This is a genomic window from Pseudomonas sp. KCJK9058 (assembly GCF_046230975.1).
GTDB classification, from domain to species: domain Bacteria; phylum Pseudomonadota; class Gammaproteobacteria; order Pseudomonadales; family Pseudomonadaceae; genus Aquipseudomonas; species Aquipseudomonas alloputida.
Genome location: NZ_JBJJLR010000013.1, coordinates 1 through 57671 on the forward strand (window position 1 = coordinate 1; position 57671 = coordinate 57671).

Genomic DNA, 57671 nt, shown 5'->3' on the forward strand with positions numbered 1-57671 from the left:
GTTTGGTGGTAAAGAACGGTCGAAAAGCCATACGCTGCTGCTCTTCGTTCATGCCCTTACCATTGTCGGCCAGGCGCAAAGTCAGGCTGCGCCGGTTGTGACGTACCACCTCGATACGCAACCGCCCGCCCTGCTCCATCGACTCCAAAGCATTGGCAATCAGGCTACTGAATACCTGGCGCAGCAATACCGGGTGCCCCAACACCTGCACGGCCGGTAACGGTTGCAGGTCCAGGCTTACCCCGCTGCGCGCCAGCGGCACAGCGTAGGTCTGCAGGCTTTCCTGCAACGCCTGCGGCAAGTCCACCGCCAATACCTCGTCGTTCAGCGGGCGCAGTGACTGCAGCATCTGGCGGATCCACTGCGACATGCGATCGACCTGGCTGATGATATCGTTGACCTGGCGTTGCGCCGGGCCTTCGTCGAACGCCAGGGCCAGTTCCGCACTTGAGCGGATACTGGCCAGCGGGTTGCGCAAGCTATGGGCCACCGCCGAAGACACCTCACCCAGTGCCACGTAGGTTTCGCTGCTGATCAGGCGTTTCTGCTGTACCGCCAGCAGCCGTGCGGCGCGGTGCATGATGCCGTAAAGGCCGACATAGACCAGTGCAGCGCCGACCGTGATGGCCAACCAGATCAGGATCAGGCCACGCTCGATGCGTGCGATCAGGTCGTGGGGCTCCTTATAAATCTCGACCATCGCGGTGACCCGATCCCCATCGGCATCGAACAGCGGAATGTAGTTCTCGATGAACAACTGCTTGGGCGGGGTGATGAACTTCTGCTCGGCGCGGGCCTGTTCGAAATTGTGGTAGCTGGCCGAGACCCGCATCTTGTACTCGAAAGCCCGACTCAGGTCTTCGTCGCCTTCGATCAGCTTGCCGATCAGTGCCGGGTTGGTGGACCAGATCACTGTATGGTCCAAAGCATAAATATTGGCCAGCAGCATATCGGGCAGGTGAGCGATATGGTCGAGGAACTCGCCGCGGGCCTTGCGTCGGGCTTGCGGGTCGACATCGGGCAAGTTATTGCGGTCGGTGCGCGGATCGAGCAGTTCGCCCATGGTCCGCACATTGGGGATCGACACATGGCGCACTTCGGCATCGGCAATGGAGGTGATGAACTGTGCGGTGAGTAACGCATCACGCTCGACGCTCTCGTCGATGATGAAGCGGCTGGAAATCAGCCCCAGCCCGGCAGCCACCGAGAGAATGATGGCCAGACTGACCCAGGCATACCAGCGCAGCAGGTTGAATGGCTTGCGCGGGGCGGCCAACTCGCTACCGGCTGGCACGTCAAGAGTGACGGAACGAGGGGCGGCGTCCATAACGGACTCCTCAGCTGGGCACCTTCAGAAGGTTATAGCCCAGACTTGGGGAAACTATAGTATTAAATTGATGGCATCCGCCGAAGGGTATTTATTCGCCCTGACTTCACCTACCCAAAACAGCTTGAGGGTGGCGCGGCCCCTGCGGGAATGCTTGAGCTGCACGCCCGCTGTTACAAAGACGAATCATCAGTCAACCCTTGCAACTTTCGATACTCGCGCAGCACCGTGGGCACATAGCGCCGGGTCTCGGCAAACGGCGGCACGGCACCGCGCCGCAGTACAGCATCCGGGCCAGCGTTGTAGGCCGCCACGGCCAAGGTGATGTCGTTGTCGAACAGGGTGAGCATCTGCTTGAGGTAGCGTGCCCCGCCCTGCACATTGTCTTCCGGGTCCAGGCGGTCTTGCACCCCCATCTCGCGGGCGGTGTCCGGCATCAGTTGCATCAACCCCACTGCCCCCGCCCGCGAACGGGCTTTGGGGTTGTAGCCGGACTCGGCCTTGATCACCGCGTGCAGCAGCGCCGGCGGCAGGTTGTGGAGGCGCGCAGCCGTGGCGACTACCTCGGCGTAAGGGCGGCCGGTGATCATCTGCGCTTTGACCGGCCCGCCCTGGGCCAGCGGCTCGCTGATCACCTTCTCATAGTGTCGCCCTGGTCGATGGACATTGGTCAGTACGTAGCCACCCTTGGCATCGATTGAGATGTACACATCGGCCTGGGCAGCACCTGCCGCCAGCCAGATCAAACCGAGGATGAGTCCACGCATGCCGGTCGCCTCTTCGTCGTGGCCCCCGATGTGGGGGAAATGCCCCGGAAAACCCGAGGACATTCACCACGACGCAAGCACTGTGCCGCTTCCTGTGCCGCATGGCGTAAGGCCCCAAGGCAGACGTGCACGGCTGTTGCATGGTGCATGTCAACGCTTGTCCCCATGCAGTGGAGGGTTTCACCATGCAGCGCAGAACCAACCCGCAACGTGGCTTCACTCTGCTTGAACTCCTGGTGGTACTGGTAGTACTCGGCCTGCTGGCCGGCATCGTCGCCCCCAAATACTTCAGTCAGCTAGGCCGCTCCGAGGCCAAGGTAGCGCGGGCGCAGATCGAGGGGCTGAGCAAGGCTCTGGACTTGTACCGTCTGGAGGTCGGCCACTACCCCAACAGCGAACAAGGTTTGCAGGCGCTGGTGGTCGCGCCCAGTGGCGAGGCTCGCTGGACCGGCCCGTACCTGCAGAAGGCCGTGCCGCAAGACCCGTGGGGCCGCGCTTACATCTACCGGCAACCTGGCGAGAACGGCGGTGAATACGACCTGCTGTCGATGGGCAAGGACGGCCAGCCGGGTGGCGATGGCGAAAACGCTGAAATTACCAGCTGGCAGTAAGGAGAGCGGCCATGCGCTACAGCCTCAAGGCCCTGGGTAGGCAGGGCGTGGTGCAGTTGCAGATCGACGCCGAGGACGCCGACCAGGCCCGCCGCCAGGCCGAAGACCAAGGCCTGCGTGTGCTCAGCCTGCGCAGCAGCGGCGGCGCCCTGCGCAGCATGGCCTGGCGCCGTGAAGCGGCGTTCGACCTGGTGCTGTTCAGCCAGGAACTGTCAACCTTGCTCAATGCCGGCCTGCCGCTGATTGACGCACTGGAAAGCCTGGCGGAGAAGAGCCCCGCAGCGACAGCGCGCAAGGTGCTCGCCGAGCTGGTGCGCCAGCTGTACGAGGGCCGCTCGCTGTCCCAGGCGCTGGGCCAGCAACCGCGGGTATTCCCGCCGCTGTATGTGGCGCTGGTGCAGTCCAGCGAACGCACCGGTGCTCTGGGCGACGCCCTCACCCGCTATATCAGCTATCGCCAGCGCCTGGACCTGGTCCGGCAGAAGCTGGTGGGTGCCTCGGTCTACCCATTATTGCTGTTGCTGGTGGGAGGCGGTGTGGTGCTGTTCCTGCTCGGCTATGTGGTGCCGCGGTTCAGCCAGGTGTTCGAGGGCATGGGCACCGAGCTCCCCTGGCTGTCACGGGTGCTGATGCAGGTCGGCCTGTTTCTGCATGCCCAGCAAGCGCCACTGGCGCTGGGCACCGTCGGTGCGGTCGCGGCGCTTTGGCTGCTGCGCCGGCACCCGCGTGTACGGTACTGGGCCTCCTGCCAACTGCGGCGCCTGCCCGCGCTGCACCAGCGCCTGATGATGTACGAGCTGGCGCGTTTCTATCGCTCGCTGGGCATCCTGCTGCAAGGCGGCATCCCCATCCTCACCGCCATGGGCATGGCCCGCGGCCTGCTCGGCAACGCAGCAGCGCAGGGCCTGGAGCAGGCCAGCCAGCGGGTGGGCGAAGGGCTGCCCCTCTCCGATGCACTGGCGGCCGGGCACCTGGTGACACCGGTGTCACTGCGCCTGCTGCGCGCTGGCGAGCAGTCTGGCAACCTGGGCGAGATGCTGGAGCGCTGCGCCGACTTCCATGATCAGGAAATCGGCCGCTGGGTGGAATGGTTCGTCAAACTGTTCGAGCCGCTGTTGATGACCTTCATCGGCCTGCTGATCGGCCTGATCGTGATCCTCATGTACATGCCAATCTTCGAGCTGGCCTCAAGTATTCACTGAATGGCCAGGCCCAGGCTCTCTCGTAACGTGGTGCCCGCACAGGCGGTGCCCTGCGCCCAACCCTGGCAGCCATCGATAGTTGATCCCCACTTATCATTCAGCGTGATATTAACCTTCGTCCCGTTCGATTCGTGCCTCGCGCGCAACACACTCACACTCCGCCCACTACTAATACATTGGCGGAGTTCTCCATGGAACAATCACTCAAACCCTTGCGCTTCCCCCTCGCTGCCCTGGCAGTGGTGGTGATCAGCGCTTGCGGTCGAACCCCCGACGCCGTGCAGGCTCCCGCCGCGCCGAAGGTAAGTGTGGCCAAGGTGATCGAACAACCGATCACCGAATGGGACGAGTTCACCGGCCGCCTCGAAGCCCCGGAAACCGTCGAAGTGCGCCCGCGGGTCTCCGGCCAGATCGACCAGGTCGCCTTCACCGAAGGCGCCCAGGTCAAGAAAGGCGACCTGCTGTTCCAGATCGACCCGCGGCCGTTCCAGGCTGAAGTCCGCCGCCTTGAAGCCCAGCTGCAACAGGCCAAGGCCACCGCCATCCGCAGCGCCAACGAAGCCCGCCGTGGCGAGCGCCTGCGTGACAGCAACGCCATCTCCGCCGAACTGGCCGAATCGCGCAGCAGTGCCGCCGCCGAAGCCCGTGCCGGCGTCGATGCGATCCAGGCCCAGCTCGACCTGGCACGCCTGAACCTCAGCTTCACCCGCGTCACCGCGCCCATCAGTGGCCGTGTCAGCCGCGCCGAGTTCACCGCCGGCAACATCGTCACCGCCGATGTCACCCCGCTGACCAGTGTGGTGTCCACCGACAAGGTCTACGCCTACTTCGACGCCGACGAGCGCGTGTACCTCAAGTACACCCAGCTGGCCCGTGAAGGCCAGCGTAGCCAGAGCACCCCGGTATACCTGGGCCTGACCAACGAAAGCGGCAACCCGCACCTGGGCCAGATGAACTTCGTCGACAACCAGGTCAACCCGCGCACCGGCACCATCCGCGGCCGCGCGGTATTCGACAACAGCAACGGCCAGTTCACCCCGGGCCTGTATGCGCGCCTGAAGCTGGTCGGCAGCGCCCAGTACGACGCCATGCTCATCAACGACGAAGCCGTGGGCACCGACCTTGGCAAGAAGTTTGTGCTGGTCATGGACAAGGACAACAAAGCCACCTACCGCGCCGTGGAACTGGGGCCAAAGCTGGAAGGCTTGCGCATCGTGCGCAGCGGCCTGGGCAAGGACGACCGCATCGTGGTCAAGGGCTTGCAGCGCGTGCGCCCTGGTTCGCCGGTAACCCCGGAAGAAACACAGATGGCCAGCGAGCAAACCCTCGCCGCCCTCGCCCAGCAGCGGCAGGCCCTGGAGGCCAGCAACCCGGCGCCGAAGGTGGCGGGCAACAACGTGAAAGTCGCCAGCGCCCAGGCGCCACGCGGTTAAGGGACCCTACCGATGAACTTCTCGAAATTCTTCATTACCCGGCCGATCTTCGCCGCGGTGCTGTCGCTGGTGCTGCTGATCGCGGGTTCTATCTCGCTGTTCCAGCTGCCGATCAGCGAATACCCCGAAGTGGTGCCGCCCACCGTGGTGGTGCGCGCCAACTTCCCCGGCGCCAACCCCAAGGTCATCGGCGAAACCGTTGCCGCGCCGCTGGAGCAGGCCATTACCGGTGTGGAGAACATGCTGTACATGTCCTCCCAGTCCACTGCGGACGGCAAGCTGACGCTGACCATCACCTTCGCCCTCGGTACCGACCTGGACAACGCCCAGGTGCAGGTGCAGAACCGCGTCACCCGCACCCAGCCCAAGCTGCCCGAGGAAGTGACCCGTATCGGTATCACCGTCGACAAGGCCTCGCCTGACCTGACCATGGTCGTGCACCTGACCTCGCCGGACAACCGCTACGACATGCTCTATCTGTCCAACTACGCCATCCTCAACATCAAGGACGAGCTGGCGCGTCTGGGCGGCGTAGGCGATGTACAGCTGTTTGGCATGGGCGACTACTCGCTGCGCGTCTGGCTGGACCCGAACAAGACCGCTTCGCGCAACCTGACGGCCAGTGATGTGGTCGCGGCAATCCGCGAGCAGAACCGCCAGGTGGCCGCCGGCCAGCTGGGCGCGCCGCCTGCCCCAGGCTCGACCAGCTTCCAACTGTCGATCAATACCCAAGGCCGTCTGGTCAACGAGGAAGAATTCGAGAACATCATCATCCGCGCCGGTGCCGATGGCGAGATCACCCGCCTGAAAGACATCGCCCGGGTTGAACTCGGCTCCAGCCAGTACGCCCTGCGCTCGCTGCTGAACAACCAGCCGGCGGTGGCCATCCCGATTTTCCAGCGCCCAGGCTCCAACGCCATCGAGATCTCCGACGAAGTGCGGGCGAAAATGGCAGAGCTGAAAAAGGACTTCCCGGAAGGGATGGACTACAGCATCGTCTATGACCCGACCATCTTCGTGCGCGGCTCCATCGAAGCAGTGGTGCACACCCTGTTCGAAGCCCTGGTGCTGGTGGTGCTGGTGGTGATCCTGTTCCTGCAGACCTGGCGCGCCTCGATCATCCCGCTGCTGGCGGTGCCGGTCTCGCTGATCGGTACCTTCGCGGTCATGCACCTGTTCGGTTTTTCACTCAACGCGCTGTCGTTATTCGGGCTGGTGCTCGCCATCGGTATCGTGGTGGACGATGCCATCGTCGTGGTGGAGAACGTCGAACGTAACATCGGGCTGGGCCTGAAGCCGCTGGAAGCCACGCAAAAAGCCATGAGCGAAGTGACCGGGCCGATCATCGCCACCGCCCTGGTGCTGTGCGCGGTGTTCGTACCTGCAGCGTTCATTTCCGGCCTGACCGGGCAGTTCTACAAGCAGTTCGCCTTGACCATCGCCATCTCGACCGTCATTTCGGCGTTCAACTCGCTGACCCTGTCGCCAGCCTTGGCCGCGGTGCTGCTCAAGGACCATCACGCACCCAAGGACCGTTTCTCGCGGTTCCTCGACAAGCTGCTGGGCAGCTGGCTGTTCTCCCCTTTCAACCGGTTCTTCGACCGGGCCAGCCACAGCTACGTCGGTGGCGTGCGCCGGGTCATCCGCTCCAGCGGCATCGCCCTGTTCGTGTATGCCGGCCTGATGGGCCTGACCTACCTCGGCTTCTCGTCCACGCCGACCGGTTTCGTGCCGGCCCAGGACAAGCAGTACCTGGTGGCCTTCGCCCAACTGCCGGACGCGGCCAGCCTCGACCGTACCGAAGCGGTGATCAAGCGCATGAGCGAAATCGCCCTCAAGCAGCCTGGCGTGGCCGACTCGGTAGCCTTCCCGGGCCTGTCGATCAACGGTTTCACCAACAGCCCTAACAGCGGCATCGTGTTCACCCCGCTCAAGCCATTCGATGAGCGCAAGGACCCGAGCCAGTCGGCGGCAGCCATCGCAGCCGCGCTGAACGCTCAGTTCGCCGACATCCAGGACGCTTACATCGCCATCTTCCCACCGCCGCCGGTACAGGGCCTGGGCACGATTGGCGGCTTCCGTCTGCAAATCGAAGACCGTGGCAACCTGGGTTACGAAGCGCTGTACAAGGAAACCCAGAACATCATCGCCAAAAGCCACAACGTCCCAGAGCTGGCAGGCCTGTTCACCAGCTACCAGGTCAACGTGCCACAAGTCGATGCCGCCATCGACCGGGAAAAGGCCAAGACCCACGGTGTGGCGATTACCGACATCTTCGACACCCTGCAGGTTTACCTGGGTTCGCTGTACACCAACGACTTCAACCGCTTTGGCCGCACTTACCAGGTCAACGTCCAGGCCGAGCAGCAGTTCCGCCTTGATGCCGAGCAGATCGGCCAACTGAAAGTGCGCAACAACCTTGGCGAGATGATCCCGCTGGCGACCTTCCTCAAGGTCAGCGACACCTCCGGGCCGGACCGGGTCATGCACTACAACGGCTTCATCACTGCCGAGATCAACGGCGCTGCCGCCCCGGGCTACAGCTCTGGTCAGGCGGAAGCTGCGATCGAGAAGCTGCTGAAAGAGGAACTGCCCAACGGCATGACCTTCGAGTGGACCGACCTGACCTACCAGCAGATCCTCTCGGGCAATACCGCATTGCTGGTGTTCCCGCTGTGCGTACTGCTGGCGTTCCTGGTGCTGGCCGCCCAGTACGAAAGCTGGAGCCTGCCGCTGGCGGTGATCCTGATCGTGCCGATGACCCTGCTGTCGGCCATCACCGGTGTGATCGTCTCGGGTGGCGACAACAACATCTTCACCCAGATCGGCCTGATCGTACTGGTGGGCCTGGCGTGCAAGAACGCGATCCTGATCGTCGAGTTCGCCAAGGACGAACAGGCCAAGGGCCTCGACCCGCTGGCTGCGGTGCTGGAAGCCTGCCGCCTGCGTCTGCGGCCGATCCTGATGACCTCGATCGCCTTCATCATGGGGGTAGTGCCCTTGGTGTTCAGCTCCGGTGCAGGTTCGGAAATGCGCCATGCCATGGGGGTGGCGGTGTTCTCGGGGATGATCGGCGTAACGGTGTTCGGCCTGTTCCTGACCCCGGTGTTCTTCTTCCTGATCCGCCGTTTCGTCGAGCGTCGCCAGGCCCGCAAGGCTGAACACGCTCAAGTGCTGGAGAACCACGCATGAACCTGCTCAAACCCTTGACCCCAAGCCTGCTGGCGCTGGCCCTGGCGGCCTGTGCGGTAGGCCCGGACTACCAGGCGCCAGCCACCGAACCTGCACAATTGGGCAACGATGTGCAGGCCAAGGCCTACGACCGTAGCCGCTTCGAGAGCCTGTGGTGGAAGCAGTTCGACGACCCGGTGCTGAACCAGCTGGTGCAGGCTTCGCTGGACGGTAACCGTGACTTGCGCGTGGCTTTCGCCCGCCTGAAGTCGGCTCGCTCGATTCGCGAAGACGCCGAGAACGACCCGTTCCCGGTGGTCACCAGCCGTGCCAGCAGCGATCTCGGCAAAGGCCAGATCCCCGGCCAGACCACCGAGCGGGTGAACAGCGAGCGCTACGACCTGGGCCTGGACATGGCCTGGGAGCTTGACCTGTTCGGGCGCATCCAGCGCCAGATCGAAGCCAGCGAAGCCCAGGAAGCGGTAGCCGCCGCCGACCTGCAACAGCTGCAGGTCAGCCTGATCGCCGAGCTGGTGGATGCTTATGGGCAGCTGCGTGGCGCGCAATTGCGCGAGAAAATCGCCCTGGCCAACCTCAAGACCCAGCAGGAATCGCGCACCATCACCGAAACCCTGCGCGATGCCGGCGTGGGCAACGACCTCGACGTGGTGCGTGCCGATGCCCGCCTGGCCGGAGTCGAAGCCACCGTGCCGCAACTGCAAGCCGAACAGGCACGGGCGCGGCATCGCATCGCCACCCTGCTCGGCCAGCGCCCTGACGCGCTCAGCGTAGACCTGTCGCCCAAGGCCCTGCCGGCCATCGCCAAGGCGCTGCCGGTCGGTGACCCGGGTGAGCTGTTGCGCCGCCGCCCGGACATCCGCAGCGCCGAGCGCCAGCTGGCGGCCGCCACCGCCAACGTTGGCGTGGCCACCGCCGACCTGTTCCCGCGCGTCAGCCTTAGTGGCTTCCTCGGCTTTACCGCCGCCCGCGGCTCGCAGATCGGCTCTTCGGCGGCCAACGCCTGGGCACTGGGCCCGAGCATTACCTGGGCGGCCTTCGACCTGGGCAGCGTGCGGGCCCGCCTGCGCGGCGCCAAGGCCGATGCCGAAGGGGCTCTGGCCAACTACGAACAGCAGGTGCTGCTGGCGCTGGAAGAGTCGGCCAACGCCTTCAGCGATTACGACAAGACCCAGCAGCGTCTGCTGTCGCTGATGCGCCAGAGCGACGCCAGCCGCAAGGCTGCAGAACTGGCCTCGATTCGCTATCGCGAGGGTACCGTGGACTACCTGGTACTGCTCGATGCCGAACGTGAGCGGCTAAGTGCTGAAGATGCACAAGCTCAGGGTGAAGTCGACCTTTATCGCGGCATCGTCTCGATCTACAAGGCCCTGGGTGGCGGCTGGCAACCGGAGACGGTGGCCAGCGCACACTGATTCCACTGCCTCAACGACTCCTTTGGTTGGCTCCTCCCCCAACCGTTTGCCCCGCAGGCCATGGTCTGCGGGGCTTTTTTATGTTTGCCATCGTATTTCCCCAATACGCAGTGCATGGATGGCCACCGCAGGCCTGGCGCCTGGCCAGCGGCGTGCCCGGTTCGGTTGCATTTACCTCCCGGCTGGCCCAAGCTCTGCCCTTCCCGCCGCCACGGATCGTCCGATGCCCAGACGCAACCGCTACCTGATCGCCCTGCTGTTGTCGATTCTGGTATCGGCCCTGTTCGGCTACCTGTGGCGCGACGCCCCGCCAATTCCGCCGACCTTGCCAGCACACAGCTACGCCAAGGCGCTGCGCCAGGCTCACGATGGCCAGCCCGGTGCCGCACGGGTGCTGTACCAGCAATTGCAACGTAACGACCTGCCTGCGATCCGCCGTGCGGCGCTCTACGATGAGTTGCCCAACTACCCCTCGCCGCAGGCATTGAAACTGGCCCGCCAGGACCTGGAAAATGCCGAGCCACTGGTGCGTCGAGCGGCCATTGCCAGTATCCGCCGCCTGCTACCGCCAGCGCAGCGCAGCCTGGTACTCGGCCCGCTGCTGGACGACAGTGAGCAAAGCGTGCGTTTTGCCGCCGTGGATGCCCTGCTGGGCCTAGATCCTGACGCCATCGGCCTCTATTTCGGCCCCCTGCAGTCAGCCCTGGAGCAATACCAGCAAGCCCTGGAGCAACAGCCTGAAGATGCAGACGCCCAAGTGCACCTGGCGCGCCTGTACCTGCACGAAAACGACTACACGCAGGCCGCTGCGGCCTTGCAACGTGCGCTCGCGGTTGCCCCCGGCAACCTCGATGCCCTGGCAACTCAGGTACGCCTGCTCGAGCGCCAGGGCCACCACGACGCCTCCCGCCAGGTGCTGGGCAAAGCCTTGGCGCTGAGCCCCGATTCGGCCTTTCTGCAGTATGAGCTAGGGCTTTGGCTGAAGCGCCACGAACAGCACGAGTACGCCTTGCTGGCCCTGTCCCGCGCCGTGGAACTGGACCCGGACAACGCCGATTACCGCTATACCCTGGCGGTCACTCTGCATGAACTGGACCAGCCCGACGCCGCCCAGAAGCAACTGGAAACCGTGCTCAATCGCCAGCCAGCCAATCGCCGGGTACGGGTGCTGCTGATCCAGTACTGGAAAGAGTCCGGCCAACTGCAGAACGTGCAAGTTTCGCTAGCCGAGCTGGAGCGCCAGAACCCGGACGACCCTGCACTGCAACAGGGCCTGTAGGCAGTGCCTGGATTCAGTTGAACCCTGAGCCTGCGCCAGGGTCCAGTGGGTATCAGGCCACCCTAAAGGAGAGTCGTTTTGGCCAGTTCGTTGGCGCTGGATGAACGTGCCTTGATCCTCGCACCGCCACAACTGGCGGCGGATACCTCACGTCTGTTGACTTCCGCCGGCATCAACAGCCTCTGCGCGGTCGACCTGGCCAACCTGCAGGCGCGTCTGGCCGAAGGCGCAGGCTTGGCGATTATTGCCGAGCAAGTGTTCAGCCAAGGCCCAAGCGCCTTGCTGCAGGCTTTCATCGACCAGCAACCGAGCTGGTCGGATTTGCCCATTGTGCTGCTGACCCAGGGCGCCTGGTCGGCCGCTGGGGTGAATCATCATCCAGTGGGCAATCTTCTCTGGCTGGTCACGCCCTACGAAAATGCCCAGTTGCTGCACATGACCCAGTCCGCGCTGCGCAACCGGCGGCGACAGTACGTGACACGTGACCAGCTCCATGGCATGCAGCAGCGCCTGGACAGCCGGCCTTCAACGCCGGAAGAAGAGCAGGACCGCGGTGAATTCGCCCGCTGCCAGACACGCAAGATGGAGGCCATCGGCCAACTGGCCGGCGGCGTCGCTCATGACTTCAACAACCTGCTCACCAGCATCAGCGGCAGCTTCGAACTCATCCAGCGGCGGCTGCGCCAAGGCCGCGGCGAGGGACTGGATGGCGTTCTGTGCATGGGCCGCGAGGCCGTTTCACGCGCCGCCCGCCTGACCCACCGCCTGCTGGCCTTCTCTTCCCGCCAATCGCTGCACAGCCAACGTATAGACCTGCCTACCTTGCTCAAGACAGAACGCCTGGAAGCTTGCCTGAGCCCGTCAATAACCCTGCAAGTGCACGCGGCCAAAGACCTGTGGCCCGTGGAGGCGGATGACCAGCAGTTGCAAGAGGCCCTCGACAACCTGCTGCTCAATGCCAGCGAGGCCATGCCCAACGGTGGCCTGCTACGCATCGAGGCGAACAATCATCACATCGCCACCGAGCAAGCTGCGGACGGCGCTTTGCGCACTGGCGACTATGTGCGCCTGCGAATCACCGACAGCGGCCAAGGCATGGCGCAAAGCACGCTGGAGCACGCCTTCGAACCCTTCTTCAGCACCAAGGCGACCGGCCAGGGCATTGGCCTGGGGTTGTCGATGGTGTACGGCTTCAGCAAGCAGTCCCATGGGCATATCACCCTCAACAGCGAGATTGGCCAGGGAACCCAGGTGGAGCTGTATTTGCCACGCCATGTCGACCAGGCCCTGCCATCCAGCAAGCCTGTGCCGACCAGGCAAGACGGCTGCAGCCGACACGTGCTGATTGTCGAGGACGATCCCCATGTGCGCCAACTGCTTTGCCAGGCACTGGGCGAAAACGGCTTCCCCTGCCAAAGCGCAGCCGACGCCAACGAGGGACTGAAGGTGCTGCGCTCGGCACAACTGGTGGATTTGCTCATCACTGATGTGGGCTTGCCCGGCATGAACGGCCGGCAACTGGCAGAAATTGCCCGCAGCCTGCGGCCTCAATTACCGGTGCTGTTTATCACCGGTTACGCGGAAACGGCCATGGCCCGCGAAGGCTTCCTGGGCGCAGGCATGCAGCTGATCTGCAAGCCGTTCGAGTTGCAGCAGTTACAGACGCGAGTGGCACAGATTCTAGGCAAGCCTTGAAGCGCCTTACACGTCAAGCAGGCGTAGCGCCTCATCGGCAAGCAGCGCCAGCGAAAACGGCTTGTTCAACAATGCCGTGCCCGGCTGATCGAGCAATTGCGCTTCAATGGACTGATCCGCATATCCGGTGATAAACAGAATTTTCTGCTGTGCAAGCTGCATGCGCATGGCCTTGGCCACTTGCCGGCCACTGAACCCACCCGGCAAGCCGATATCGGTGATGACCAGATCGAAAGGGCCGCCATGGCGAAAGCGCTCCAGTGCGCTATTGGCATCGCCCACATCCGTGACGTCAAAACCACGCTCAGTCAGGTATTCACGCATGACCGCGCGCAGATCAAGCTCGTCATCCACCAGCAGCAGGCGCTCGCCCCGGGCCATGCGCTGCGACAGCAGTACCGGCACGGGCTCATCCGGAACCGGCTCATGGCACCTGGGGAAAAGCATGGAAACCCTGGTGCCCTGCTCCGGCGCCGACTCGATCCAGGCATACCCGCCCGACTGACGGACGAAACCATACACCATCGACAGGCCAAGCCCGGCACCACGCCCGAGAGGTTTGGTTGTGTAAAACGGTTCGAAAGCCCTGGCGATATCCGCCGCTGCCATGCCATGGCCATCGTCCTCGACATGCAAGGCCACATAGTCGCCTGGCGGCAAGCCCCCTTCATCCGGGAAAAAGGCGGTCAGCCGTTCGTTGACGCTGCTGAGGGTGACATTGCCCTGTTCCAGGCATGCTTCACGCGCATTGGCACACAAGTGGATCAAGGCATTCTCTAGCTGGGGTACGTCCAGGCTCACTGCCCAAGGTGCAACGTCCAGTTGCCAGTGCAAACGCATCTCTGCCCCCAGCGCCCGCAGCAACAGGGGTTCGCTCAGGCGTAACTGCCGACTGAAGTCCAGTGGCCGCGGGGCCAATGGCTGATGGCGGGAAAATGCGATCAACCGATGGGTAAGGTCCATGGCACGCTGCACCGCGTCGCGCGCAACGTCCACGTAGGCTTCCACACGCTCCAGCCGCCCCTCCTGCAGGCGTCGCTGCAGCAGTTCGAGGCTGCCACCGATACCGGACAGCAAGTTGTTCATTTCATGGCCCATGCCGCCCGCCAACTGGCCAACCACCTCCATACGCTCACTGTTGTGCATCAGCGCCTCTGCCTGACGCGCAGCCTCTTCACGGTCTGCGGTGATGTCCCGGCCAACCGCCGTCAGCAGGTTGCCGTCAAACCGTGCACTCCAGCGAAACCAGTGGTAGTGACCATCGCGGTGTCGCAGGCGGATCTCCAGCTGCTCCGCGTGGCTGCATTGGAACAGCCCGGACACTGCCAATCGTACTTCGGTACGCTCTGTCGGGTGCACCAGCTCCATCACCGACATCGCCTGCACCTGCTCTTGTGTCCAGCCCAGAATGCGGTACCAGGCAGGGTTGGCAGCATGCAATTTCAATTCAGGGGTGAGCATCATCATCGCTTCGCGCGACAGCAACCAGAACTGCTCTCGCTCGGCCACATGCTGCTCAACCTGGCGTTCAAAGCTCTGCACCTGCTCACGCCAATGGCGGTGGGCCTCGACGCTGGCCGTGGTCTCGATCACCGTATGCAGAAACCCCGCCACGTTACCGAGTTCATCGTGCAGGGGGGCATAACCGAATGCGCACCATAGTGGTTCGGCGCCTTCACTGCGGACGATACGCAGGGGTGGGTCCTCGACAAAATTCGAGTGGCCTTCCAGTGCCTTGAACACCCAGGGTCCCACTGCAGGCCAGATATCACTCCACAGGGTATCGAACGCCATGCCCAGCGCATCCGGTAATGCCCGCAACGCCCGGTAGCCATCGTTATGCACCACACACAGGTCCGCCCCCCAGACCACCGCACATGGGAAAGGTGACAAATGCATCATGTCCACGGCTATGCGCAACGAAGCAGGCCAGCGCGACAATGGCCCAAGCGAGGTACGCCACCAGTCGAACTGGGCTATCCGCTCCCCCATCGGCTCGATCGATGGCAAAACAGGCGACTGCAGGATGACCTGCGACGCGGGCTCGCGTGGCTTACCGTTAGCGACCAATATCGTGACTCCAGCAATGCTCAGGGTTGACCACAGCGCCGCCAAGCCTGGCACGCTCGCCCGTGGATGGGTTCAAGTTAGCACAGCACGTCCCGCACACCATGGCGTACTTGCAGGTGGCAGCTATGCTATTTAGGTTTTCCCTCGGGCCAGGGAGCACCGGCCCATTCAGGTTGCCGATGGGAGCAAGGTCATGAGCAAGAAAATTTTGGTGGTGTTGACCAATACAGCGAAGTATCCAACCCTCAAACGGGCGACCGGGTTGTGGCTGGGTGAAGCCGTTCACTTTGTCGAGAAAGTCGAAAAGGCCGGCTACACCGTCGACTATGTCAGCCCACAGGGCGGTTACGTTCCCGTCGACCCGAAAAGCCTGCATATGGCCCCTGACCTGGACTGGCAGTGGTACGACGACAAGCGCTTCATGACGCGCCTGGGCAGTACCTTGGCCCCAGGGCAGGTGAAAGCCGATGAATACAGCGTCATCTATTACACCGGTGGCCATGGGGTGATGTATGACTTCGCGGAAAACCAGGCTCTGCAAGAACTGGCACGCAAAATCTACGAAAAAGGTGGCATTGTCGCAGCAGTCTGTCACGGCGTTGTCGGCCTGCTGAACATCAAGCTGAGTAACAACTGCCTGCTCCTCAAAGACCGCAAGGTGACCGGCTTTTCCAACATAGAGGAAAAACTGGTCGAATTGAACGACGTAGTGCCTTTCTTGACGGAGATCGAGCTTGTAGGTCGCGGCGGTGATTACAGCAAACATGATGAGCCGTGGAAGCCGTACGTGGTCGACGATGATAGGCTGATCACCGGGCAGAACCCCGCTTCTACCGCCATGCTGGCCGAGGCAGTGCTGAAAAAACTCAAGGGCAGTTAGCTACATCAAGGCGCTCGATTTCCTACCGCTTCAACTGCAGCCGGACTACAGCAGCCCGGTCAACAAATACATAGGCTCAGGGCTCAGCTGTTCACCACGGACAGTTTCAGAGCGGAGAACTATTAGCCTATGTCGAAAATCATGCACGCGGGGCGCAGCATGGTGGAGCTGCTGCTGCTCATTGCAGTGGCGCTGGTGCCTGTGGTTTCCGGTTTGCTGGTGATGGCTTTCCAGCTGGAAGCGAAACTTGCGGAAAACGCCAGCATTTCCGTTCAGGAGGCGGTTTTCAGCGTCGACAATGCACTGGACAGAATGCACGAGACGGCCCTGCGCACCCTGCCATTTGCAGGGGAATCTTGCGATAACGTCAAAAGTGCCTTGCAGGACCAGGTTGCCATTCGCTCAATGGTCAGGTCGCTGACCTTGCTCAAAGACAATCAACCCTACTGCAGCACGGCTTCAGGTTCGCTGGAGCATTATTCATCCTTCGCGTCGTCCGGCCAGCGAGTCGCACTGTCCTACGGCCCTCCTGATACGCGTCAGAAGCTGCTGGTCGACTTTCACCAGAAGGGCAAAAGCAATAGCGTAATCGTCACCGCCTATGCCATGCAGATTCGCAACGAGCTGGATGGTTTTCTGGATGGGCTGACACTGCTGGTCGAATTTGGCGACCGCTACATATGGAGCAACGGTGACAGCCGTGACCTTGATCGCCCTTCACAGTCCGAGTTCTTCACAAGCGCAATGTCGGCCAAGTATGGATACACGGTCAAAGGTGGCTACCCAGAGGGTTTCACCGCTCAGGAAATCCGCCACTCGGTGCTGCAGATCGTCCCCTCGCTGATGCTGGTGGGGATCGTGACCGGCTCGATCGTCTACCTGGCCCTGTTCAGGGCACGTGCCAACAGGCGGGGTACCGCCGCCGAACGAACATGACGACGACGGTACTCCAGGGGCGATCAGTCTGTGCTCAGCACGCCACGGCGTACCTGGTCACGTTCGATGGATTCGAACAGCGCCTTGAAGTTGCCCTCACCGAAGCCATCGTCACCTTTGCGCTGGATGAACTCGAAGAAGACCGGGCCAAGCAGGGTTTCCGAGAAAATCTGCAGCAGCAGGCGCTTGTCTTCGGGCTGCGAGGCGCCATCGAGCAGGATGCCACGCGCTTGCAGTTGGTCGACCGGCTCACCATGGCCAGGCAGGCGCTCTTCCAGCATTTCGTAGTAGGTTTGCGGTGGCGCGGTCATGAAGCGCATGCCCAGCCCCTTCAGGGCATCCCAGGTCTTGAGCAGGTCATCGGTCAGGAAGGCCACGTGCTGGATACCTTCACCGTTGAACTGCATCAGGAACTCTTCGATCTGCCCTGCGCCCTTGGACGACTCTTCGTTGAGCGGGATGCGGATCATGCCATCAGGCGCAGTCATGGCCTTGGAGGTGAGGCCGGTGTATTCGCCCTTGATGTCGAAGTAGCGGATTTCACGGAAGTTGAACAGCTTCTCGTAGAACCCGGCCCAGTAGGCCATGCGCCCGCGGTAGACGTTATGGGTGAGGTGGTCGATGATTTTCAGGCCAGCACCCACCGGGTTGCGATCCACGCCTTCGATGAAGTTGAAATCGATGTCGTAGATCGAACTGCCTTCTTCGAAGCGGTCGATCAGGTAGAGCGGTGCCCCCCCGATACCCTTGATCGCAGGCAGGCGCAATTCCATCGGGCCGGTTTCGATTTCTACCGGCTGGGCGCCCAGTTCCAGGGCGCGGGCATAAGCCTCATGGGCATTGCGCACGCGAAAAGCCATGCCACATACCGACGGGCCGTGTTCAGCGGCGAAGTACGAAGCGATGCTTTTGGGTTCATTGTTCAGGATCAGGTTGATGCCACCCTGGCGATACAGGTGCACATCCTTGGAGCGGTGGGTGGCCACTTTGGTGAAACCCAGTATCTGAAATACAGGCTCAAGTACGCCAGGGGTCGGCGAAGCCAGTTCGATGAACTCGAAGCCCATCAGGCCCATTGGATTGTCGAAGATATCAGCCATGTTCGTGTCCTCATCTGCTGCGAAAATTATAGATTGCGTAGGATGTGGAACAGAAACGGCGGTGAGCACGGGATACCGCGCACGCTGCGGGCGAGGAAGTCACCTATGATCAGCTTGAACCCATGGTATGTCATATGGACCCATTCTCGGCGGGCTTGATCCTTCGGAGGTGAAGGACCTTATTGTTGTATTCGTAAATCGATTCTACATTGCGTAAAATGGTTTGTCGCGTTTTAGTTGCTCGTACGCGGCGACAAACGGCTATCCTCTCGTTTTTACTCCATGATAGTCAGATCAGCATGCCCCTTACCGTCAAACGCCGCGCCGCACTCAGCTGGCGCACGCTCTTGCCCTGGGTCGTCGGCGTGCTGCCGGTCATGTGCGGCCTGGCCGTGATGAACTGGCAGGTCGAACGTGAAATGCAGGCCAGCAGCCACGCCACCACCCGCCAGGCGTTGGAACACGTCGAACACATCCTCGACAACCTGTCCCGTGCCGCCAATTCGCTACTTCCACTGACTGACAGCTCATGCGAGCAGGCCCAGCTCATGCTGCGGGCCCAGGTTACCCGCAATGCCTTCGTGCGCTCGACCAACCTGTTCAGGCACAACAACCTTTATTGCTCCTCGCTGTTCGGCGAGTTCGAAGAACCGGTCAATCCTGGCGATTACGTCGACGGCAAGTTATGGCTGATGGACGGCAACTCGGTTACCCCGGGCCACCCGCTGCTGGTCTACCGTGCCAGCGACGGCGACCACGGTGCAATCACTACGGTGGATGGCGACCACCTGCTGACAGCACTGCGCCTGATCGGCCCCGATGAAGAACTGCAAATCCGCGTGGGCGACGCCTGGATGGGCAAGGATGGCGTGGTCCACAAAGGCGTCTCCCCTGCCGCCCCCAGTGCCAACGTGCTGATAGGCTCGACGCGTTACCCTTTCAGCGTGCAGGGCGGCTACAGTGCCGACAAGCAAGGCCAACTGTTGCGCAGCCACTACCCTGGCCTGCTCAGTCTGTTGCTGGTACTGGGTGCCCTGGCAGCGCTGGCGTGCCGCTGGCAGATTCGCCGCGCCACCTCACCGCGTGCCGAACTGGACCGTGCCCTGCAGGCCGATGAATTCCTGCCGTATTTTCAGCCGGTGGTGCGCAAGGGGGATTACCGCTGGGCCGGTGCGGAAGTGCTGATGCGCTGGCACCACCCACGAGAAGGCCTGGTTCGCCCCGACCTGTTCATCCCCTATGCCGAACACAGCGGGCAGATTGTTGCCATGACCCGCGCGCTGTTGACCCATACCGCGCAAAGCCTGGCGCCTTATGCCGGGTTGTTGGAAGACGGCTTCCATATTGGTGTCAACATCACCGCTGACCACTGCCGCGACCTCAGCCTGCTGGATGACTGTCGCACGTTCCTGCAGCACTTTCCGCCCGGCCGGGTGGTGCTGACCCTGGAACTGACAGAGCGCAAGCTGATCGAGCCCACGCCGGTCACCCTTGAGTTGTTCGAAAAGCTGCATGCCATGGGCGTGATGATCGCCCTCGACGACTTCGGCACCGGCCAGTCGAGCCTCAACTATCTGCGGCAATTCAAGGTCGACTACCTGAAGATCGACCAGAGCTTCGTTGCCATGATCGGCGCCGATGCGCTGTCAGTGCACATACTCGAGACCATCATCGAGCTGTCGGGCAAGCTGGACCTGGGCATCGTTGCCGAGGGAGTGGAAACCGACCTGCAGCGCGACTACCTGGCCGCGCACGGGGTGGACTTCCAGCAGGGTTACCTGTTCGCCAGGCCCATGCCGGCCGCCCAGTTCCTCGAAGCCCTGGCCACTCGCCCGGGCGCAACGCAGTTGCCGCAAGATGCGCCCCCTGAGATCATGCGCGGCTGATCAACCCGCTCAATTCCCGTATTCGAGGCATTCGTGTCAAAAGGCATTGTTTCATCGGTCATGGCGTCCTGCCTGTTCGCTGTGATGTACTTCTATACCTCCCTGCTCAAGCCACTCGATGGCGAAGAAATCTTTGGCTGGCGCACCCTGCTGACACTGCCCTGCCTCACCTTGTTCATGCTTGTCTCGAAAGACTGGAAGCGGGTGGGCGAACTGATGGGCCGGGTAAAGCGCACACCGGTGCTGTTGCTCGGCATGGTCGGCACTTCCTGGCTGATGGGGGTGCAACTGTGGCTGTTTCTCTGGGCGCCCCTGCATGGGCGCAGCCTGGAAGTGTCGATGGGTTACTTCCTGCTGCCACTGGCCATGGTCCTGACCGGGCGGCTGGTATATGGCGAGCGCCTGTCACGCCTGCAGACGGTAGCCGTGGCCTGCGCCGCACTGGGCGTGGGCCACGAGCTGTACCAAAATGGCAGTTTTGCCTGGGAAACCCTGCTGGTAACGATCGGCTACCCGGTCTACTTCGTGCTGCGCCGACGCTGCCGCACCGACCACCTGGGCGGCCTGTGGTGCGACATGTGCCTGCTGCTGCCGTGGGCGCTGTACTTCGTGATCCAGAGCCCACTTTCCAGCGCTGACCTGCAAGCACACCCCGGGCTGTATGTGTTGGTGCCGATCCTTGGCGCGATCAGCGCTTCGGCGCTTATCGCCTACGTGCTGGCCAGCCGCATGCTGCCATTCAGCCTGTTCGGCCTGCTCAGCTACGTCGAACCCGTGCTGCTGGTAGGCGTGGCGTTGCTGTTGGGCGAAACCATCGGCCCGGATCAGTGGCTGACCTATCTGCCAATCTGGGCCGCAGTACTCGTGCTGGTGCTTGAGGGCTTCAAGCACCTGCTACGTCAGCGTCGCCGTTCGGTGTAAGCCGAACCTGACGTACCCGTCGCTCTTCAACCGCCTCCACGGTCAGCATCCAGCCATTCCAGGCTAGCCGGTCACCGACCATCGGCAGGCGGTCGAGCAAGCTCATCACCAGGCCCGCAAGGGTCTGGTAATCCTCGGTAGCACGGGCACTGAAGCCAGTACGCGCCTGCACCTGGCTGAGGTTCAGCGCGCCGCTGACCACAAAGCCTTCCCCTTCCTGGACGATGCCCGGGCCTTCAATTTCACTGGCATCCGGCAGCTCACCGGCAATCGACTCAAGGATGTCGGTCATGGTCAACAGCCCGGTGAAGTCACCGAACTCGTTGACCACGAAGGCAATATGGGTCGACTGGCCACGCATTTGCTCCAAGGCATTGAGGATGCTGAAGCTCTCCAGCAGGTTCAACGGCGCCCGGGCCATGCTTTCCAGGTCGGGCTGGCTGCCCGAGAGCAGTTCCTTCAGCAGTTCCTTCTTGTGCACAAAGCCCAGGGGCTCGTCCACGCGACCATCGCGAATCAGCGGCAGGCGCGAGTACGGCGAATTGGCCAGGGCCTGGGCAATCGCGTCGGCCGGTTGCGCCAGGTCGATCACATCAACCTCGGCACGGGCAGTCATCACCGTACGAATAGGCCGCTCGGCCAGGCTCAGCACGCCGCTGATCATGACCCGCTCACGGCGGTCGAACAGCACCTCTTCCCCGCCGCCCTCGACCAGGTCGGCAATCTCCTCGCCAACCTCGTCAGCCTCGACCCGGCGGCCGCCCAGCAGGCGCAGCACGGCATGGGCAGTACGTTCGCGCAACGGCCGATGCTGTTGCAAGCTGCGCTTGCGGCGGGCACGGGCCAGCTGGTTGAACAGCTCGATCAGGATCGAGAAGCCGATGGCCGCATACAGGTAGCCTTTGGGGATATGGAAGCCCAAGCCTTCGGCGGTGAGGCTGAAACCGATCATCATCAGGAAGCCCAGGCACAGCATGATCACCGTGGGGTGGGCGTTGACGAAGCGGGTCAGCGGCTTGCTGGCAACGATCATGATACCGATCGAGAAGATCACCGCGATCATCATCACGGACAACTCATCGACCATGCCGACCGCCGTGATCACGGCATCCAGCGAGAATACCGCGTCCAGTACCACGATCTGGGCAACGATCGGCCAGAACGCGGCATGGCGCAGCGTACCGCTGGCCTGGGTCACGTGACCTTCCAGGCGTTCATGCAGCTCCATGGTGGCCTTGAACAGCAGGAACACACCACCGAACAGCATGATCAGGTCACGGCCAGAGAAGCTCTTGCCGAACACTTCGAACAGCGGTGCGGTCAGGGTGACCATCCACGAAATGCTGGCCAACAGGCCCAGGCGCATGATGAGCGCCAGGCTCAGGCCAATGACCCGCGCGCGGTCGCGCTGATGGGGCGGCAACTTGTCGGCGAGGATGGCGATGAACACCAGGTTGTCGATACCCAGCACCAATTCAAGGACGATAAGCGTCAACAGGCCAAGCCAGGCCGTGGGGTCGGCTAGCCATTCCATTAGCGGGTACTCACGAGGGACACGTCACAAGGACGGGAGAAGGATGGCCAGAAAGGCCGAAGACTGGGGGGCTCCGCGAAGGTGCTCATATAGACCTTGATAACAAATTGGGAGGACGATGCTACAAGCACAGCAGGTTTCTGTAGTAGCGCAAAACTATTACAAAACCTGTAACGACCCTGCAACGCCCTATCGCCCCGCGGGAGCGCGTCGTGCGCGGGTACTTTTGTTCAATACATCAGACCGTCGGCGACGCGAGGATGACGCCTCTCCAACCACGTGGATCTTCCTCATGAGCCTGTACCTGTCCATGGCCGCCTTCGCCCTTGCGGCCTCGATCTCCCCCGGCCCGGTCAACATCGTCGCCCTTGGTAGCGGTGCCCGCCATGGCCTGCGCGCCAGCGTTGCACATGTCGCCGGCGCCACGCTAGGGTTCTGCCTGTTGCTGGTGCTGGTCGGGCTGGGCCTGCATCAACTGCTGCTTCGCTGGCCTTTGCTGGGCCTGATGTTGCACTGGGGCGGTGTGGCGTTTCTGCTGTACATGGCGTGGAAGCTGGCCAGTGACGACGGTAACCTGAACAGCGCACAGCCTACCCAAGCCCCTTCAGCCTGGCACGGCGCAGCAATGCAGTGGCTGAACCCCAAAGCCTGGTTGGCAGCCGTTGCCGGGGTGGGTGCCTACACCGGTGGTGAACAGCACTTGCTGTGGCTGTTTACCTGGATCTACGGGCCGATCTGTTTCATCTCCGTGGCCTGCTGGGCCTGGGCCGGCAGCGTGATTCGCCGGTACCTGGACAACCCACGTCACCTGCGCATGCTCAATCGGAGCCTGGCCGTGTTACTGGTTGCCAGTGCGGTTTACCTGATCCTTTAAGGCATGCACGGCTCCTGCAGGAGCACCGAGGCTAGCGACAGCATTTCTGTAATGCCCCGGTGTCGCCGCCAGGTGCTGTTTGAATGCCCGCTGCAGGTGTGCCTGATCAGCGAACCCGGCCTCCTGTGCAACTTCAGCAATTGAGCGGCCCTGGCGCAACTGCGCCCGGGCCAGCTGTACACGCTGGTCTAGCAGGTAACCATGCGGCGTCAGGCCGAAGCGTTGGCGAAACGCACGAATCAGGTAGGAGCGGGACAGGCCGCAAGCCCCGCAGATGTCTTCGAGGCTGAGCGGGTCACTGCGGTGGGCGCGTATGAAAGCAGCCGCTGCATCCAGCCGTGGATTGCCCTGGTCAATCTCGCTGGCATTACGGGCAAGCATGCCCGGCAGCTCGCTGAACAGGGCCGCCAGGCGGGTTTCCCGATCAGGCAGCCTGGCGTCGAACAGGTCGGCAAAGGCCTGCAACAGCCGCCCGTACAACACAGGTGAGCGGCTCCAGGTCTGTGTTGGCAGGGTAAAACCCACTGCCTGCAACCAAGGCTGATCGACGAACAGCATCAGGTAAGACCAGGGTTCCCCGGCAACAGGGTTGCAGGTATGCACCACGCCCGGGTTCATCAACACGGTGGTACCCGCCCCCACCTCAACGCACTGGTCACTGTTGATGTAAGTGCTACGTCCCCCCGTGATCACCCCGATGGAGAAGCTCTCGTGAGAGTGCGCGGCGTAGCACACCTTGCGCCCGTCCCCTACCCGTCGGGCTTCGACGAACGGCAAGGCAGGGTCGCGCCAAAACCGTGATACCTCGATCATCCTCTACTGCCCTGCCCGCCGCGGATCCATGCACCGATACTACACACTTATCGTGGGAACAGATCCAACGTGCGCTCCACTTCGTCAATATCGATCCTGAAACCATCGCCTTCCGGCAGGCCTACCACAAAGCCAAAATGCTGCTGGTCACGATCCGTCAGGTATTTGTAGTAACTGACGAAACGGTTCGGCGGCTGCAAAGTCAGCAGGCAGCCTCCAGCCTGCAGCACATTCACGCCATGCACCAACTGGCTACCCTCCACCCCGATGACCACTTTAGCCCCGGCGCATGCCGCGATAATGCTCGGCACATCGGACTTCAGCGGGTTGACGATGCGAAAACCGCGGGTAGTACGCAAGTGTTCGGCAAGCTCCAGCTCGTTGCGCAACAGGCGCAGGTCACCATCACCGCCCCGCAACAGGAAAACCCCCGGGTGCTGCGTGTACGACACATGCGAGAGCAGCTTGTCACCCATGGCTCGGTAGCGAGCATGCCGGCTGCGGTTGTTGCTCTGGTCATCGAACAGCACCAGCTCACGGAAGAACGCACTGCGCAGGCGCAAAGGCTTCATGTCCAGCCAGTCTTCATAGGCCGGTGCCTGGGTAAACAGCGGATACCTGGCAGACGGGGCGGTGGTCACCGGGATGCCCTCGTTGCAGGCCAGCGCATAGGTCGGACAGTCTTCCATCAACCAGGTGCCGAACCAGGCGTTACCGTTTTGCGTGCAGTAGATTGCAGCGCGGTCGATTTCATTGTCGATGAGGATGGTCGGGAAGGTACTCGGCTTCTGTGACAGCCAATGGCTGGCTTTGCCCTTGTACAACGCCCCTTCGACCAGCCATACATCCTTGATCAAGTAGCCACGGGTTGGCCCTTGCAATGTGTTGACGCCCCCCTCCATGGTCTGCGCCGGGTGCACGTAGGGGTAAAACCGCTTGCCTTCCCAGCCCGTCACCCGCTCCAGCTGACCAGGCAGGAAAATGGCCGGCGGCGAAACCGTGGCTTCGCCCGGGGCGATGTCCCAGCACTTGGTGGCGACGCTCTTGAGATCGGTCGCCGTTTTTCCACCCAGCCGTTTGCGCGCCATGTGGCGGTAGGCGGCCAAGGTCCAGCTGTGTTGCCTGGCTGCGGGCGATGCACTGAACTGCGAGATGTCGCTTCCCATGAAGCGTCCTCCCTTGATGGCGAAGTGTGGAGCCCGGCGCTAGGCGCTGTACGAAAAGTCTTGAGACGCGGGTCAGGCAAGGCGAAAACAGCCGAGGAACGGCCGGGGTCGCGCCCGACTGTACTGGAGTACATGAGCATTCCGAGGCGGTTTTCAACGCAGCATGAACAAGTATCAAGGCTTTTCTTACAGCGCCTAGGCGCCAGATCAAAGCATCCCTGGCAGTTACTCAATTGCTCGTGACTCTTTCCATGGTGGGCGGTGATTGCAAGCTGGCGTAACGGCTGCGCAACGTTTGCACAAACGGTTCGCCTGCCCCGCTGCCGCCATAGAGATAAATCTTGTGCAGGCCACCAAACACCATTTCGTGATAGCGACTGGCAACTTCCTCATCGCTTGGGCCATCCGGGAGCCCCAGATGCAACGTCAGCTTGTCGCCTTCGACCGCGAACATCGGCGTATCCCACAAGAACTTTGCCGTACCGGTCTTGGGCAGGCGGACAAACAGGTACGCATGGTTACCCAGCGAATCGATATCACCACCGCGGCGGCGCTTCCACTTCAGCAGGCCGTCGTCCGGGCGCGCCAGACACAGGCCGATGTCGTAATAATCGAAGCCCTGCTCCAGTGCCCATTCAAGCGCCATGAAGGTGGTGATCGAATTCACCTCGCGCAGTTTCTTCGCATCGGAAAACACCGCCTCGCAATAGCCAAAGCGCAACGTGCTCCAGTAACGCTTGCCGCCGCGAACCACTTCACACCCCAGGTGACAGCCGATCACTTCATCGCCCAACATGATCAAGTCAAGCCGGCCGACACTCTTGGCAATACGGAACACCTCTTCGGTAGGAAACTGCGCGGCATGAATGCCCTGCCGGGCCGAAGCATAAGGGCGCAGCAAATCCCGGTCGGCCATGGCGATTTCTTCGTCCGAAAGGGCTTGGCGCATGTGATACAGCGGCCGGTTCTTACGAATGCTGCGCCGCAGTTCGCTGTCATAGCGCGCAGTGATGTCCTCCAGCGGTCGCCCCAGCGGCACCACGGCGCTCAGGTAGTGTGGCACTGACAGCGCCCCCGACGTGGGCATTTCGCTGATGACCACGACGTGGCTGGCAGCCGCCGTGGCACTTGCGCCGTCCACGATCGATGCGCTGCCCTGGCCCTTGCCCCCAATCAGCAACTTGGCCATTTCCCGTTGCTGCTTGCGGCCGATGTAGAGGATTTCGTACGGGCTCTCCTGTTGCGGGCGAAACCTGGCGACTTCCCAACGCCAGAGACAGGCACGCGCCATCATTTCTCGCATTTTGCTGGCCAGCAGCCTGATTTCGTAGCGCATGGAGGGCGACAGGAGCTTGCGCGCCACAGTCGTCAAGGTCTTTTTCATTTCTTCTTCGACGTCCTTTTGAAGTGCACTATTGGCCAATCGGAAAAAGAGAAAAATCCAGCAAAAACACTTAACACTTTGATTTTTATAGTGTGGCTTGCAACTTTATTATCACATTCAGTAACAATTTAAGATGCCTGCAAACGCTTTGGCAAGCGGCTTCTGGCTGACTTTAGATCAAGTTTCATGGCGTCAAATTCCCCGCATCAAACCGACGCTCAACAAAACATTTGCTATAACCGTGCCCATCACGCTCAGCTGGCCACTTGGCTATCCATGAATAACCTTTGACGACTTGCATCAACGTCTCTCAGGCCGCTGACGGATTGCCGGGCAGGCATGGGTGGCCATGTTGAACCAGACTGGTGTTTTTCCGACAGCCAGTGCATGCTCCAAGCTGAAACGATTCAACTGACTTGAAAACCGCCCTTTGATGTGAGGTGCAGTACCCATGGACCGTTTGCTCGATTCACTCTTCCCCAGCGCCGAGAACATCCCGGAAACCTGGCGCCTGGGAGCCCCACTGGAACAACGCGACTACCTGGTCAACGGTGAGCTCAGGCGCTGGGACGGCCCGTTGGCCACGGTGCGCAGCCCGGTATGGCTCAAGCAAGGCGAAGAAGAGCATCAGGTCATACTGGGCAGCGCCCCGCTGCTGGATGCCGAGACCGCGCTGACCGCCCTCGATGCTGCCGTGCAGGCCTATGACAAAGGCCGTGGCGCCTGGCCGAACATGCGCGTGGCCGAGCGTATCCAGCATGTGGAATCCTTCCTTGCCCGCATGCGTGAACAGCGCCAGGCCGTGGTCAAGCTGCTGATGTGGGAGATCGGCAAGAACCTGAAGGATTCAGAAAAGGAATTCGACCGCACCTGCGACTACATCGTCGACACCATCAACGCCCTCAAGGACCTGGACCGCCGCTCCAGCCGCTTCGAGCTGGAACAAGGCACCCTCGGCCAGATCCGTCGCGCCCCGCTGGGCGTGGCCCTGTGCATGGGGCCTTACAACTACCCGCTGAACGAGACCTTCACCACGCTCATCCCGGCGCTGATCATGGGCAACACGGTGGTGTTCAAGCCGGCCAAGTTCGGCGTACTGCTGATTCGCCCCTTGCTCGAAGCGTTCCGCGACAGCTTCCCGGCAGGCGTGATCAATGTCATCTATGGACGCGGCCGGGAAACGGTGAGCGCGCTGATGGCCAGCGGCAAGGTCGATGTATTCGCTTTCATCGGCACCCACAAGGCCGCCAGCGACCTGAAAAAACTGCACCCACGCCCGCATCGTCTGCGCGCCGCACTGGGCCTGGACGCCAAAAACCCTGGCATCGTGCTACCCCAGGTCGACCTCGACAACGCTGTCGAAGAGGCCGTCACCGGGGCGTTGTCGTTCAACGGCCAGCGCTGCACGGCACTGAAGATCCTGTTCGTGCACGAGGATGTGGTCGAGGCCTTCCTCGACAAGTTTCAGCGCAAATTGGCGGCGCTCAAGCCCGGCATGCCGTGGGAACCTGGCGTGGCGCTGACACCATTGCCCGAGCCTGGCAAGGTCGACTACCTCGATGGCCTGGTTGCCGATGCGACGGCCAAGGGCGCGCGCGTGCTCAACGAAAATGGCGGGCACAGCCGCGGCTCATTCTTCTACCCGGCCTTGCTGTACCCGGTCAGCCGGGAAATGCGCGTGTACCACGAGGAGCAGTTCGGCCCGCTGGTACCGGTGGTGCCCTACCGCGACCTGCAGACAGTGATCGACTATGTGCTGGACTCCGACTACGGCCAGCAACTGAGCCTGTTCGGCAACGACCCGGCCACCATCGGCAGCCTCGTCGACATCTTCGCCAACCAGGTCGGGCGCATCAACATCAATGCTCAGTGCCAACGCGGCCCTGACACCTACCCGTTCAACGGCCGCAAGAACAGCGCCGAGGGCACGCTCTCGGTGGATGACGCTTTGCGTGTGTTCTCCATCCGGACGCTGGTCGCCACCCGCTTCCAGGAGGCCAACAAAGCGCTGATCAGCGAGATCATTCGCAACCGCCAGTCGAGCTTCCTGACCACCGACTACATCTTCTGACCGCCGCGCTTATAGACAATCGATCTAGCGTCACTGTCGATTTTCCATCTGGGCGAACGACTCTAAGCAACAGGGCGCCTTTCGGCGCCCATTGCACAGGAGAGTCGAACATGGCAGTCAAACCCATCCCCGAAGGCCAGCACAGCATCACGCCCTACCTGGCCATCAACGACGCCGCCAAGGCCATCGAGTTCTACAAGCAAGCCTTTGGCGCGAAGGAAATGTTCCGCCTCGATGCCCCGGGCGGTCGCGTTGGCCATGCCGAACTGAGAATCGGCGATTCGTCGCTGATGCTGGGCGACCCCTGCGACATGGAAGGCGGCCTCACCGCCAGCCAGAAGCTCAGCGGTGCGGGTGTTGGCCTGCACTTGTATGTTGAAGACTGCGACAAGGTCTACGCCCAGGCCCTGGCCGCCGGGGGCATCCAGTTACATCCCTTGACCGACCAGTTTTACGGTGACCGCAGCGGCACCCTGAAAGATCCGTTTGGCAACATCTGGTTCGTGTCCACCCACAAAGAGGACCTGACCCCCGACGAGATTCGCGCCCGCGCCGCGAAGATGTTCGGCGGCAGCCAAGCGACGAGTTGAAAGCCGCGCGACTTTGCTTGAAGCTTGAGGCTCGTAGCTTGGAGCTGCTTCATGCGAATCATCGACAAAACCGCCACCCAGGTGCGCAGCCTGACCCCCGCTGAAGAGGAACTGCTGGTCGGCTTTGCCACCGGCAGCCTCGCCGGCCCGCGCCTGCTACAGGCCAACCAGCTACTGATGAAAGTGCGCAACGCCAACCAGTGGCTGGCTTGCGACTGCCGCAACGATGCCTTGCCGGTGCTCAACGTCACCCTCAACGGCAGCACCGGTACGCTCTTCCTCAAGAACAACCCGGGCACTGCCGAGCACGCGCCAGGCTGCCCGTTCACCAAGGACGAGCGGGAAGCCGCCGAACGCGAAAATGACCCTGTCCCCCCCGCCGCCTGGCTGCCACCCGACACACCCTTGCGCCTGATCAGCGACTTCCGTGCTGGCACGGCCGGTGCCGTCGGCGATGGCAACGACAGACGCGAACAGCAGCGCCTGCTGTCACTGCTGCTGACCTGGATTGAAACCAGCGGGCTCAACCTTTACGCCACCCACCTGAAAAAAGACCTGACCACGCAGTTTGCCGAGTTGCGCAGCGTGGCCAGCCGCTATCCGCTGCTGGAGCGGGTGCCCGCCAGCAACTACCTGGAAACCCGCCTGGACATGAAGCACATGATGATGCTCAAGTCCCGTCTGCGCGAGGCCTCTGTGTTTGGCAACCATCGCCGCCATGGCCTGCTGCTGGACTGCGTCGACCAGATCAAAGGGCGCAAGTTGTTCAACAACCGCAGCGAAGACGGCTTCGACTTCCAGGGGCATCACCTGTACTGGGGCGGGAGCCGCACCACCGGGCCGTTGCTGGCGCTGATGATCTACTCGCCGACCAGCGCCGGTAGCCATTTCTATGAGCTGATTCATGTGGCCAGTGTGCCCGTGCTGTCGCGCGCGCACCTGTTCCCGGTGTACCGCGATGAAGAGCGCGAGCCGCTCAAGGCATTGGTGTCGCTGATCGACTGGATGGCCAGTAAAGGGGTGAAAGTGCAGATGCGTCGCCCCGTGATCGGTGGGCAGGTGATGGATGAACTGGTGCTGACCTCGGACCAGGACCGGGTGTTGTCAGTGTCGCTGCTGGAACAGCCCATCGGCCCCGAGCCGGATACCGAGAACTTCAAGCGCTACGCCGACTTCAAAAGCCTTGAAACGTTCCGCAAGTTCGTTGCCGGCTTTTTCATGCGCGAGCGTTGAAACCCACGCGTTGGCTCGCGCAGTTCCCTGCAGGAGATCGCCCTGCCCTTTGGACGGGGCGATCACGCTGCGAACAAAGGCGGCAAGCAAGCGGCTAGACACGCCTGCATTGGCCACACAGGTGCCTCAGCCCAGGAACAGCTTGTACGCCGGGTTGTCAGTCTCGTCCCAATACCGGTACCCCATCTCGTCCAGCGTCAACGGCAAGCTCGCCAATTCGTCCGCTGGTACTTCCAAAGCAGCGAACACCCGCGCCTCCGCCGCACCATGGTTGCGGTAATGGAACAGGCTGATATTCCAACGTTTGCCCAACCGCTCCAGAAACCCCAGCAACGCCCCTGGCCGTTCGGGGAACTCGAAGCGCAGGACCCGCTCATCAGCCCCTGACGCGGCATGCCCGCCCACGGTATGGCGCACATGCAGCTTTGCCAGCTCGTTGTCGGTCAGGTCCAGCACGCTGTACCCCTGCTCCCGCAAGCTGGCCAGCAACTGCTCACGCGGGTCGTGCACCGGGTGGGTCTGCACGCCCACGAACAGGCGCGCCTCCTTGCCAGGGTAGAAGCGGTAGTTGAATTCGGTGATCTGCCGCTTGCCCAGTGCCTGGCAAAAGGCCCGGAAGCTGCCCGGCTGTTCCGGAATTGTCACGGCGATGATCGCCTCGCGCTGCTCACCCAGCTCGGCCCGCTCGGCCACGTGGCGCAAGCGGTCGAAATTGACGTTCGCCCCGGAGTCGATGGCCACCAGGGTCTGCCCCTGCACACCTTCACGCGCCACGTACTTCTTGATCCCGGCCACGGCCAAGGCCCCGGACGGCTCGGTGATCGAACGGGTGTCGTCGTAGATATCCTTGATCGCCGCGCACAGCTCGTCACTGCTCACCGTCACCACCTCGTCGACAAAGTGGCGGCACAGCTCGAAGCAATGGGCGCCGATCTGCGCCACCGCCACGCCATCGGCAAAGGTGCCGACCTGCGGCAGGATCACGCGTTCGCCGACGGCCATGGCAGCCTGCAGGCAGTTGGAATCCACCGGTTCGACGCCGATCACCTTCACGTCAGGGCGCAGGTACTTCACATAGGCGGCGATCCCGGCGATCAACCCCCCACCGCCCACAGGCACAAAGATCGCGTCCAGCGCCCCCGGGCGCTGACGGAGGATCTCCATGGCCACGGTACCCTGCCCGGCGATCACATCCGGGTCATCGAACGGTGGCACGAAGGTGGCGCCTTCGCTGTCGGCCAGCTTCAGTGCATGGGCCAGCGCATGCGGGAAGCTCTCGCCATGCAGCACCACATGCCCGCCGCGCGAACGCACACCTTCCACTTTCAACGATGGCGTGGTGGTGGGCATGACGATCGTTGCTTTGATACCCAGATGAGATGCTGCCAAGGCCACGCCCTGGGCATGGTTGCCCGCCGAAGCGGTGATCACCCCGCGCTCACGCTGCACATCGGTCAGACGCGACAGGCGAGTGTAGGCGCCCCGGATCTTGAACGAAAACGTAGGCTGCAGGTCTTCGCGCTTGAGCAATACCTGGTTGCCCAGGGCGGCAGACAAGGCCGGGGCCGCTTGCAGGGGCGTTTCGATGGCCAGGTCGTACACCGGCGCGGCAAGAATGCGCCGCACCTGCTCCGACAGCAGTTGCTGGGGGGTGACGGTAGTACGAGGGACACTGAAGCTGGTCATCGATGACTCCTTGGCTATTTTTACGTTGCCCAGGAGTCAGAGAGAAAAAACCCGCCTCCAGGGCGGGTTCGGTGCACGTACGCGCTAGCCCGCCAAGCTGATAATGGCGGTAATAATAATGGCGTTCACGTGCGGGAATGTGTTCATGGGTAGGAACTTAGCCTGCCTCGCAGCCAGAAGTCAACACTTGGCCTGCTGCGCCGAAAGCGGCACATCGAACACCTTGTCGAAGCCCCACTGGAAGACAAAGGCGTAAACGAAGAAGAACACGAACAGCGCCAGGTTGGTCAGCAGTGCCGCCCACAGGCTCACGTCCAGCCAGTACGCCACCAGCGGCAGCAGAATCACCACCAGCCCACCCTCGAAACCCAGCGCGTGCAGCAGGCGCCGCAATAAGGTGCGCTCACGCTTGTGCTGGCGCGCTTCCCAACGTTCGAACACCCAGTTGTAGCCCATGTTCCAGCTCATCGCGATACCCGACATCAGCACCGAGAGCACGGTCGACTGCGCCATGCCGGCGCCGAACGCCAGCTCCAGCGCTGGCGCCACACAGGCGACGGCGATGGCCTCATAGAGAATGGCCTGGACGATCTTGCGGGCCTTGCCTTGCATGTTCAGCTCCCTGAATGAACGACCTGTAAAGCTACAAGATGTAGCCCCCAAGAAAAAGCCCGAACGCTGGACAACTTCGCGCTTGGCTGCCCGGCTGTGAGGTGAAGCGTTCGCGATAGGCGTTGAAGGGCTGGACCCGCTGGGGCCGAGCAGCGCGTGGCGGCGCCGTCCCTGCCCAGGTGTTGCAGGAAGCCAAGACCGCTTTGCGTTGTGATCAAGCCAGCTGGCAGAACAGGCGAAACATCATCCGGCGGGCAAACGAATCCTGAACTGTGCCCCACCCAGCGCCGACTGCGCCAGGGTCAAGGTGCCACCCTGCCCCTCGATCGCCCGACGGCTGATGGCCAACCCCAGGCCAAAACCACCGGTGTTGCGATCGCGACTGCGGTCCAGACGGTAGAACGGCTGGAACACCCGCTCGCGCTCCTCCACAGGGACGCCAATCCCGTCATCCTCCACCGTCAGCAAGCAGGCGCCATCGGCTTCCAGGCGCAAGCGCAGCAACAGGCTTTCATCGCAATAGCGCATGGCATTGCGCACCAGGTTCTGCACCGCGCGCGCCGTCAGCCGCGGGTCCAGTACAAAGCGCGGCAACTCACCCTCGGCCCGCACTTCCCAATGGATACCCCGGCCATCGAGCTCCTCGGCAAAGCCGCCAAGCACACTGTCGACCAGCTCCAGCAGCGATACCTCCACCCGCTCCCGCGCCTGATCGGCGTTGTACAACCGGCTGTAGGACAGCAGCTCCAGCACCAGTTCATCCAGCTCGCGCACATGCCCGACCAGCTCCAGCAGGCGCTTGCGGCTGGCTGGCGGCACTTCGTCGAACAGCAGCACCAGGCCGAAGTCCAGCCGGGTCAGTGGCGTGCGTAACTCGTGCGATACCGCATTGAGCAGTTCACGCTGCTGGTTGACATGGCGTTCCAGGTCACTGGCCATGGTGTCGAATACCCCGGCCAGCTCACCAATGTTGGAGTGAGGCGAAATGTGCGTACGCTCAGCCATCTGCCCCTGGCCCAGGCGCCGAGCGGTCTCCTTGAGGCGCTCCAGATCACGCCAGTGCGGCCATACCCACAGCAGCAGGCAGCCCAGCATGGCTGCACCAATCAATACGGTCACGCCCCACGACAGCACGTTGATGTCCAGCGGGTCCGGCGGGGAATGCAGGCGTACCAGCCACTCCTTGTCCAGCGGCGCCAGCACCGTCTCGTAATAGCCCCACTCGGCAATGCGCACTGCGTACAGCCCCTGCGCCAGGCGCGCCTGCTCCTCATCGCTCAAACCGGCCTGATCCCTGCGCAGCAGCTGCAGCTCCAGCGGCGCGAAATCACTGGCCAGTTCCTGCTCCACCGCTGGCCACTGCTCGCGCGGGGCCTGGCGGAACTGGCGCACGATCAACGCCTGTACGCCCTTGGCCTGGTCCAGGTTGTAGGCCATGAACCGGTCGCGGAACAGGCCGACAATGGTGTCAGGGATGAACAGCAATGCGCCGGCGTAGGCGACGATGATCACCAGGTACAACCGCACCAGGATCTTGAGCATGGCCGATCAGCACTCCCACTCGACACGGCTGAACAGGTAGCCCTTGCCCCACACGGTCTTGATCTTGCGCGCTTCGCCGGCGTTATCGTCGAACTTGCGCCGCAGTTTGGAAATGGCCACGTCAACGGAGCGATCGGTGCCATTGAACTCAATGCCACGCAGTTGTTGCAGGATACGGTCGCGGTTCATCACCTCACCGGCATTGCGCGCCAACACCACCAGCAGGTTGTACTCGCCGCTGGACAGCTCCACCTCCTCGCCGCGCCAACTCACCGTGCGCTCGGCCAGGTCGATGCGCAGGCCACCAATCAGGATCAGGTCGTTTTCCAGGCGCGGTTCGTTGACACTGCTGCGGCGCAGCAGCGTGCGCACGCGGGCCAGCAGCACGCGTGGCTCACAGGGTTTGGTCACGTAGTCGTCGGCCCCCATTTCCAGGCCAAGCACCTGGTCATGGCTGTCGTCGCGGGCCGTCAGCATGAGGATTGGCAGGGTCTGCGACTCCTGGCGCAGCAGCCGGCACAGCTGCAGGCCATCGATGCCCGGCAGCATCAGGTCAAGGATGACCAGGTCAGGCCTTTGCCGACGGTACTCGTCCAGTACATGATCGCCCCGGGCGATCACCTGGACATGGAAGTCGTTGCGTTGCAGGTAGCTGGCGATGAGCTCGGACAGGGCGCTGTCGTCTTCGACCAGGAAAATATTCGGCATAGGTGCTTGGGCGTCTGGGTTGAAGTAAGCCTGTGGCGAGCGCTTCGCGGGTAAACCCGCTGCTGCAGGTCCCCGTAGGAGCGGGTTCACCCGCGAAGAGGCCAGCACAGGCCCATGCAGAATATAGAACCCAACCACTCGACAGGATCATTCTTCACACTTTTTCACACTCGTCCTACAGGTATTAACAGCCGCCAAGGCAGCGTCTGCCTTAGCATATACACGGTCATCATCGGAAGATCCGCATGCCTACTACCCTCTCCCCGTGCCTGCGCCCGTTGGCGCTCATGGCATTGCTGAGCCTGTCCCTGGCCGGTTGCAGCGACAGCGCCGAGCCAGACGAACAGGCACCCACTGCGCAAGTGCGCGTGGAAACCCTGCAACTGCAGCCACTGGCCATCAGCAGCGAACTCAGCGGCCGTATCCTCGCGCCACGCACCGCCGAAGTGCGTGCGCGGGTCGCAGGCGTGGTGCTCAAGCGGGTGTACCGCGAAGGCAGCGACGTCAAGCAGGGTGATGTACTGTTCCTGATCGACCCGGCACCGTTCAAGGCCGACCACGACAGCGCCCGCGCCACGCTGGCCAAGGCCGAGGCCACCCGGTATCAGGCGCGCCTGCAAGAGCAGCGCTACCGCGAGCTGGTCGACGACAAAGCCGTCAGCCGCCAGGAATACGACAACGCCAAGGCCAGTTTCCTGCAGGCCGATGCCGAAGTGGCCGAAGCCAGGGCGGCGCTGGAGCGCGCACGGCTGAACCTCGGCTATGCCACCGTGACCGCGCCGATCTCCGGCCGTATCGGCCGCGCCCAGGTCACCGAAGGCGCGCTGGTCGGGCAAAACGAAACCACCCCGCTGGCGACCATCCAGCAGCTGGACCCGATCCATGCCGATGTCACCCAGTCTACCCGTGAGCTCAACGCACTGCGCCGCGCCCTGCGCGCTGGCGAATTGCAGCAGGTGGGCGACGGCCAGGCACGCGCCACGCTGATCCAGGATGACGGCAGCGCCTACCCGCTGCCGGGCAAGCTGCTGTTCTCCGACATCAGCGTCGACCCCAGCACCAACCAGATCACCCTGCGCAGCGAGTTCCCCAACCCGGACCTCGACCTGCTGCCAGGCAGCTACGTGCGGGTACGCCTGGAGCAAGCAGTGCAACCCAAGGGCCTGAGCGTGCCGCAACGCGCCATCCTGCGTGACAGCGCCGGTGTGCCGAAGGTGCTGGTGGTAGACCAGCACGCCCGGGTCAGCGACCGCCAGGTTGTACTGGGCAGCGCCCAGGGCGACCGCTGGGTCGTCAGTGAAGGCCTGGCGGCCGGCGAGCGGGTGGTGGTCGAAGGGCTGCAGCACATCAAGGCCGGTGACCAGGTGCAGGTCGACAACGCACCCGCTGCCCCGCCCATCGCACAGCATACCGGCCAGTGAGGGCCTGATTCATGCCGCAATTCTTCATCGATCGCCCGGTATTCGCCTGGGTGGTCGCACTGTTCATCCTGCTGGCCGGCGCGCTGGCCATCCCGCAGCTGCCGGTGGCCCAGTACCCCAACGTGGCACCGCCGCAGGTGGAAATCTACGCCGTGTACCCAGGCGCCTCGGCGGCGACCATGGACGAAAGCGTGGTCAGCCTGATCGAGCAAGAGCTCAATGGCGCCGACAACCTGCTGTACTTCGAGTCGCAGAGCAGCCTGGGCAGCGCCACCATCACCGCCACCTTCGCCCCGGGCACCCACCCGGACCTGGCCCAGGTCGACGTGCAGAACCGCCTGAAGGTGGTCGAGTCGCGCCTGCCACGCCCGGTCACCCAGCAGGGCCTGCAGGTGGAGAAAGTGTCCACCGGCTTTCTGCTGTTGGCCACCCTCACCTCCGAAGACGGCAAGCTCGATGAAACCGCGCTGTCGGACATCCTGGCACGTAACGTGATGGACGAAATCCGCCGCCTCAAGGGCGTCGGCAAGGCCCAGTTGTATGGCTCCGAACGCGCCATGCGCATCTGGATCGACCCGCGCAAGCTGATTGGCTTCAACCTCACGCCCAACGATGTGGCCGAAGCCATCGCCGCGCAGAACGCCCAGGTCGCCCCTGGCAGCATCGGCGATCTGCCCAGCCGCAGCACCCAGGAAATCACCGCCAACGTGGTGGTCAAAGGCCAGTTGAGCAGCCCCGAAGAGTTTGCTGCCATTGTCCTGCGTGCCAACCCGGACGGCTCCACGGTCACCATCGGGGATGTCGCCCGGGTTGAAATCGGCGCCCAGGAATACCAGTACGGCACGCGCCTGAACGGCAAACCGGCCACGGCCTTCAGCGTGCAGTTGTCACCCGGCGCCAACGCCATGGAAACCGCTACCCTGGTACGGGCGAAGATGCAGGACCTGGCGCGCTACTTCCCGGAAGGCGTCAAGTACGACATCCCCTACGACACCTCGCCGTTCGTCAAGGTGTCGATCGAGCAGGTCATCAACACCCTGTTCGAAGCCATGCTGCTGGTGTTCGCAGTCATGTTCCTGTTCCTGCAGAACCTGCGCTACACACTGATCCCGACCCTGGTCGTGCCAGTGGCATTGATGGGCACCTTCGCCGTGATGCTGGCCATGGGCTTCTCGGTCAATGTGCTGACACTGTTCGGCATGGTACTGGCCATCGGCATTCTGGTCGACGATGCCATTGTGGTGGTGGAGAACGTCGAACGCATCATGGCCGAAGAAGGCTTGCCGCCCAAGGACGCCACACGCAAGGCCATGGGCCAGATCAGCGGTGCAATCGTCGGCATCACGCTGGTGCTGGTGGCGGTATTCCTGCCCATGGCCTTCATGCAAGGCTCGGTGGGGGTGATCTACCAGCAGTTCTCGCTGTCGATGGCGGTGTCGATCCTGTTCTCGGCGTTTCTCGCCCTCAGCCTGACCCCGGCATTGTGCGCCACCCTGCTCAAACCCGTGGCCAAGGGCGAGCACCATGAACGCAAAGGCTTCTTCGGCTGGTTCAATCGCCGCTTCGAACGCATGAGCAACGGCTACCAGCGCTGGGTGGTGCAAGCGCTCAAGCGCAGCGGCCGCTACCTGCTGGTGTACGCGGTGCTGCTGGCGGTGCTGGGCTACGGCTTCAGCCAGCTGCCTACGGCGTTCCTGCCCACCGAAGACCAGGGCTACACCATTACCGACATTCAACTGCCGCCGGGCGCCAGCCGCATGCGCACCGAACAGGTAGCCGCGCAGATCGAGGCGCACAACGCCGAAGAACCAGGCGTGGGCAACACCACCTTGATCCTCGGCTTCAGCTTCTCCGGTAGCGGGCAGAACGCGGCGCTGGCCTTCACCACCCTCAAGGACTGGTCCGAGCGCAGCGCCGACGACAGTGCCCAGTCGATCGCCGACCGCGCGACCATGGCCTTCACCCAGCTCAAGGACGCGATAGCCTATTCGGTGCTGCCGCCCCCCATCGACGGGCTCGGTGAGTCGACCGGTTTCGAATTTCGCCTTCAGGACCGTGGCGGCATGGGCCACGCCGAGCTGATGGCAGCCCGTGACCAGTTGCTCGAAAGCGCCAGCAAAAGCAAGGTGCTGACCAACGTGCGCGAAGCCTCGCTGGCGGAAAGCCCGCAGGTGCAACTGGAAATCGACCGCCGCCAGGCTAATGCACTGGGCGTGTCGTTTGCCGATATCGGCACGGTGCTGGACGTGGCCGTGGGCTCCAGCTACGTCAACGATTTCCCCAACCAGGGCCGTATGCAGCGGGTGGTGGTGCAGGCCGAAGGTGACCAGCGCAGCCAGGTTGAAGACTTGCTGAACATTCACGTGCGCAACGACAGCGGCAAGATGGTGCCACTGGGTGCGTTCGTTCAGGCCAGGTGGGTCAGCGGCCCGGTGCAACTGACCCGCTACAACGGTTACCCGGCGGTGTCGATCTCTGGCGAGCCAGCCGCCGGCTACAGCTCGGGCGAAGCCATGGCCGAAGTCGAGCGGCTGGTGGCGCAGCTACCGGCCGGTACCGGCCTGGAATGGACCGGCCTGTCATTGCAGGAGCGGCTGTCCGGTAGCCAGGCCCCCCTGCTGATGGCGCTGTCGCTGCTGGTGGTGTTCCTGTGCCTGGCTGCGCTGTACGAAAGCTGGTCTATCCCGACTGCGGTGCTGCTGGTCGTTCCGCTCGGCGTGCTCGGTGCGGTGCTGGCGGTGACCTTGCGCGGCATGCCCAACGACGTGTTCTTCAAGGTTGGCCTGATCACGCTGATCGGCCTGTCGGCGAAGAACGCCATCCTGATCATCGAGTTTGCCAAGCATCTGGTAGACCAGGGCGTGGACGCCGTCGACGCCGCCGTGCAAGCGGCTCGCCTGCGCCTGCGGCCGATCGTGATGACGTCGCTGGCGTTCATCCTCGGCGTGGTGCCCCTGGCCATCGCCAGCGGCGCAAGCTCTGCCAGCCAGCAAGCGATTGGCACCGGGGTGATCGGCGGCATGCTCAGCGCCACGCTGGCGGTGGTGTTCGTGCCGGTGTTCTTCGTGGTGGTGATGCGCCTGTCACAGCGACGCCAGGCGCATGACAGCGACGGGCAACCCGTGCCCCGCGAAAGCTGACTGGACAAGCCCCGCGTGAAATGGGAGGGTTCCCGGCAATGACTGCCCGGAACCCTTTTTCATGCCTGATGCACTTCCCCCCTGCTCCATCCTCATTCTCGCCGGTGGCCGCGGCCAGCGCATGGGCGGCCGTGACAAGGGCCTGGTGGACTGGCGAGGCGAGCCGTTAATTGCACATGTTCATCGAGTGGTGCGGCCACTGAGCGACGACCTGGTGATTTCCTGCAATCGCAACCAGGCGGATTACCGGGCATACGCCGACCGGTTGGTGGGCGATGCAGAAGCCGACTTCCCCGGGCCGCTGGCGGGGGTGATTGCCGGGCTCAGGGTGGCACGTCATGGGTGGGTGGTGGTGCTGGCTTGCGATGCGCCGCTGGTTGATCGCGAATTGATCGAGGGCCTGCTGCGGCTGGCAGTGGCCGGTAACAGCGCGGCCATGGTGCGTCAGGGTGGTTTTTGGCAGCCGATGTTCAGCGTACTGCCCACGCGGGTGTTGCCGGTGCTGGAGCAGGCCTGGACAGCGGGTGAGCGGAGTTTGCAGAAGGCCTTGCTGCGCGAGGCGGTGCAAGGGCTGGAGTGCGCCGAGAGTGATCGCCGGCTAAGCAACTTCAACAGCCCGGAACGGCTGCAGGACTGAGGGCATGACACCGTTAACACAGGTAGTTCACTGGCCAGCAGGGCCGGCCCTTTCGCGGGTGAACCCGCTCCTACACGACGGCCTGTGTCCAACCCCCGATGTGTGTCCACCACCGAGCTGCGTAGGAGCGGGTTTACCCGCGAATACGGTGGTGGCAGCAACGGTGAACGGCGGATGGAAATTGGCCAGCAGTTCCGGCCTCTTCGCGGGTGAACCCGCTCCTACACGACGGCCTGTGTCCACCCCCCGATGTGTGTCCACCACCGAGCTGCGTAGGAGCGGGTTTACCCGCGAATACGGTGGCGGCAGCAACGGTGAACGGCGGATAGAAATTGGCCAGCAGTTCCGGCCTCTTCGCGGGTGAACCCGCTCCTACACGACGGCCTGTGTCCAACCCCCGATGTGTGTCCACCACCGAGCTGCGTAGGAGCGGGTTTACCCGCGAATACGGTGGCGACTGCGACGGTGAATGGCCAGGGATACTGGCCAGCAGGGCCGGCCCTTTCGCGGGTGAACCCGCTCCTACGGGCGACCGCGCAGGATGTTCGAATCTTGAGCAAGGCGTTCACCTTGGCCACGTAAAAGGTCATCTGGCAGACAGCTCTTCGACACTGATCTCGCGCATCCGGAACTTCTGCACCTTACCCGTAACCGTCATCGGAAACGCGTCGACAAAACGGAAGTACCTGGGCACCTTGAAGTGCGCAATCCTCGCCCTCGCCCACTCACGCAACGCTTCCTCACTGACAGCATGCCCCGGGTGCAGGCGCACCCAGGCCACGATCTCTTCACCGTACTTGCTGCACGGCACGCCAATCACCTGCACATCGGCCACCGCCGGATGGGTGAAGAAGAACTCCTCCAGCTCGCGCGGATAAATGTTCTCGCCGCCGCGAATGATCATGTCCTTGCTGCGTCCGACAATACGCACATAGCCCTGCTCGTCCATCACCGCCAGGTCGCCAGTGTGCATCCAGCCCTCTGCGTCGATGCTCTCGGCGGTGGCTTTGGGGTTGTTCCAGTAACCCAGCATCACGCTGTAGCCGCGGGTGCACAGTTCGCCGATCTCGCCACGCGGGACAGTGTTGCCTTCGGCGTCCACCACCTTGCTCTCCAGCCGGGGCTGGGTGCGACCGACGCTGGTCACGCGACGCTCCAGGTCGTCAGCGGCACCGGTCTGCAAGGACACCGGGCTGGTCTCGGTCATGCCATAGGCAATCTGCACTTCGGCCATGTGCATCTCGCCAATCACCCGGCGCATCACCTCGATCGGGCAGGTCGCGCCGGCCATGATCCCGGTGCGCAGGCTCGACAGGTCGAACTCACCACGCTGCGGATGGTCCAGTTCGGCAATGAACATGGTCGGCACGCCATACAGCGCAGTGGCTTTTTCCTGCGCCACTGCCCGCAGCGTGGCCAGCGGGTCGAAGGCATCGCTGGGGTAAATCAGTGCGCTGCCGTGGGTCATGCAGCCAAGGTTGGCCATGACCATGCCGAAGCAGTGGTACAGCGGCACCGGCACCACCAGCCGATCGTGCTCGGTAAGGCCCAGGCTTTCACCGACCATGTACCCGTTGTTGAGGATATTGCTGTGGCTGAGGGTGGCCCCCTTGGGGAAACCGGTGGTGCCTGAGGTGTACTGGATATTGATCGGGTCGTCGCAACGCAGTTGTGCCTGGCGCGCGGCCAGGGCCTCGCCGCTGACGGCCTCGGCACGGGCCTGCAATGCGTGCCAAGCCAGGAAGCCCGGCGGTGGCGACAGCGCCAGGCTGACCACGCCATGCAGCTCGGGGAAGCGCTCGCAGATCAGCGCGCCCGGTTGGCCGTTGGCCAGGCCCGGGAGCAGGCCCTGCAGCGTGGCGTGGTAATCGGAGGTCTTGAACGCATCGGCACAGATCACCCAGCGGCAGCCGGACTGGCCAAGGGCGTAGTCCAGTTCGCTGGAACGGTAGGCCGGGTTGATGTTGACCAGGATCGCGCCAACCTTGGCGCTGGCAAACTGGGTAATGCACCACTCGGCGCAGTTGGGTGCCCAGATGCCAAGACGGTCACCGGGCTGCACGCCCAGGGCCATCAGCGCGCGGGCGTGCTGGTCGACGGCGTCGGCCAGTTGCCGCCACGTGTAGCGCAGGGCCTGATGGTGAACCACCAGCGCCTCACGCTCGGGGAAGCGGGCCACGGTGGCGTCGAAGGCGTCGCCGATGCATTGGGTCAGCAGGGGCTTGTCCTGGTTGCCCTGGGTGTAGCTTGGCTGGGGCATGGGCGTTCTCTTGTTGTTCTTGTGTTTTCTGTGCTGGCTTCTTCGCGGGTGAACCCGCTCCTACAAAAACCTCCAACGGCCTCAAATGTGGCGCCGTCCTTTGTAGGTTTACCCGTGAAGAGGCACACACCGGTTTAGCGAACGAACACCTGCGGCGTCGTGGTAGACATGTCACCACCCGGCAACTTGATGTTCTTCACCTTTTCAAGCGTATCCGGGTTGAACACCGCCAGGTCATTGAAGGTGCCGCCCAGGTAAAGCTTGTCGCCCTTCTTGTCGAACGTCACGCAGTAGTAGGTGTGCTCCAGATTAGCCGCCTTGATCAGCTTGCGCTGTTTGATGTCGTACTTGGCCAGGCGGTTGAGCACGCCGTAGATCTGGTTCGGATCCTTGGGCGAGCGCAGGCCGGTGAAGTACAGCTCGGTCAGGTCGGCGAACTCCTGGGTGTGGGTCTTGCCGGTCTTCAGGTCGATGCTCAGGTAGCCATACAGCGGTTCGGCGGTGGCCGGGTCCTGCTTGTCATCCTTGAACTTGGCAATGGTGTACAGCATGGTGAACTCATGGCGCGGGCTCTGGTGCGGCCAGAAGTACAGCACATCCGGGGCGCTGTAGCCTTTGCGGTTCCAGTTGCGCAGCGGCAGGGCTACCGAGTACTTGCCGGTCTTCACGTCCATCTTGTAAATGTCCGGCCCGGCAACGTACAGGCTGCCATCGTCGGAGGCGCGCATCAGGTACACCTGGCGCGGCATCGGGAAGGTGCGTACGGGCTTGGCCTGAAGGCCATCGGCGGTGCTGAACACCTCCAGCCGGGGTGGCTTGACCACGTAATGGTCGTTCAGCCTCTGGGTCGGGTTGACCGTGGCATACACCTCTTTGCCGTCTGGGCTGATGGCGAACGAATAGATCGACCGGCCGACTTCACCGGCTACGCTGGACAGGTTGGCGTGGAAGGTGTTCTTGCAAGTGTCCAGGTCGATGCCGTAGATGTCGCCGTAATGGTTGTTGAGCACGTAGGCGGTGCGATTGTCCGGCGCCATCATTGCGGTGCCAGGGCCGAACTTGTCCGGCATCCGGCAGCTCTTGTAGACCGTGTCACTGGCCACATCGACCACATGCAGGTTGTTCGGGTAGTTGGTCACGATCATGTATTCGTGGCCAGCCTTCAGTGCCGGGCCAGTGTCGTCGGCCTGTGCCAGCCCGGCGCCCATGGCGGCGATGGTGAGCGCCAATGGCGCGCAGCGTCCAGCTTTCATGCGGTTTCCCCTTGTCATTCTTGTTGGGCCGTCACTTGTCTTTCGGGAACACGGTGCCGAGGTTGCGCCAGTCCTCTGCCGAGTTGGTCGCCTGGGCGTTCCAGTCCTGGTAGGTGCTCATCATGTCCGGCACCTGGGCCGGCCACCAGCAAGGGTCGGAACAACCATAAAGGTCGGCCTCCATCGGCTGGCACAGCGAGCTCACGCCGCCAAAGGCGTCCACCTCCCAGCCGGGGTCGGTAGTGGCCGTGCAGCCGGCCACCGCGCTCATTGCCATCACGTCTTCGACACGGTCTTCGGCGGCGGCCTGCTCCAGGATGCGCGCCTTGTTGTTCAGGGGCTTCAAGTGCTTCATGTCAATGCGCCTTCCGCGGGGTGATGTAGCGATCGATGAAGGCCGGGTTGGCGGCCATGATGCGGCTGTAGACTTCAATGCCGAAGTCCACCCAGTCGCGCATCAGTTCGCAGTAGTGATACGTCGGGTGCTGCGGGTCGCCGTAGCGCGCATAGCTTTCGTGATAGCAGCCGCCGGAGCACAGGTTGCGGATGCGACAGCTTTCACAGCCGGTGTTGCTGCGGTCCAGGCGCTGCGACAGGAAGTCGTTGAGCTGCGCCTGCTTCACGCCCTGGTGCACGTTACCGAAGGTGGGCAGGCTGGAGCCGGTGAAGCGGTGGCACAGGTTCAACTCACCTTCGTGGTCCACTGCCAGCATCTTCAACCCGGCGCCACACGGCAGGGCCTTCTTGTGGCCTTCGTGGATGTCGGTGATCAGCTGATGCAGGTTGGAGAACCCGATGTTGCGGTGCTCCAGTGCCGCCTCCAGGTAGCGCCGGCCGAGTGCCTTCATGTTGGCGAAGACTTGCACCAGCTCGTCGCCAGTGAGGTTGAAGTCGGCCATGTCGCCAGAGGTAACGGGGGCAAAGCCGACCTCGGCGAAACCCATTTCGTTGAACAGGTGGTTCCAAATGGTTTCAACGTCAGTAATGCCACGGGTCAGCGTGACCCGCGCGCCCACCGGCCGGCTGGTGTAGCGCGACAGCAGCAGGTCGGCCTTGCGCCGCACCACGTCATAGGTGCCCTGCCCGCCCACGGTAATACGGTTGCGGTCATGCACGGTCTTGGGGCCATCGATGCTGATCGACAGGCCAAAGCGGTGGGCGTTGAGCCAATCGATGATTTCTTCGGTCAGCAAAGTAGCGTTGGTGGTCATGATGAACTCCACCTGCTTGCCCGCTTCGGCGAACCGCCGCTCGCAGTAAGCCACCATGTGCTCGATCAACGGCCGGTTGGACAGCGGTTCGCCACCGAAGAACACCACGCTGTAGCGCTGCTCGTTGGGTGACTCCTTGAGCAGCATCTCCACCGAGGCTTCGGCGGTGGCGGTACTCATCTTCTTGCCGGCGGAAGGCTTGTCCAGGTCTTCCTTGTAGCAATAGGTGCAGCTGAGGTTGCAACCGGTGTTGACGTTGAGCACCACGGTGTTAAGTGCGGTGCGCTCGACTTGCCTGAGGGCGATTTCCGGGGTCAGCGGCGAGCCGTCGCTGACCAGCTCCAGCGCGATCAGCTCGCGCAGGGTGTCCTGGATATCGTCGCCGGCAAACTGCTGGCCAAGGCGCTGCATCAGCTCCTCGGCCGAGCAGCCTTGCTGGCGCAAGGTGTCGATGATGCCGCCGGTCACCGCGTCAGCGGTGAACAGCGAACTGCTGGGGATATGGAACAGCATGCGGTCGGCATCAACCTGTACTTCGTGCAGGTTGCGTTCGACCAGGTTCAGTAGTACGCCCATGGCGACCTCCCGATAATCGATCCGTTGGAAAACCGTTGCAGCCTGCCGTTACGGCAGCGGCGGGTTATTCCAGCGCTGTACGGTGACGATCATGTGCCCTTCGCCGGTCTGGCCACCGTCGGCCAGCGTGGCGATGACCTTCAGGTTACCGGCGTTGTTGGTCATCATCTTGCGCTCAGGGTTGGGCCCGGCACCGCCTGGCACGAACACACCGTCGGCCTGCATCTGCCCGGCGAACTTGACGTCTTCATCCTCGACAGCACGCTCGTTGAACGGCTCGACCTTCCAGCTGGCCGGCAGGTAGCCGATACGCAGCGGCTGGCCATTGGCATCCTTGCCCCAGGCTTCGGCCTCGAAACGCCCCTGCACTTTCGGCACGGAGGCACCGTTCTCGCCAATGCGCGCGATGGAGAACGCCGGCACGACCTTCACTTCATCGACTTTGTCGTAAACCGCCAGGTTCACGCCCTTGAGCGCACCTACCGCCACCTCGCGCAGCCCTGGCCTGGCATCGGCCGCGGCACGGGCCTTGACCCTTACCAGGGTCGGGGTCTGCTCCAGCACTTCGGTCACTTCCACCCCGGCGCCCAGGTCCGGCTTGCCAGTCAGGCCGCTGCCAACCAGGGTGATTTCGCTTTCACCTCCGGCCTTGATGAACGCCGGTTGTACCGCCAGCAACTGCGCCTTGCCTTCTTTTACGGCGCTGAAGTCCAGGCCGCGCTCATCGTGATCGGCTTCGAACATACGGCCTTTCATTTCGCCATCCAGCGCGGCGAACACCTGGCGCAGGTTGGCATCGCCAACCTTCACATTGCCCCGCCATTCATAACCGTTGTACAGGATGGCCGAGCCTCTGCCGTTGAACGGTGTACCGTCGGCGTAAGCACCCTTGACCTCGACCTTGAAGGTATCGCCCTCTCCGGCCGTGACGCTCATCACCCCACGTACATCGCCCTTGGCCAGCATATGGCCGCTGAATGCCCACTGCCCCGGCAGTACGTCCGCCTTGGGTTTGGCCTTCTGCCATTCGTCCCAGGCCGCGCTGTCCATCGGGAAGCGCTTGGCAAGGTCCGGCACCACTTGCTGCAGGGCGATCGGCAGCCAGTCGCGGTCACGCGCCAGAGCTTGGTATTCAAGGGACGGCCATTGGCCAAGGTGGAAGTGGACCAGGTGTTCCCACTCCTTGGCCGGGCGCCGTTGCAAGGCGACACGGGCACCCGAGTGGCAACGGCCACAGGTCTCGCTGAGCTGGGTGTCGAAGTGCTCGACGGTATTGAGCCGACGCTCCATGGCGTAACGCACGCCATCGGTTTCGCTGGGCGCCAGGCCCTGTTTGTCGGCCAGGTATTTGACCAGCGTGCGACGGTCGTCGTCGCTGATCTGAAGGCCATGCATCACCTGCATGCGGGCGATGCTCATCAGCCAGCCTTCCGGCGTCTTGCGCTGGTGGCTGATGCGGCTATAGGTGTCGTTGCCTTCGGGGATATGGCACCCCATGCACTTGTTCTGCAACAGGCTCGGGCCCTGCTCGGCCGCCATGGCCTGGGTGCTCAGCAGCGCGGCGGCGACCAGCGCCAGTTTGCCCGCATGCCGCCGGAGTCGAGTCGTCTTCAAGGTCAGACCTCCACGGTTGTTGTTCTTATCGTTTTCGCACGCTTTGGTACAGCAGGTGTGCATGTGACGGTTGTGATACAGGAACTGTGCCAGTTAGGGTAAAAGCGTTTCCTTTCAACCCTTTAAGCGGTTTTCGGGGCTTGGCCAGGAGCCGGGATGGCCATTTGCAGCGTGCCATTTCGCGACAGGGTGTTTCATGTTGAGACAGGGCCCGCGAAGAGGCCGAACAGCCACTGTTTCACCACCGTCTCACACCGTCTCAATGTGCAACAGCGCAACTTGGCAATCGCAGCCTTGCGCTCAGGCAAAACCCAACGCCCACAACGCTTTGCGGCCATCTGCCCAGGTTGGCACGGCCATTGCGCCAGTGCCCGTCACATCCAATGACAAGAGGCACAGCCCCATGCTTTCCGAACTGCCCATCCTGCCCGCCACCCGCGCCTTTCTCGAACGCAAGCTGAAGATGCGCATCGGTGCCGACTGGCAGGACGCCGCCAGCGGTCGCACCCTGTCGTTCCGCAACCCGGCCACCGGCGAGGTGCTGGGTGAAGTGCCGGCCGCCGAGGCCGAAGATGTCGACCGCGCCGTGCGCGCTGCGCGCCAGGCCTTCGACGACTCGCCCTGGAGCCGCATGCGCCCGCGCGAGCGGCAGAACCTGCTGTGGCGCCTGGCCGACCTGATGGAGCGCGATGCGCGCCAGCTTGCCGAACTGGAATGCCTGAACAATGGCAAGAGCGCCGCCGTGGCCCAGGTGATGGACGTGCAACTGGCCATCGACTTCCTGCGCTATATGGCGGGCTGGGCCACCAAGATCGAGGGTAGCACCGTCGAAGCGTCCATGCCGTTGATGCCCAACGACCAGTTCCACGGCTTCGTGCGTCGCGAGGCAGTGGGCGTGGTGGGCGCCATCGTTGCCTGGAACTTCCCACTGCTGCTGGCCTGCTGGAAGCTCGGCCCGGCCCTGGCCACCGGCTGCACCGTGGTGCTCAAGCCTGCCGATGAAACCCCACTGAGCGTGCTCAAGCTGGCCGAGCTGGTCGACGAGGCCGGCTACCCGGCCGGCGTGTTCAACGTGGTTACCGGTACCGGCCTGAACGCCGGCGCCGCGCTCAGCCGCCACCCCGGCGTAGACAAACTGACCTTCACCGGCTCCACCGAGGTCGGCAAGCTGATCGGCAAGGCGGCCATGGATAACATGACCCGCGTCACCCTGGAGCTGGGCGGCAAGTCGCCGACCATCGTCATGCCTGATGCCAACCTGCAGGAAGCCGCAGCCGGTGCGGCCACGGCGATCTTCTTCAACCAGGGCCAGGTGTGCTGCGCAGGCTCGCGGCTGTATGTGCACCGCAAGCACTTCGACAATGTGGTGGCCGACATCGCCGCAATTGCCAATGCCATGAAGCTGGGCAACGGGCTGGACCCGGCGGTGCAGATGGGCCCGCTGATTTCAGCCAAGCAGCAGGACCGCGTCACCGGCTACATCGAGCTTGGCCGCGAACTGGGTGCAACCATCGCCTGCGGGGGTGAAGGTTTCGGGCCTGGTTACTTCGTCAAGCCGACGGTGATTGTCGATGTGGACCAGCGTCACCGCCTGGTACAGGAAGAAATCTTCGGGCCGGTATTGGTGGCGATGCCATTCGATGACATCGACGAAGTGATCGGCATGGCCAACGACAATCCCTACGGCCTGGGTGCAAGTATCTGGTCCAACGACCTGGCCGCCGTACACCGCATGATCCCGCGCATCAAGTCCGGATCGGTGTGGGTCAACTGCCACAGCGCGCTGGACCCGGCGCTGCCGTTTGGTGGCTACAAGATGTCTGGCGTTGGTCGTGAGATGGGCTCAGCGGCCATCGAGCACTACACCGAGCTGAAATCGGTGTTGATCAAGCTCTGATCCTTTTTCCTGTACCGGCCTCTTCGCGGGTAAACCCGCTCCTACACCCGGTATCACGTGCCTTGTGGGCGCGGATTCACCCGCGAAGAGGCCGGTACAGGCGACACAAAAACAACAATAAAAACCATGGAGCAAACCCATGAGGCACACACTCGCCTGCACATTGGCCCTGCTGTTAACCGCCCCCGCCAGCCAAGCCTACGAGCTGTACAACCACGATGGCACCACCCTCAACGCCAACCTCGAAGCCCTGTTCGGCGTCTTCCACAGCGACGAAAGCTTCAACCAGGCCGGCAACCGCCAACCCGGCAGCACCGCCTGGCAGGAAGGCTACGTCAAATACGGCCTCAGCGGCAGCCAGACCCTGGCCGATAGCGGCACCCTCTACGGGGCCTTCAGCCTGCTCAGTTCCGCCACCTGGGGCGATGGCGACGCCGCCGGCCTGACCTTGGGCGACGAACGCCGTACCGCCATCGAAGACTTGTACCTGGGCTGGCGCTCGGCCAACCTGTTCCCGGCGCTGGGCGAAGATGGCGTGGACATTTCCGGTGGCCGCCAGGTCGTCACCCTGGGTGATGGTTTTCTGATCCAGGGTGACCCGGTCAACCTGGGCAAGGTCGACCTGGGGGCCAACTTCGATCGCGGCGGTGCCTACTACCTGGCCGCACGCAAGGCCTTCGACCGCACCGCCGTGCTGCGCCTGGGTGGCAACCAGGGCTGGCGCGGTGACCTGATGTGGTTGAAGTCCGACAACCATTACCAGGCCGACACTTCCCTGGCGGTCGCCAACCTGGAGCACGTCGCCGATACCGGTACCGTCGGCCTGAGCTGGATCCGCGGCCTCGACGTGGACCAGCGCTACGCGCAGATCATGGGCCTGGAACACCGCGACGGCATGGACACCGCCAGCCTGCGCGGGCGCGGCAACCTGGGCGTCAAAGACCTGGAGCTGGCCGCCGAGTATGTGACCCAGGACAAGACCGGCGGGCGCGAAAATGCCTGGTACCTGGAGGGCAACTGGACCTTCTCCCAACTGCCCTGGTCACCCACCGCCACCTACCGCTACAGCCGCTTCTCCGAAGGCTTCGACCCGCTGTTCTATGGCCTCAGCCGGGGTTACGGCACCTGGTTCCAGGGTGAAGTGGCAGCCAACTATGCCGGTCCGTTCAACAAGAACAGCCAAGTGCACCATGTCGCGCTGAAGGGCAAGCCACGGGACAACCTGACCGTCGGCGCACTGTACTTCGACTTCGACACGCTGGACACCGACCAGGGCAACCTTGGCGGGCGCGAGCTGGACCTGTATGTGGAATGGATGGTCAACGACCACCTGCTGATCAGCCCGGTGGTGGGGTTCTACAAACCGGAGCGCAGTGCGGCCAATGGCGGTACGCAGCTGGGTGGGCGGGATACCGGGACTTACTTGCAATTGATTGTCGGGACCTTCTTCTGACCTGCAATAGCGGGGCGCGGCGCGCCCCTTCTGCACCACCGCGCTTGATCAAATTTGATCATCAAGCCTGCCAAGCTGCATGAATTCTCACCACCTTAACCCGCTCTAACCCGCGTAAATCAGGCCTTTCAGGGCTTGGCACAGGCTGTGCAAAAAGATCCTCGCGAGCCAACGCTCGACCATAAAAACAACACATCGAGGCCTGTTCATGAACACCACCCTGAAGCCAAGCATTGTCCAACTGCCGCCTGAGCCCCATGCCGCCATCGTCGACCGCTATGGCCTGCATGGCGGGCACATCGGCACCGGCGAGGATGAATCACCCTGGGTCCCGTTCGGCGATTGCGCCGCCATACGCCACCTCAGCTTCGATGTACGAACCGGCAGCGTGTGCAACATTCTCTGGGTCAAGGGCGGCGGCCGCATCGGCACCCACCGGCACCGCGCAGCCGTGTCAGCAGTAACGCTGGAGGGCACCTGGGGATATTACGAGTACGACTGGGTATCGCGGCCCGGCAGCTTTGTCTACGAAACCCCAGGCACCGCCCACACCCTGTATTCCGATGACCCGCAAGGCATGAAGGCACTGTTCTGGATTCACGGGCCTATCGAGTTTTTCGACGAGCACGGCCAGCACACCGAAACCACCGATGTGTTCTGGTTCATCAATCATTACGTGAGCCATTGCGAGAAACACGGGCTGCCAATCAACCAGGCGTTGTTCCTGTGAGCGGGTGTAGCGGTCAACGGACAGGGAGGTGCTGATGAAATACTGGGAACGATTTGCCGTCGAAGGCTTGACCTGTGTGGTCACCGGCGCCGCCAGCGGCATTGGCCTGGCCTATGCCGAAGTAATGGCCGAAGCCGGGGCACAGGTCACCCTACTGGACCTGGACGCCGAACGCCTGCAGGAACAGGTAGCGCGCTTGACCGCGCTGGGTTTCGCTGTGCACGGCGAAGTGGTGGACGCCACCGATCGCCAGGCGATGTATGCCTGTTTCGAACGCATCGGCGAGCGCTATGGCCGACTGGATGTTGTGTTCGCCAACGCCGGCATCGACGCTGGCCCCGGCTTTCTGGACAGCGAGGGCCAGCGCTGCGCTGAAGGCGCACTGGAGACGTTGGACGAAGCGCACTGGGACAAGGTGCTTGCAACCAACCTCACCTCGGTGTTCACCACCCTGCGTGCGGCAGTGTGCTTGATGAAACCGCGTGGCCAGGGCCGCATCATCGTCACCACCTCCAATGCCGCGATCATAAATGAAGCCATCGTCGGCACCCCCTACATGCCAGCCAAGGCCGGCGCTGCGTCACTCGTGCGGCAGGCCGCGATGGAACTGGCCCGCTACGGCATCAACGTAAACGCGATCGCGCCTGGCCCGTTCGTGACCAACATCGCCGGGGGCCGCTTGCGCAACCTGGCCGACCGCGCGGCGTTCGCCCAACGGGTGCCGCAACACCGGATCGCCTCCACCGAAGAAATCAAAGGCCTGGCCTTGTTCCTGGCCTCACCGGCCTCGGATTACGTCACGGGCGCGCAGATCGTCATCGATGGCGGGCAGATGCTCGGCCGGGTGGACTGAGGAGGCGATGATGCAAGCAATTCTGTTCAAGGGCCTGAACCAGCCCTTGCAATTGGGCACGGTTGCGATGCCTGTGCCCGCTGCCGACGAAGTTCTGATAGAGGTGTGTCGCTGCGGCATCTGCGGCAGTGACCTGCACATGACCCAGGACCCGGCTTTCAATATTGCCCCAGGCAGCGTGCTGGGCCATGAGTACAGCGGCCGTGTGGTTGAATGTGGCAAGCAGGTAAACAACCTGAAGGTCGGCGATGCCGTGGCCGTGGCACCTTTGCGCGGTTGTGGGCAGTGCGCCAGTTGCCTGCGCGGTGAGCCTGCCTGGTGCCCCGCGTTCAGCTTGCAGGGTGGTGGTTTTGCGCAGTGGGCGACTGCCAAGGGCCACCAGTGCCGGGTTATTCCGAGCAGTGTCGGGCTCAAGGACAGCGCCCTCGCCGAGCCCCTTGCCGTGGCTTTGCACGGGGTGATGCGGGCAGGGCTCAAGCCTGGCGCGAAGGTACTGATTCTGGGCGCAGGGGCTATCGGCCTGGCAGTGGCCTACTGGGCCAGGCGCCTGGGTGCAGCCACCGTCGCCATCACCGACTTGGGCGATTGGCAGCGCGAGCGCGCCTTGCATCTTGGGGCGACGCACTTTCTGGTAGGCGACGGCGCACTGCCGGCGTGTATTGCTCAAAACCTGGGCAGCGCGGCCGACATCGTTTTCGAGTGCGTCGGCCGCCCAGGCCTGATTGCACAGGCTATCGACCATGTGCGCCCACGGGGCACGGTTGTGGTGCTTGGGCTGTGCACGGTCGCGGACAGGTTCATGCCGTTCCAGGCAGTGTCCAAGGAGGTGAACCTGGTCATGTCGGCGTTTTTCAACATGGACGAGTTCTGCGCCGCTGTAGATGTGCTGGACGGCCCGGATGCCACCCCACTGACGATGGTCAGCGAAACGGTGGCGCTGGCCGAAATGCCCCTGGCATTCGAAGCCCTGCGCCAACGCCAGCATCAATGCAAGGTCATGGTTGCCCCCCAGCAGGCCTGATCCCTTCAGCCATCACCGGTAAAAACCTCCCGCTTCGGCGGGAGGTTTGCGTTCAGGGCCTACAAACCGAACGCGGAACCGAGGTTGTACATGACCTCCAGGGCTATTACCGCACCGTCGCCACTCACTGGCGCGCTGGGGTTGTAGAAGTTGTCCGGGTTGAAGATGTACTGCACGCTGGGCTCCAGTGCGAGGTTGCGGGTGACTTGCCAGTGCGTGTTCAGCTCGATGCGTGATACACCTCGACGCGTACGCTCATCGCGGCCGGTGGCAAGCAGCCGCGCGTGCTCTTGCCAGGCTGCCTGGCGCGCACCCAGGCGCAGGTAGCTGGCCTTGAGGTTGAGCGTATCCTGCGGCCGACCGAACGGGCCAAGGCGGGTCACACCAACTTCGGCGAAATGGGAAAAAGGCTGCATGTCATCGGCGCTCCAGGACCAGGCGCCAAACACCTGCCAACCCCGCTCGGGCACGGCGGCCTCGCCTTCTCTGGCCAATGTCTGGCGGAACTTGAACAGCAGCCCATCGCTCCCCCTGCGCAAGCGGCCGTCCATGGGGTCGATCTGTTCGCCGGTGTTATGAAAACCGTTCAGTTCGTAATGGTACGCATAAGGGTCCTGGGTAAAATCCGCTTTCGCCCCTACCCCGGCCAGCCAGGTGACACCGCTGGCGTCACCCGGGTCCCAGTCAAACCCCTTGGTACGTTTGAAGTAGTGCTGGGGGTTGGATTCGAACACCCCGCTGTGCAGGTAGTAACCTGAATCGAAACGGTATCGGGTGTAGCCACCCCAACTGCCGTAGGGGTACGGCAGGATACCGGTGGAGTTATCGATGACCGGGTCGTTGCAGGTGATCACGTTTTCACAGTTGGCCATGTAGAAGTGCTGACGGGCATTGCTGCGGCCCACTGCCAGTTCCAGGCGGTCCTGCAACAGGCGCTGGTTCCAGGTAAAGCGAGCCAGGTAGCCGGTATCGATGTCGTTGTGCATCGGTGCCCCGGCAAAGAAACTCCCGGCCTTGCCCTGCCAACTGTCCTGGGCGGGCTGCCCCTCGCCACGCATGAACGGGAAGAACACGTACTGCAGGCTGAACGATGCCCCGGCGATGTTGGCCAATGCATCAAGGTCGCCCTCGACTCCGGCAAACACGTTGCCGCTGTTGGCATAGTGGTAAGGGTCAGGGCCGGTATCCAGGTTTTTCACCGACAGGTTCCACACTTGCAGGTCCAGCTTGATCGCCTCCTGTGCGTGGGCAGCACACGCAAAGGCGGTCAATGCAATGGACAAGGCGGTAACGCGAACGCCAGGCACCCAGGTGCCGCTCGGTTGAGCATTCATGATGCACTCTCTGTTTTTGTTGTTATGAAGTGCGACCTGAAACTACCGCTTCAGGAAGTCGCGCCTGGTGCATCGCAAGGGCTGTGCCAGCCCCCTGGACGCGGCGAAACTCCCTGTGCCATGGGGTTTGTGCAACGGTACCCGTTACCTGGCTTGATCAAATTGATCCGCTTTGATCAAGCTCGATGATCAACTCAGCCCTGCCCGTGCGCTTTCAGGCGGTAGGCCAGTTGCGGGCGGCTGATGCCCAGTTGCCGTGCGGCGGCGGACAGATTGCCATTACAGGCCTGCAACACCAGCCGATATTGCTCCAGTTGCTGGTTGTGAATGGCGTGCTTGAGTTCGGCCATGGGCGTGCCCTGCGGGTCCGGCTCGCTGGCCGCTTTGCACAGGCTGCCGTCACCGCCCACGCCCAACCCGGCGCGGGGCGCCTGCTCACCGCAGGGGAACAGGTGCTGGGTACGAATCGATGCTTGCCCGGGTGCCGCAATCACACCTCTCTCCACCAGATTTTGCAGCTCTCGCACGTTGCCGGGGTAGCTGTAGTTGAGCAGCGCTTCCACGGCCCGGGCACTGAACCCGGTAACCTGCTTACCGTGCAGTTGGGTGAAGTGTTTGAAGAAGTGCTCCATCAGCAGCGGGATGTCATCCCGGCGCTCGCGCAGCGGTGGCAGGTGGATGGGGAACACGTTCAGCCTGAAGAACAGGTCTTCGCGGAAGGTGCCACGGGCAATCGCCTCGCGCAGGTTGGCGTTGGTGGCAGCAATCACCCGCAGGTCGACCTTGATCGGCTTGTTGCCCCCCACCCGCTCGATTTCCCCCTCTTGCAAGGCGCGCAGCAGCTTGGTTTGGGCGCTCATGCTCAACGCCTGGATTTCATCCAGGAACAGCGTGCCGCCAGAGGCGCGCTCGAAGCGACCGGCACGCGCCTGCGTTGCACCGGTATAGGCCCCTTTTTCGGCACCGAACAGCTCGGCTTCCAGCAGGCTTTCCGGCAAAGCCGCACAGTTGACGGCCACCAACGGCTGTTGCGCGCGCGGGCTGAGCCGATGCAGCGCCTTGGCGAACACTTCTTTGCCCACCCCCGATTCACCGCTGAACAGCACCGTGGCACGGGTGGGTGCCACTTGCGCAATTTGATGACGGGCAACGCTGAACGCAGCAGAAATACCGACCATATCGTCCTGCAGCGGCAAGCTGCTGGCCGTGCAGGCAGGCTGTACCGCTTCGCCCTCGGGTGGCGACCAGATCGAGTTCATCTGAATGAAGTGCGAAGGGTCCCAGTAGCGCTGCTCGGCGCCGAGTTCATGATTGGGCAAGCGATCTGCCGTATCGCCGACAATCCGGCAGCAGCGGCCGCCTGCGGCCACGCATTCGACCTCACGGTACACCACCAGCTTGCCGATAAAGGCGCTGGCATAACCGGCGGCGTAGCCGAGGGTCATCCAGCACGCAGCCTCGTCGCCAACCCCGTAGTGGGCTATGTGCTCATGAGCTTCACGCGAGTCGTGCCACAGGTATTCCCCGTGGAAGTGGCCGCGTTCGATGTCCAGGTCAAGGTCGACCGTTTCCACCCGCACCACACCCTGCAACGCATGCAGCCGGCCGCCGGCAATGAACGAGCTGCGCTCGTCCGATGCCGGCCAGCGCTTGCGTACCAGCGCGGCATCCTGGCTACCCGCCGAATAACCGATGCGCATCAGGATGCGCCGCGCGCCTTCGCGCCCGACGCTTTCGATCAACTCGCGGCGCAATGCACCCAGCGCGCTGGAATGCAGCATGACCATGCTCTGGTCGTCCAGCCAGATACGCGCATCCTCATCTGAAAACCGCAGGTAGCGACGCAGGTCGGCCGGGGTCGGGCTGCTGGTTTCATAGGCCTGAGGGGAACGCGACACAGCTTCGCGGGGTGCCGCGATGGATGAACGACTCATACCTTCTCCTATTGTTCTTGTTCTGCGCACAAGCGGTGTCACGCGATGGCCAGGCCGATATTTGATCATCAACTTTTGCCAGCTTGATCAACAAAGATCAAGGCTTGCGCCGCTCCAGCCCCGGCTCAAGGCCTTGTATGCAAGGGCCTGGGGCTGGCCTGCGCAATTGGCCTAGCGTTTGCTATCACCTGCTGGCGGACGCCTTTGAACGTCGCGTATTCCAATAACAATAATCATGCAGGAGATACACCATGCGCCGCTGGTTCTCTTCCTACGAAAACCGCTTGCTGTTCGTGCTCAGCCTCAGTTTCGGTTTTGTTTTCTTCGACCGTAATGCAATGAGTTTCCTGGCGCCCTTCGTGGCCGCCGACCTGTCCTTGAGCAACACCCAGATCGGCTTGCTGGTATCGGCCTTGTCATTGACCTGGGCACTGTCCGGGTACCTGCTTGGCGCCCGTTCCGACCGCAGCGGGCGCCGCAAGCCTTACCTGTTGGTGGCCGTGATCGTGTTTTCGGTGTGCTCGTTCTTCTCCGGGCTGGCCAGCACCTTCTTCATGCTGCTGGCTGCCCGCCTGCTGATGGGGGTGGCCGAAGGCCCGATACTGCCTATCTCGCAAACCCTGATGGCGATGAACTCCACGGCAAGCCGCCGCGGCCACAACATGGGCATCATGCAGAACTTTGGCAGCAACCTGCTGGGCTCATGCATCGCGCCCCTGCTCCTGGTGGCCCTGGCCAGCCACTACCACTGGCGCCTTGCATTCATCGTCGCGGGCATCCCCGGGTTGATTGCCGCGTGCATGATCTGGAAGTACGTACGCGAGCCCAGGGAGGTAGTCATTGCCCAGCCGACGACACCGTCCGCCTCGCAGCCCGTCGCAGCAGGTTCGCTGTTAGAACTGCTGCGTTATCGCAACGTCTGGTTGAGCATGCTCATCGCCTGTTTCTACGTGGCGTGGATGGTGCTGGGGTGGGCGTTCATGCCGGTGTACTACATGAACGAGCGGCAGTTCGGCTCTACCGAAATGGGTATCTTGATGAGCGTGCTGGGTGCCAGTGCCACGCTCTGCAGCTTCATCGTGCCTGCGCTTTCCGACCGCCTGGGCCGGCGCATGGTAGTGGTGGTGTTCTCCCTGATCGGGGCGCTCACGCCGCTGGCAGCGCTGTATTTTCAAGGGCCGTTCTGGATGCTTTGCGCGGTGTTGTTCATCACCTGGTCGGCCAGCGGAGTGGCGCCGATCTTCATGGCCACCATTCCATCAGAAACCGTACCGGTTCATCGCATTGCCGCCTGCGTCGGGCTGGTGATGGGCATGGGTGAAGTGGTCGGCGGCGTGCTCAGCCCGGTGCTGGGCGGCTGGCTGGCGGACATTCATGGTCTTGGCGCACCGTTGCTGCTACAAGCAGGGTGCG

General features: G+C 62.7%; 43 protein-coding genes (1 of these 43 running past the window's edge). 24 read left to right on the top strand and 19 right to left on the bottom strand.

Annotation, left to right across the window (positions count from 1 at the left end; all coding sequences use genetic code 11):
• Both ACK59Z_RS09825 and ACK59Z_RS09830 read right to left on the bottom strand, forming a co-directional pair.
• On the bottom strand, positions 1-1327 hold a 1327-nt coding region (locus ACK59Z_RS09825; RefSeq protein ID WP_409292902.1), incomplete at its 3' end, for a sensor histidine kinase.
• A 173-nt stretch (positions 1328-1500) separates the two neighbouring features.
• The gene (locus tag ACK59Z_RS09830) at positions 1501-2094 is read right to left on the bottom strand and encodes a lytic transglycosylase domain-containing protein (protein ID WP_004576566.1); all 594 of its coding nucleotides are present in this window, start codon (positions 2092-2094) and stop codon (positions 1501-1503) included.
• A gap of 185 nt (positions 2095-2279) precedes the next feature.
• Between ACK59Z_RS09830 and gspG the strand changes: the two genes are divergently transcribed.
• The 7 genes from gspG to ACK59Z_RS09865 all read left to right on the top strand — a co-directional run bounded on the left by gspG (position 2280) and on the right by ACK59Z_RS09865 (position 12918).
• The gene (gene gspG / locus ACK59Z_RS09835; RefSeq protein WP_014861762.1) at positions 2280-2705 is read left to right on the top strand and encodes a type II secretion system major pseudopilin GspG; all 426 of its coding nucleotides are present in this window, start codon (positions 2280-2282) and stop codon (positions 2703-2705) included.
• Positions 2706-2716: 11 nt separating this feature from the next.
• A complete protein-coding gene (locus ACK59Z_RS09840) occupies positions 2717-3907 on the top strand; it encodes a type II secretion system F family protein (RefSeq protein ID WP_108190374.1) in 1191 nt (396 codons plus the stop codon).
• Positions 3908-4098: 191 nt separating this feature from the next.
• Positions 4099-5340 carry a multidrug efflux RND transporter periplasmic adaptor subunit MexE gene (mexE, locus tag ACK59Z_RS09845; RefSeq protein ID WP_003253847.1) on the top strand — a complete coding sequence of 414 codons (1242 nt, stop codon included), beginning with the start codon at positions 4099-4101 and terminating at the stop codon, positions 5338-5340.
• A gap of 12 nt (positions 5341-5352) precedes the next feature.
• Positions 5353-8532 (top strand): efflux RND transporter permease subunit, encoded by a 3180-nt coding sequence (locus ACK59Z_RS09850; RefSeq protein ID WP_003253849.1) that lies wholly within the window; start codon positions 5353-5355, stop codon positions 8530-8532.
• Complete coding sequence (locus ACK59Z_RS09855; RefSeq protein WP_108190376.1) at positions 8529-9944, top strand: efflux transporter outer membrane subunit; 1416 nt, start codon at positions 8529-8531, stop codon at positions 9942-9944. The genes ACK59Z_RS09850 and ACK59Z_RS09855 overlap by 4 nt, the downstream gene beginning before the upstream one ends.
• 223 nt (positions 9945-10167) lie before the next feature.
• The gene (locus ACK59Z_RS09860; RefSeq protein ID WP_033725904.1) at positions 10168-11223 is read left to right on the top strand and encodes a HEAT repeat domain-containing protein; all 1056 of its coding nucleotides are present in this window, start codon (positions 10168-10170) and stop codon (positions 11221-11223) included.
• A 78-nt stretch (positions 11224-11301) separates the two neighbouring features.
• A complete protein-coding gene (locus ACK59Z_RS09865) occupies positions 11302-12918 on the top strand; it encodes a response regulator (RefSeq protein WP_409292906.1) in 1617 nt (538 codons plus the stop codon).
• A gap of 6 nt (positions 12919-12924) precedes the next feature.
• On the opposite strand, the gene ACK59Z_RS09870 is transcribed toward ACK59Z_RS09865, so the two are convergent.
• Positions 12925-14988, bottom strand: coding sequence for a PAS domain-containing sensor histidine kinase (locus ACK59Z_RS09870; protein WP_108190377.1), 2064 nt, complete (start codon positions 14986-14988; stop codon positions 12925-12927).
• A gap of 193 nt (positions 14989-15181) precedes the next feature.
• On the opposite strand from ACK59Z_RS09870, the gene ACK59Z_RS09875 reads away from it, so the two are divergent.
• Together ACK59Z_RS09875 and ACK59Z_RS09880 are read left to right on the top strand one after the other, a co-directional pair.
• Positions 15182-15868 (top strand): type 1 glutamine amidotransferase domain-containing protein, encoded by a 687-nt coding sequence (locus ACK59Z_RS09875; protein ID WP_014859086.1) that lies wholly within the window; start codon positions 15182-15184, stop codon positions 15866-15868.
• A 129-nt stretch (positions 15869-15997) separates the two neighbouring features.
• Complete coding sequence (locus ACK59Z_RS09880; RefSeq protein ID WP_108190378.1) at positions 15998-16804, top strand: CSS-motif domain-containing protein; 807 nt, start codon at positions 15998-16000, stop codon at positions 16802-16804.
• Positions 16805-16827: 23 nt separating this feature from the next.
• On the opposite strand, the gene hppD is transcribed toward ACK59Z_RS09880, so the two are convergent.
• Positions 16828-17904, bottom strand: coding sequence for a 4-hydroxyphenylpyruvate dioxygenase (gene hppD / locus ACK59Z_RS09885; protein WP_003253865.1), 1077 nt, complete (start codon positions 17902-17904; stop codon positions 16828-16830).
• 299 nt (positions 17905-18203) lie between these two features.
• On the opposite strand from hppD, the gene ACK59Z_RS09890 reads away from it, so the two are divergent.
• Together ACK59Z_RS09890 and rarD are read left to right on the top strand one after the other, a co-directional pair.
• The gene (locus tag ACK59Z_RS09890; protein ID WP_409292909.1) at positions 18204-19790 is read left to right on the top strand and encodes an EAL domain-containing protein; all 1587 of its coding nucleotides are present in this window, start codon (positions 18204-18206) and stop codon (positions 19788-19790) included.
• A 33-nt stretch (positions 19791-19823) separates the two neighbouring features.
• A complete protein-coding gene (gene rarD, locus ACK59Z_RS09895; RefSeq protein WP_003253870.1) occupies positions 19824-20711 on the top strand; it encodes an EamA family transporter RarD in 888 nt (295 codons plus the stop codon).
• Here the strand turns inward: rarD and ACK59Z_RS09900 are convergent.
• On the bottom strand, positions 20674-22245 hold the full coding sequence (locus ACK59Z_RS09900) for a TerC family protein (RefSeq protein WP_409292911.1): 1572 nt from the start codon (positions 22243-22245) through the stop codon (positions 20674-20676). The two genes, rarD and ACK59Z_RS09900, sit on opposite strands and share 38 nt — an antisense overlap.
• A 292-nt stretch (positions 22246-22537) precedes the next feature.
• On the opposite strand from ACK59Z_RS09900, the gene ACK59Z_RS09905 reads away from it, so the two are divergent.
• Positions 22538-23119: a LysE family translocator gene (locus ACK59Z_RS09905; protein WP_019751410.1), complete on the top strand. Its 582-nt coding sequence runs from the start codon at positions 22538-22540 to the stop codon at positions 23117-23119.
• Here ACK59Z_RS09905 and ACK59Z_RS09910 read toward each other — a convergent pair.
• From ACK59Z_RS09910 to ACK59Z_RS09920, 3 genes are all read right to left on the bottom strand, one after another.
• Positions 23084-23932 (bottom strand): AraC family transcriptional regulator, encoded by an 849-nt coding sequence (locus ACK59Z_RS09910; protein ID WP_003253877.1) that lies wholly within the window; start codon positions 23930-23932, stop codon positions 23084-23086. The two genes, ACK59Z_RS09905 and ACK59Z_RS09910, sit on opposite strands and share 36 nt — an antisense overlap.
• Positions 23933-23979: 47 nt before the next feature.
• Positions 23980-25098 carry a glycosyltransferase 61 family protein gene (locus tag ACK59Z_RS09915; RefSeq protein ID WP_004576556.1) on the bottom strand — a complete coding sequence of 373 codons (1119 nt, stop codon included), beginning with the start codon at positions 25096-25098 and terminating at the stop codon, positions 23980-23982.
• 229 nt (positions 25099-25327) lie between these two features.
• Entirely contained in the window at positions 25328-26482 is a 1155-nt protein-coding gene (locus tag ACK59Z_RS09920) for a hypothetical protein (protein WP_003253880.1), read from the bottom strand.
• Positions 26483-26933: 451 nt separating this feature from the next.
• On the opposite strand from ACK59Z_RS09920, the gene ACK59Z_RS09925 reads away from it, so the two are divergent.
• The 3 genes from ACK59Z_RS09925 to ACK59Z_RS09935 all read left to right on the top strand — a co-directional run bounded on the left by ACK59Z_RS09925 (position 26934) and on the right by ACK59Z_RS09935 (position 30376).
• Entirely contained in the window at positions 26934-28553 is a 1620-nt protein-coding gene (locus ACK59Z_RS09925) for an NADP-dependent glyceraldehyde-3-phosphate dehydrogenase (RefSeq protein ID WP_019751409.1), read from the top strand.
• A gap of 110 nt (positions 28554-28663) precedes the next feature.
• On the top strand, positions 28664-29143 hold the full coding sequence (locus ACK59Z_RS09930; RefSeq protein WP_003253883.1) for a VOC family protein: 480 nt from the start codon (positions 28664-28666) through the stop codon (positions 29141-29143).
• Positions 29144-29194: 51 nt separating this feature from the next.
• Positions 29195-30376, top strand: a complete 1182-nt coding sequence (locus tag ACK59Z_RS09935; protein WP_409292914.1) for a hypothetical protein — start codon at positions 29195-29197, stop codon at positions 30374-30376.
• A gap of 126 nt (positions 30377-30502) precedes the next feature.
• On the opposite strand, the gene ilvA is transcribed toward ACK59Z_RS09935, so the two are convergent.
• From ilvA to ACK59Z_RS09955, 4 genes are all read right to left on the bottom strand, one after another.
• Complete coding sequence (gene ilvA, locus ACK59Z_RS09940) at positions 30503-32062, bottom strand: threonine ammonia-lyase, biosynthetic (RefSeq protein WP_003253886.1); 1560 nt, start codon at positions 32060-32062, stop codon at positions 30503-30505.
• 180 nt (positions 32063-32242) lie between these two features.
• The gene (locus ACK59Z_RS09945; protein ID WP_108190381.1) at positions 32243-32674 is read right to left on the bottom strand and encodes a PACE efflux transporter; all 432 of its coding nucleotides are present in this window, start codon (positions 32672-32674) and stop codon (positions 32243-32245) included.
• 243 nt (positions 32675-32917) lie between these two features.
• Positions 32918-34216, bottom strand: a complete 1299-nt coding sequence (locus ACK59Z_RS09950; RefSeq protein WP_004577476.1) for an ATP-binding protein — start codon at positions 34214-34216, stop codon at positions 32918-32920.
• Between the two features lie 6 nt (positions 34217-34222).
• Positions 34223-34924 carry a response regulator transcription factor gene (locus tag ACK59Z_RS09955; RefSeq protein WP_003253889.1) on the bottom strand — a complete coding sequence of 234 codons (702 nt, stop codon included), beginning with the start codon at positions 34922-34924 and terminating at the stop codon, positions 34223-34225.
• A gap of 245 nt (positions 34925-35169) precedes the next feature.
• Between ACK59Z_RS09955 and ACK59Z_RS09960 the strand changes: the two genes are divergently transcribed.
• The 3 genes from ACK59Z_RS09960 (at position 35170) to mobA (ending at position 40122) form a co-directional block, all read left to right on the top strand.
• Positions 35170-36345, top strand: coding sequence for an efflux RND transporter periplasmic adaptor subunit (locus tag ACK59Z_RS09960; RefSeq protein ID WP_003253890.1), 1176 nt, complete (start codon positions 35170-35172; stop codon positions 36343-36345).
• A gap of 11 nt (positions 36346-36356) precedes the next feature.
• Positions 36357-39485 (top strand): efflux RND transporter permease subunit, encoded by a 3129-nt coding sequence (locus ACK59Z_RS09965; protein WP_004577475.1) that lies wholly within the window; start codon positions 36357-36359, stop codon positions 39483-39485.
• Positions 39486-39546: 61 nt separating this feature from the next.
• Positions 39547-40122: a molybdenum cofactor guanylyltransferase MobA gene (gene mobA / locus ACK59Z_RS09970; RefSeq protein WP_108190382.1), complete on the top strand. Its 576-nt coding sequence runs from the start codon at positions 39547-39549 to the stop codon at positions 40120-40122.
• Positions 40123-40708: 586 nt separating this feature from the next.
• Here mobA and ACK59Z_RS09975 read toward each other — a convergent pair.
• From ACK59Z_RS09975 to peaA, 5 genes are all read right to left on the bottom strand, one after another.
• Complete coding sequence (locus ACK59Z_RS09975; protein WP_409292917.1) at positions 40709-42382, bottom strand: fatty acid CoA ligase family protein; 1674 nt, start codon at positions 42380-42382, stop codon at positions 40709-40711.
• Between the two features lie 134 nt (positions 42383-42516).
• On the bottom strand, positions 42517-43635 hold the full coding sequence (peaD, locus tag ACK59Z_RS09980) for a quinohemoprotein amine dehydrogenase subunit beta (protein WP_087535040.1): 1119 nt from the start codon (positions 43633-43635) through the stop codon (positions 42517-42519).
• 31 nt (positions 43636-43666) lie between these two features.
• Positions 43667-43990, bottom strand: coding sequence for a quinohemoprotein amine dehydrogenase subunit gamma (gene qhpC / locus ACK59Z_RS09985; protein ID WP_003248007.1), 324 nt, complete (start codon positions 43988-43990; stop codon positions 43667-43669).
• Between the two features lies 1 nt (position 43991).
• Entirely contained in the window at positions 43992-45422 is a 1431-nt protein-coding gene (peaB, locus tag ACK59Z_RS09990; protein WP_019437499.1) for a quinohemoprotein amine dehydrogenase maturation protein, read from the bottom strand.
• A 48-nt stretch (positions 45423-45470) separates the two neighbouring features.
• On the bottom strand, positions 45471-47036 hold the full coding sequence (peaA, locus tag ACK59Z_RS09995; protein ID WP_409292920.1) for a quinohemoprotein amine dehydrogenase subunit alpha: 1566 nt from the start codon (positions 47034-47036) through the stop codon (positions 45471-45473).
• Positions 47037-47439: 403 nt separating this feature from the next.
• On the opposite strand from peaA, the gene ACK59Z_RS10000 reads away from it, so the two are divergent.
• The 5 genes from ACK59Z_RS10000 (at position 47440) to ACK59Z_RS10020 (ending at position 52990) form a co-directional block, all read left to right on the top strand.
• On the top strand, positions 47440-48933 hold the full coding sequence (locus ACK59Z_RS10000; protein ID WP_003248002.1) for an aldehyde dehydrogenase: 1494 nt from the start codon (positions 47440-47442) through the stop codon (positions 48931-48933).
• A gap of 139 nt (positions 48934-49072) precedes the next feature.
• The gene (locus ACK59Z_RS10005) at positions 49073-50386 is read left to right on the top strand and encodes a hypothetical protein (protein WP_003247999.1); all 1314 of its coding nucleotides are present in this window, start codon (positions 49073-49075) and stop codon (positions 50384-50386) included.
• 208 nt (positions 50387-50594) lie between these two features.
• On the top strand, positions 50595-51116 hold the full coding sequence (locus tag ACK59Z_RS10010; protein WP_108190384.1) for a 2,4'-dihydroxyacetophenone dioxygenase family protein: 522 nt from the start codon (positions 50595-50597) through the stop codon (positions 51114-51116).
• Between the two features lie 34 nt (positions 51117-51150).
• Positions 51151-51969: an SDR family NAD(P)-dependent oxidoreductase gene (locus tag ACK59Z_RS10015; RefSeq protein WP_102885299.1), complete on the top strand. Its 819-nt coding sequence runs from the start codon at positions 51151-51153 to the stop codon at positions 51967-51969.
• Between the two features lie 10 nt (positions 51970-51979).
• Positions 51980-52990 carry an alcohol dehydrogenase catalytic domain-containing protein gene (locus ACK59Z_RS10020; protein WP_108190386.1) on the top strand — a complete coding sequence of 337 codons (1011 nt, stop codon included), beginning with the start codon at positions 51980-51982 and terminating at the stop codon, positions 52988-52990.
• A 59-nt stretch (positions 52991-53049) separates the two neighbouring features.
• On the opposite strand, the gene ACK59Z_RS10025 is transcribed toward ACK59Z_RS10020, so the two are convergent.
• Both ACK59Z_RS10025 and ACK59Z_RS10030 read right to left on the bottom strand, forming a co-directional pair.
• Entirely contained in the window at positions 53050-54324 is a 1275-nt protein-coding gene (locus ACK59Z_RS10025) for a carbohydrate porin (RefSeq protein ID WP_108190387.1), read from the bottom strand.
• A gap of 194 nt (positions 54325-54518) precedes the next feature.
• Positions 54519-56258, bottom strand: coding sequence for a sigma 54-interacting transcriptional regulator (locus ACK59Z_RS10030; RefSeq protein ID WP_409292924.1), 1740 nt, complete (start codon positions 56256-56258; stop codon positions 54519-54521).
• A 251-nt stretch (positions 56259-56509) separates the two neighbouring features.
• Between ACK59Z_RS10030 and ACK59Z_RS10035 the strand changes: the two genes are divergently transcribed.
• Positions 56510-57671 carry the 5' portion of an MFS transporter gene (locus tag ACK59Z_RS10035; RefSeq protein WP_108190388.1) on the top strand. It continues 92 nt past the right edge of the window, so only the first 1162 of its 1254 coding nucleotides appear in the window; it begins with the start codon at positions 56510-56512; the stop codon falls past the right edge of the window.

Bases quoted from the DNA above. Each gene is read 5' to 3' on its own strand.
- ACK59Z_RS09830 (WP_004576566.1), bottom strand. From the start codon at position 2,094: ATGCGTGGACTCATCCTCGGTTTGATCTGGCTGGCGGCAGGTGCTGCC.
- gspG (WP_014861762.1), top strand. From the start codon at position 2,280: ATGCAGCGCAGAACCAACCCGCAACGTGGCTTCACTCTGCTTGAACTC.
- ACK59Z_RS09840 (WP_108190374.1), top strand. From the start codon at position 2,717: ATGCGCTACAGCCTCAAGGCCCTGGGTAGGCAGGGCGTGGTGCAGTTG.
- mexE (WP_003253847.1), top strand. From the start codon at position 4,099: ATGGAACAATCACTCAAACCCTTGCGCTTCCCCCTCGCTGCCCTGGCA.
- ACK59Z_RS09850 (WP_003253849.1), top strand. From the start codon at position 5,353: ATGAACTTCTCGAAATTCTTCATTACCCGGCCGATCTTCGCCGCGGTG.
- ACK59Z_RS09855 (WP_108190376.1), top strand. From the start codon at position 8,529: ATGAACCTGCTCAAACCCTTGACCCCAAGCCTGCTGGCGCTGGCCCTG.
- ACK59Z_RS09860 (WP_033725904.1), top strand. From the start codon at position 10,168: ATGCCCAGACGCAACCGCTACCTGATCGCCCTGCTGTTGTCGATTCTG.
- ACK59Z_RS09875 (WP_014859086.1), top strand. From the start codon at position 15,182: ATGAGCAAGAAAATTTTGGTGGTGTTGACCAATACAGCGAAGTATCCA.
- ACK59Z_RS09880 (WP_108190378.1), top strand. From the start codon at position 15,998: ATGTCGAAAATCATGCACGCGGGGCGCAGCATGGTGGAGCTGCTGCTG.
- hppD (WP_003253865.1), bottom strand. From the start codon at position 17,904: ATGGCTGATATCTTCGACAATCCAATGGGCCTGATGGGCTTCGAGTTC.
- ACK59Z_RS09890 (WP_409292909.1), top strand. From the start codon at position 18,204: ATGCCCCTTACCGTCAAACGCCGCGCCGCACTCAGCTGGCGCACGCTC.
- ACK59Z_RS09900 (WP_409292911.1), bottom strand. From the start codon at position 22,245: ATGGAATGGCTAGCCGACCCCACGGCCTGGCTTGGCCTGTTGACGCTT.
- ACK59Z_RS09905 (WP_019751410.1), top strand. From the start codon at position 22,538: ATGAGCCTGTACCTGTCCATGGCCGCCTTCGCCCTTGCGGCCTCGATC.
- ACK59Z_RS09910 (WP_003253877.1), bottom strand. From the start codon at position 23,932: ATGATCGAGGTATCACGGTTTTGGCGCGACCCTGCCTTGCCGTTCGTC.
- ACK59Z_RS09915 (WP_004576556.1), bottom strand. From the start codon at position 25,098: ATGGGAAGCGACATCTCGCAGTTCAGTGCATCGCCCGCAGCCAGGCAA.
- ACK59Z_RS09920 (WP_003253880.1), bottom strand. From the start codon at position 26,482: ATGAAAAAGACCTTGACGACTGTGGCGCGCAAGCTCCTGTCGCCCTCC.
- ACK59Z_RS09925 (WP_019751409.1), top strand. From the start codon at position 26,934: ATGGACCGTTTGCTCGATTCACTCTTCCCCAGCGCCGAGAACATCCCG.
- ACK59Z_RS09930 (WP_003253883.1), top strand. From the start codon at position 28,664: ATGGCAGTCAAACCCATCCCCGAAGGCCAGCACAGCATCACGCCCTAC.
- ACK59Z_RS09935 (WP_409292914.1), top strand. From the start codon at position 29,195: ATGCGAATCATCGACAAAACCGCCACCCAGGTGCGCAGCCTGACCCCC.
- ilvA (WP_003253886.1), bottom strand. From the start codon at position 32,062: ATGACCAGCTTCAGTGTCCCTCGTACTACCGTCACCCCCCAGCAACTG.
- ACK59Z_RS09945 (WP_108190381.1), bottom strand. From the start codon at position 32,674: ATGCAAGGCAAGGCCCGCAAGATCGTCCAGGCCATTCTCTATGAGGCC.
- ACK59Z_RS09950 (WP_004577476.1), bottom strand. From the start codon at position 34,216: ATGCTCAAGATCCTGGTGCGGTTGTACCTGGTGATCATCGTCGCCTAC.
- ACK59Z_RS09955 (WP_003253889.1), bottom strand. From the start codon at position 34,924: ATGCCGAATATTTTCCTGGTCGAAGACGACAGCGCCCTGTCCGAGCTC.
- ACK59Z_RS09960 (WP_003253890.1), top strand. From the start codon at position 35,170: ATGCCTACTACCCTCTCCCCGTGCCTGCGCCCGTTGGCGCTCATGGCA.
- ACK59Z_RS09965 (WP_004577475.1), top strand. From the start codon at position 36,357: ATGCCGCAATTCTTCATCGATCGCCCGGTATTCGCCTGGGTGGTCGCA.
- mobA (WP_108190382.1), top strand. From the start codon at position 39,547: ATGCCTGATGCACTTCCCCCCTGCTCCATCCTCATTCTCGCCGGTGGC.
- ACK59Z_RS09975 (WP_409292917.1), bottom strand. From the start codon at position 42,382: ATGCCCCAGCCAAGCTACACCCAGGGCAACCAGGACAAGCCCCTGCTG.
- peaD (WP_087535040.1), bottom strand. From the start codon at position 43,635: ATGAAAGCTGGACGCTGCGCGCCATTGGCGCTCACCATCGCCGCCATG.
- qhpC (WP_003248007.1), bottom strand. From the start codon at position 43,990: ATGAAGCACTTGAAGCCCCTGAACAACAAGGCGCGCATCCTGGAGCAG.
- peaB (WP_019437499.1), bottom strand. From the start codon at position 45,422: ATGGGCGTACTACTGAACCTGGTCGAACGCAACCTGCACGAAGTACAG.
- ACK59Z_RS10000 (WP_003248002.1), top strand. From the start codon at position 47,440: ATGCTTTCCGAACTGCCCATCCTGCCCGCCACCCGCGCCTTTCTCGAA.
- ACK59Z_RS10005 (WP_003247999.1), top strand. From the start codon at position 49,073: ATGAGGCACACACTCGCCTGCACATTGGCCCTGCTGTTAACCGCCCCC.
- ACK59Z_RS10010 (WP_108190384.1), top strand. From the start codon at position 50,595: ATGAACACCACCCTGAAGCCAAGCATTGTCCAACTGCCGCCTGAGCCC.
- ACK59Z_RS10015 (WP_102885299.1), top strand. From the start codon at position 51,151: ATGAAATACTGGGAACGATTTGCCGTCGAAGGCTTGACCTGTGTGGTC.
- ACK59Z_RS10020 (WP_108190386.1), top strand. From the start codon at position 51,980: ATGCAAGCAATTCTGTTCAAGGGCCTGAACCAGCCCTTGCAATTGGGC.
- ACK59Z_RS10025 (WP_108190387.1), bottom strand. From the start codon at position 54,324: ATGAATGCTCAACCGAGCGGCACCTGGGTGCCTGGCGTTCGCGTTACC.
- ACK59Z_RS10030 (WP_409292924.1), bottom strand. From the start codon at position 56,258: ATGAGTCGTTCATCCATCGCGGCACCCCGCGAAGCTGTGTCGCGTTCC.